This is a genomic window from Pseudonocardia petroleophila (assembly GCF_014235185.1).
GTDB classification, from domain to species: Bacteria; Actinomycetota; Actinomycetes; order Mycobacteriales; family Pseudonocardiaceae; genus Pseudonocardia; species Pseudonocardia petroleophila.
In genome coordinates, this window is sequence record NZ_CP060131.1 from 515,190 (window position 1) to 570,734 (window position 55,545).

Annotated in this window: 55 protein-coding genes and 1 pseudogene (2 of these 56 running past the window's edge); 32 read left to right on the plus strand and 24 right to left on the minus strand. The window is 73.9% G+C overall.

Features of this window, described 5'->3' with window-relative positions; all coding sequences use genetic code 11:
* Positions 1-274, minus strand: partial view of an aa3-type cytochrome oxidase subunit I gene (gene ctaD / locus H6H00_RS02515; protein ID WP_185719767.1) — the beginning only. It extends 1,481 nt beyond the left edge of the window; only the first 274 of its 1,755 coding nucleotides appear in the window; its start codon is at positions 272-274; its stop codon lies off the left edge, out of view.
* A gap of 175 nt (positions 275-449) precedes the next feature.
* On the opposite strand from ctaD, the gene H6H00_RS02520 reads away from it, so the two are divergent.
* The gene (locus H6H00_RS02520; RefSeq protein ID WP_344735049.1) at positions 450-1,304 is read left to right on the plus strand and encodes an ABC transporter permease; all 855 of its coding nucleotides are present in this window, start codon (positions 450-452) and stop codon (positions 1,302-1,304) included.
* Here H6H00_RS02520 and H6H00_RS02525 read toward each other — a convergent pair.
* Positions 1,229-2,017, minus strand: coding sequence for a PIG-L family deacetylase (locus H6H00_RS02525; RefSeq protein WP_185719768.1), 789 nt, complete (start codon positions 2,015-2,017; stop codon positions 1,229-1,231). The two genes, H6H00_RS02520 and H6H00_RS02525, sit on opposite strands and share 76 nt — an antisense overlap.
* A 50-nt stretch (positions 2,018-2,067) precedes the next feature.
* Here H6H00_RS02525 and H6H00_RS02530 point away from each other — a divergent pair.
* Positions 2,068-2,598: pseudogene (locus tag H6H00_RS02530) on the plus strand (LLM class flavin-dependent oxidoreductase); the annotation flags it as partial.
* A gap of 30 nt (positions 2,599-2,628) precedes the next feature.
* Entirely contained in the window at positions 2,629-2,793 is a 165-nt protein-coding gene (locus H6H00_RS32105; RefSeq protein ID WP_255425903.1) for a hypothetical protein, read from the plus strand.
* On the opposite strand, the gene H6H00_RS02535 is transcribed toward H6H00_RS32105, so the two are convergent.
* Entirely contained in the window at positions 2,794-4,629 is a 1,836-nt protein-coding gene (locus tag H6H00_RS02535) for an AAA family ATPase (protein ID WP_255425540.1), read from the minus strand.
* A 77-nt stretch (positions 4,630-4,706) separates the two neighbouring features.
* On the minus strand, positions 4,707-5,834 hold the full coding sequence (locus H6H00_RS02540; RefSeq protein ID WP_185719770.1) for an NDMA-dependent alcohol dehydrogenase: 1,128 nt from the start codon (positions 5,832-5,834) through the stop codon (positions 4,707-4,709).
* 159 nt (positions 5,835-5,993) lie between these two features.
* On the opposite strand from H6H00_RS02540, the gene H6H00_RS02545 reads away from it, so the two are divergent.
* The 3 genes from H6H00_RS02545 to boxB all read left to right on the plus strand — a co-directional run bounded on the left by H6H00_RS02545 (position 5,994) and on the right by boxB (position 10,770).
* Positions 5,994-7,589: a benzoate-CoA ligase family protein gene (locus H6H00_RS02545; protein ID WP_185719771.1), complete on the plus strand. Its 1,596-nt coding sequence runs from the start codon at positions 5,994-5,996 to the stop codon at positions 7,587-7,589.
* 66 nt (positions 7,590-7,655) lie between these two features.
* Complete coding sequence (gene boxC, locus H6H00_RS02550) at positions 7,656-9,353, plus strand: 2,3-epoxybenzoyl-CoA dihydrolase (RefSeq protein WP_185719772.1); 1,698 nt, start codon at positions 7,656-7,658, stop codon at positions 9,351-9,353.
* A 4-nt stretch (positions 9,354-9,357) separates the two neighbouring features.
* Positions 9,358-10,770: a benzoyl-CoA 2,3-epoxidase subunit BoxB gene (boxB, locus tag H6H00_RS02555; RefSeq protein WP_185719773.1), complete on the plus strand. Its 1,413-nt coding sequence runs from the start codon at positions 9,358-9,360 to the stop codon at positions 10,768-10,770.
* A gap of 102 nt (positions 10,771-10,872) precedes the next feature.
* On the opposite strand, the gene H6H00_RS02560 is transcribed toward boxB, so the two are convergent.
* The 3 genes from H6H00_RS02560 to H6H00_RS02570 form a co-directional block, all read right to left on the minus strand.
* Positions 10,873-11,118 (minus strand): hypothetical protein, encoded by a 246-nt coding sequence (locus tag H6H00_RS02560; protein WP_185719774.1) that lies wholly within the window; start codon positions 11,116-11,118, stop codon positions 10,873-10,875.
* Positions 11,119-11,379: 261 nt separating this feature from the next.
* Positions 11,380-12,936: an alpha/beta fold hydrolase gene (locus H6H00_RS02565; protein ID WP_255425541.1), complete on the minus strand. Its 1,557-nt coding sequence runs from the start codon at positions 12,934-12,936 to the stop codon at positions 11,380-11,382.
* Between the two features lie 72 nt (positions 12,937-13,008).
* Complete coding sequence (locus H6H00_RS02570) at positions 13,009-14,013, minus strand: LLM class flavin-dependent oxidoreductase (RefSeq protein ID WP_221775772.1); 1,005 nt, start codon at positions 14,011-14,013, stop codon at positions 13,009-13,011.
* 39 nt (positions 14,014-14,052) lie between these two features.
* On the opposite strand from H6H00_RS02570, the gene H6H00_RS02575 reads away from it, so the two are divergent.
* From H6H00_RS02575 to H6H00_RS02585, 3 genes are read left to right on the plus strand one after another with little or no spacing between them, the layout of a single operon-like run.
* A complete protein-coding gene (locus tag H6H00_RS02575; protein WP_185719775.1) occupies positions 14,053-15,090 on the plus strand; it encodes an alpha/beta fold hydrolase in 1,038 nt (345 codons plus the stop codon).
* 40 nt (positions 15,091-15,130) lie between these two features.
* Positions 15,131-15,646 carry an RNA polymerase sigma factor gene (locus H6H00_RS02580; RefSeq protein ID WP_185719776.1) on the plus strand — a complete coding sequence of 172 codons (516 nt, stop codon included), beginning with the start codon at positions 15,131-15,133 and terminating at the stop codon, positions 15,644-15,646.
* Positions 15,643-16,818, plus strand: coding sequence for a VOC family protein (locus tag H6H00_RS02585; protein ID WP_185719777.1), 1,176 nt, complete (start codon positions 15,643-15,645; stop codon positions 16,816-16,818). Before H6H00_RS02580 ends, H6H00_RS02585 begins: the two co-directional genes overlap by 4 nt.
* Positions 16,819-16,873: 55 nt before the next feature.
* On the opposite strand, the gene H6H00_RS02590 is transcribed toward H6H00_RS02585, so the two are convergent.
* On the minus strand, positions 16,874-18,043 hold the full coding sequence (locus H6H00_RS02590; protein ID WP_185719778.1) for a macrolide family glycosyltransferase: 1,170 nt from the start codon (positions 18,041-18,043) through the stop codon (positions 16,874-16,876).
* 234 nt (positions 18,044-18,277) lie between these two features.
* Between H6H00_RS02590 and H6H00_RS02595 the strand changes: the two genes are divergently transcribed.
* From H6H00_RS02595 to H6H00_RS02635, 9 genes are all read left to right on the plus strand, one after another.
* Positions 18,278-19,108, plus strand: coding sequence for a helix-turn-helix transcriptional regulator (locus H6H00_RS02595; RefSeq protein ID WP_185719779.1), 831 nt, complete (start codon positions 18,278-18,280; stop codon positions 19,106-19,108).
* 9 nt (positions 19,109-19,117) lie between these two features.
* On the plus strand, positions 19,118-19,450 hold the full coding sequence (locus H6H00_RS02600; protein ID WP_185719780.1) for an ArsR/SmtB family transcription factor: 333 nt from the start codon (positions 19,118-19,120) through the stop codon (positions 19,448-19,450).
* Positions 19,450-20,886, plus strand: coding sequence for an ABC transporter substrate-binding protein (locus H6H00_RS02605; RefSeq protein ID WP_185719781.1), 1,437 nt, complete (start codon positions 19,450-19,452; stop codon positions 20,884-20,886). Before H6H00_RS02600 ends, H6H00_RS02605 begins: the two co-directional genes overlap by 1 nt.
* 89 nt (positions 20,887-20,975) lie before the next feature.
* Positions 20,976-22,523 (plus strand): amidase, encoded by a 1,548-nt coding sequence (locus tag H6H00_RS02610; protein WP_185719782.1) that lies wholly within the window; start codon positions 20,976-20,978, stop codon positions 22,521-22,523.
* Positions 22,520-23,224 carry a nitrile hydratase subunit beta gene (gene nthB, locus H6H00_RS02615; RefSeq protein ID WP_185719783.1) on the plus strand — a complete coding sequence of 235 codons (705 nt, stop codon included), beginning with the start codon at positions 22,520-22,522 and terminating at the stop codon, positions 23,222-23,224. The genes H6H00_RS02610 and nthB overlap by 4 nt, the downstream gene beginning before the upstream one ends.
* The gene (gene nthA, locus H6H00_RS02620) at positions 23,224-23,820 is read left to right on the plus strand and encodes a nitrile hydratase subunit alpha (protein WP_185719784.1); all 597 of its coding nucleotides are present in this window, start codon (positions 23,224-23,226) and stop codon (positions 23,818-23,820) included. The genes nthB and nthA overlap by 1 nt, the downstream gene beginning before the upstream one ends.
* Positions 23,820-24,227 carry a nitrile hydratase accessory protein gene (locus tag H6H00_RS02625; RefSeq protein WP_185719785.1) on the plus strand — a complete coding sequence of 136 codons (408 nt, stop codon included), beginning with the start codon at positions 23,820-23,822 and terminating at the stop codon, positions 24,225-24,227. The genes nthA and H6H00_RS02625 overlap by 1 nt, the downstream gene beginning before the upstream one ends.
* Positions 24,228-24,307: 80 nt before the next feature.
* The gene (locus tag H6H00_RS02630; protein WP_185719786.1) at positions 24,308-25,345 is read left to right on the plus strand and encodes an alpha/beta fold hydrolase; all 1,038 of its coding nucleotides are present in this window, start codon (positions 24,308-24,310) and stop codon (positions 25,343-25,345) included.
* A 184-nt stretch (positions 25,346-25,529) separates the two neighbouring features.
* Positions 25,530-26,477, plus strand: a complete 948-nt coding sequence (locus H6H00_RS02635; protein WP_185719787.1) for a ferritin-like domain-containing protein — start codon at positions 25,530-25,532, stop codon at positions 26,475-26,477.
* Here the strand turns inward: H6H00_RS02635 and H6H00_RS02640 are convergent.
* A complete protein-coding gene (locus tag H6H00_RS02640; protein WP_185719788.1) occupies positions 26,452-27,651 on the minus strand; it encodes an FAD-dependent oxidoreductase in 1,200 nt (399 codons plus the stop codon). The genes H6H00_RS02635 and H6H00_RS02640 overlap by 26 nt on opposite strands.
* Positions 27,652-27,740: 89 nt before the next feature.
* Here H6H00_RS02640 and H6H00_RS02645 point away from each other — a divergent pair, with 89 nt between their 5' ends.
* Entirely contained in the window at positions 27,741-28,148 is a 408-nt protein-coding gene (locus H6H00_RS02645; RefSeq protein WP_255425542.1) for a MarR family winged helix-turn-helix transcriptional regulator, read from the plus strand.
* 160 nt (positions 28,149-28,308) lie between these two features.
* Positions 28,309-29,496: an HNH endonuclease gene (locus H6H00_RS02650; RefSeq protein WP_185719790.1), complete on the plus strand. Its 1,188-nt coding sequence runs from the start codon at positions 28,309-28,311 to the stop codon at positions 29,494-29,496.
* 619 nt (positions 29,497-30,115) lie between these two features.
* Here H6H00_RS02650 and H6H00_RS02655 read toward each other — a convergent pair.
* Positions 30,116-30,370 (minus strand): hypothetical protein, encoded by a 255-nt coding sequence (locus H6H00_RS02655; RefSeq protein WP_185719791.1) that lies wholly within the window; start codon positions 30,368-30,370, stop codon positions 30,116-30,118.
* Between the two features lie 123 nt (positions 30,371-30,493).
* On the opposite strand from H6H00_RS02655, the gene H6H00_RS02660 reads away from it, so the two are divergent.
* The gene (locus tag H6H00_RS02660) at positions 30,494-31,171 is read left to right on the plus strand and encodes a response regulator transcription factor (protein WP_185719792.1); all 678 of its coding nucleotides are present in this window, start codon (positions 30,494-30,496) and stop codon (positions 31,169-31,171) included.
* A gap of 4 nt (positions 31,172-31,175) precedes the next feature.
* On the opposite strand, the gene H6H00_RS02665 is transcribed toward H6H00_RS02660, so the two are convergent.
* The gene (locus tag H6H00_RS02665; protein WP_185719793.1) at positions 31,176-32,471 is read right to left on the minus strand and encodes a sensor histidine kinase; all 1,296 of its coding nucleotides are present in this window, start codon (positions 32,469-32,471) and stop codon (positions 31,176-31,178) included.
* A gap of 101 nt (positions 32,472-32,572) precedes the next feature.
* On the opposite strand from H6H00_RS02665, the gene H6H00_RS02670 reads away from it, so the two are divergent.
* Positions 32,573-33,514 carry a glycosyltransferase family A protein gene (locus H6H00_RS02670; RefSeq protein ID WP_185719794.1) on the plus strand — a complete coding sequence of 314 codons (942 nt, stop codon included), beginning with the start codon at positions 32,573-32,575 and terminating at the stop codon, positions 33,512-33,514.
* Between the two features lies 1 nt (position 33,515).
* Here the strand turns inward: H6H00_RS02670 and H6H00_RS02675 are convergent, their stop codons facing one another.
* The 5 genes from H6H00_RS02675 to rox form a co-directional block, all read right to left on the minus strand.
* The gene (locus H6H00_RS02675) at positions 33,516-33,974 is read right to left on the minus strand and encodes an ATP-binding protein (RefSeq protein ID WP_185719795.1); all 459 of its coding nucleotides are present in this window, start codon (positions 33,972-33,974) and stop codon (positions 33,516-33,518) included.
* A gap of 47 nt (positions 33,975-34,021) precedes the next feature.
* Positions 34,022-36,373 carry an ATP-binding cassette domain-containing protein gene (locus tag H6H00_RS02680; protein WP_185719796.1) on the minus strand — a complete coding sequence of 784 codons (2,352 nt, stop codon included), beginning with the start codon at positions 36,371-36,373 and terminating at the stop codon, positions 34,022-34,024.
* 4 nt (positions 36,374-36,377) lie between these two features.
* Positions 36,378-36,788: a VOC family protein gene (locus H6H00_RS02685; RefSeq protein WP_221775773.1), complete on the minus strand. Its 411-nt coding sequence runs from the start codon at positions 36,786-36,788 to the stop codon at positions 36,378-36,380.
* Between the two features lie 5 nt (positions 36,789-36,793).
* Positions 36,794-37,243 carry a helix-turn-helix transcriptional regulator gene (locus tag H6H00_RS02690; protein WP_185719798.1) on the minus strand — a complete coding sequence of 150 codons (450 nt, stop codon included), beginning with the start codon at positions 37,241-37,243 and terminating at the stop codon, positions 36,794-36,796.
* 214 nt (positions 37,244-37,457) lie between these two features.
* Positions 37,458-38,906, minus strand: a complete 1,449-nt coding sequence (rox, locus tag H6H00_RS02695) for a rifampin monooxygenase (protein WP_185719799.1) — start codon at positions 38,904-38,906, stop codon at positions 37,458-37,460.
* Positions 38,907-39,084: 178 nt separating this feature from the next.
* Here rox and H6H00_RS02700 point away from each other — a divergent pair, with 178 nt between their 5' ends.
* Positions 39,085-39,579 carry a VOC family protein gene (locus H6H00_RS02700; protein ID WP_185719800.1) on the plus strand — a complete coding sequence of 165 codons (495 nt, stop codon included), beginning with the start codon at positions 39,085-39,087 and terminating at the stop codon, positions 39,577-39,579.
* Here H6H00_RS02700 and H6H00_RS02705 read toward each other — a convergent pair.
* From H6H00_RS02705 to H6H00_RS02720, 4 genes are read right to left on the minus strand one after another with little or no spacing between them, the layout of a single operon-like run.
* Entirely contained in the window at positions 39,576-40,967 is a 1,392-nt protein-coding gene (locus H6H00_RS02705; protein WP_185719801.1) for a phenylacetate--CoA ligase family protein, read from the minus strand. The genes H6H00_RS02700 and H6H00_RS02705 overlap by 4 nt on opposite strands.
* Positions 40,968-41,002: 35 nt before the next feature.
* Positions 41,003-41,812, minus strand: coding sequence for an SDR family NAD(P)-dependent oxidoreductase (locus tag H6H00_RS02710; RefSeq protein ID WP_185719802.1), 810 nt, complete (start codon positions 41,810-41,812; stop codon positions 41,003-41,005).
* The gene (locus tag H6H00_RS02715) at positions 41,812-42,573 is read right to left on the minus strand and encodes an SDR family NAD(P)-dependent oxidoreductase (protein ID WP_185719803.1); all 762 of its coding nucleotides are present in this window, start codon (positions 42,571-42,573) and stop codon (positions 41,812-41,814) included. The genes H6H00_RS02710 and H6H00_RS02715 overlap by 1 nt, the downstream gene beginning before the upstream one ends.
* Before the next feature lie 10 nt (positions 42,574-42,583).
* On the minus strand, positions 42,584-43,693 hold the full coding sequence (locus H6H00_RS02720; RefSeq protein ID WP_185719804.1) for an LLM class flavin-dependent oxidoreductase: 1,110 nt from the start codon (positions 43,691-43,693) through the stop codon (positions 42,584-42,586).
* Positions 43,694-43,862: 169 nt separating this feature from the next.
* Between H6H00_RS02720 and H6H00_RS02725 the strand changes: the two genes are divergently transcribed.
* From H6H00_RS02725 to H6H00_RS02735, 3 genes are read left to right on the plus strand one after another with little or no spacing between them, the layout of a single operon-like run.
* Positions 43,863-44,234: a Zn-ribbon domain-containing OB-fold protein gene (locus H6H00_RS02725; protein WP_255425543.1), complete on the plus strand. Its 372-nt coding sequence runs from the start codon at positions 43,863-43,865 to the stop codon at positions 44,232-44,234.
* Positions 44,231-45,361 carry a thiolase family protein gene (locus H6H00_RS02730; RefSeq protein WP_185719806.1) on the plus strand — a complete coding sequence of 377 codons (1,131 nt, stop codon included), beginning with the start codon at positions 44,231-44,233 and terminating at the stop codon, positions 45,359-45,361. The genes H6H00_RS02725 and H6H00_RS02730 overlap by 4 nt, the downstream gene beginning before the upstream one ends.
* Positions 45,358-46,599 carry a cytochrome P450 gene (locus H6H00_RS02735; RefSeq protein ID WP_185719807.1) on the plus strand — a complete coding sequence of 414 codons (1,242 nt, stop codon included), beginning with the start codon at positions 45,358-45,360 and terminating at the stop codon, positions 46,597-46,599. Before H6H00_RS02730 ends, H6H00_RS02735 begins: the two co-directional genes overlap by 4 nt.
* A gap of 7 nt (positions 46,600-46,606) precedes the next feature.
* Here the strand turns inward: H6H00_RS02735 and H6H00_RS02740 are convergent, their stop codons facing one another.
* The 3 genes from H6H00_RS02740 to H6H00_RS02750 form a co-directional block, all read right to left on the minus strand.
* Positions 46,607-47,371, minus strand: a complete 765-nt coding sequence (locus H6H00_RS02740; protein ID WP_369408063.1) for an SDR family NAD(P)-dependent oxidoreductase — start codon at positions 47,369-47,371, stop codon at positions 46,607-46,609.
* Positions 47,372-47,379: 8 nt separating this feature from the next.
* The gene (locus H6H00_RS02745) at positions 47,380-48,018 is read right to left on the minus strand and encodes a TetR/AcrR family transcriptional regulator (protein WP_185719809.1); all 639 of its coding nucleotides are present in this window, start codon (positions 48,016-48,018) and stop codon (positions 47,380-47,382) included.
* Positions 48,019-48,152: 134 nt separating this feature from the next.
* Positions 48,153-49,595 carry an amidohydrolase family protein gene (locus H6H00_RS02750; protein WP_185719810.1) on the minus strand — a complete coding sequence of 481 codons (1,443 nt, stop codon included), beginning with the start codon at positions 49,593-49,595 and terminating at the stop codon, positions 48,153-48,155.
* A 98-nt stretch (positions 49,596-49,693) separates the two neighbouring features.
* Here H6H00_RS02750 and H6H00_RS02755 point away from each other — a divergent pair, with 98 nt between their 5' ends.
* The 4 genes from H6H00_RS02755 (at position 49,694) to H6H00_RS02770 (ending at position 53,419) form a co-directional block, all read left to right on the plus strand.
* Positions 49,694-50,581: a LysR family transcriptional regulator gene (locus tag H6H00_RS02755; protein ID WP_185719811.1), complete on the plus strand. Its 888-nt coding sequence runs from the start codon at positions 49,694-49,696 to the stop codon at positions 50,579-50,581.
* Between the two features lie 52 nt (positions 50,582-50,633).
* On the plus strand, positions 50,634-51,548 hold the full coding sequence (locus H6H00_RS02760; protein ID WP_185719812.1) for a fumarylacetoacetate hydrolase family protein: 915 nt from the start codon (positions 50,634-50,636) through the stop codon (positions 51,546-51,548).
* Complete coding sequence (locus tag H6H00_RS02765; RefSeq protein WP_185719813.1) at positions 51,545-52,489, plus strand: MBL fold metallo-hydrolase; 945 nt, start codon at positions 51,545-51,547, stop codon at positions 52,487-52,489. The genes H6H00_RS02760 and H6H00_RS02765 overlap by 4 nt, the downstream gene beginning before the upstream one ends.
* A gap of 90 nt (positions 52,490-52,579) precedes the next feature.
* A complete protein-coding gene (locus H6H00_RS02770) occupies positions 52,580-53,419 on the plus strand; it encodes a helix-turn-helix transcriptional regulator (protein ID WP_185719814.1) in 840 nt (279 codons plus the stop codon).
* Here the strand turns inward: H6H00_RS02770 and H6H00_RS02775 are convergent.
* Complete coding sequence (locus tag H6H00_RS02775) at positions 53,394-54,122, minus strand: VC0807 family protein (RefSeq protein WP_185719815.1); 729 nt, start codon at positions 54,120-54,122, stop codon at positions 53,394-53,396. The genes H6H00_RS02770 and H6H00_RS02775 overlap by 26 nt on opposite strands.
* Before the next feature lie 52 nt (positions 54,123-54,174).
* Between H6H00_RS02775 and H6H00_RS02780 the strand changes: the two genes are divergently transcribed.
* Both H6H00_RS02780 and H6H00_RS02785 read left to right on the plus strand, forming a co-directional pair.
* The gene (locus H6H00_RS02780; RefSeq protein WP_185719816.1) at positions 54,175-55,005 is read left to right on the plus strand and encodes a PaaX family transcriptional regulator C-terminal domain-containing protein; all 831 of its coding nucleotides are present in this window, start codon (positions 54,175-54,177) and stop codon (positions 55,003-55,005) included.
* A gap of 245 nt (positions 55,006-55,250) precedes the next feature.
* Positions 55,251-55,545 carry the 5' end (the start) of a DUF389 domain-containing protein gene (locus tag H6H00_RS02785; protein WP_185719817.1) on the plus strand. It continues 1,364 nt past the right edge of the window, so the window shows 295 of its 1,659 coding nt (coding positions 1-295); its start codon is at positions 55,251-55,253; its stop codon lies beyond the right edge, outside the window.

The window sequence follows — 55,545 nt, forward strand, 5'->3', positions numbered from 1 at the left end:
CGTACAGCAGCAGCATGATCGTGCCGTGCATGGTGAACAGCTGGTTGTACTGCTCGCTGGACAGGAACTGCTGCCCGGGCACGGCCAGCTCACCGCGCATCAGCAGGGCCATCGCGCCACCGGCCAGGAAGAAGCCGAACGACGTGACCATGTACAGGATCGCGATGTCCTTGGGGTCCGTCGTCCTGAGCATCTTCAGGAACGTGGAACCCTTGCCGGTACGGCGCGCCGGGTACGGGCGCGACGTGATCGGCTTGGGGGCGACGGCTGTCACGTGTTCACTCCCTGCGGTGGTCTGTTGAGCTCGGATCGGAGCTTAGCTCTACTCGCTGTCGAAGGCCCACCGGGCGTCGCACGGAACCTGTGACGACCGCCGCCGGGGGCGTCGTCCACCCGTTCGGAGGACACGCGGTGGCGCGGCCCGGCCGGGCGGCACATCATCTCGCCGCGTGAACATCGTGATCGGCCCGGCCCTCGCCGTGGCCATGGTGGTGGCCGTGCTGCTGGGTGCGGCGGTGGCCTGGGCGGCGCGACTGGGCACCTCGCGCGCCACGGTGACCGCCGCCCTGCGCGCCACGCTGCAGCTGGGCGTCGTCTCGCTGCTGATCGGCGGCATCGTCGGCTCGTTCGCGCTGAGCGCGCTGTTCGTGGCCGTGATGGTCGTGGTGGCGGCCCGCACCGCGGGACGGCGGATGACCGGCAGCGCCAGCGGCTGGTGGGCGGCGCTGCCGATCGCGGTCACCCCGCTCCCCGTGGTGGGGGCGCTCGTGCTGGCCGGGGTGGTGCCGCCGAACGGGATCTCGGTGATCCCCACGGCCGGCATCCTCATCGGCGGCACGATGACGGCCACCGCGCTGGCCGGGAAGCGCGCGCTGGACGAGCTGGAGGCCCGCCGCGGCGAGGTCGAGGCGGCGCTGTCGCTCGGGTTCGTCGCCAGGGACGCCGCGATCGAGATCGCCCGGCCGTCGGCGGCCTCGGCGCTGGTGCCGGTGACCGACCAGACCCGCACGGTGGGGCTCGTGACGCTGCCCGGCGCGTTCGTGGGCATGCTGCTCGGCGGGGCGTCCCCGGTCGAGGCGGGGGCGGTGCAGCTGCTCGTGCTGGTCCTGCTGCTCGCCGTGGAGACCGTCGCGGTGGCGCTGGCCGTGGAGCTGGTGTGCCGGGGCCGGATCCACCGCGACACCGAGCCCGCGGCGATCCGGACCGAACGGGCCCACCCCCGGGTGCTTCAGCGCAGCGGGAGGAACAGCTCCTCGAAGACCTCCGGCGCCGACGCCGGGTTGACCGGCGGGTCGACGATGTAGAACTCCGTGCCCATCCCGAGTGCGAACATCGGGTCCGGCATCGTCAGCAGGAAGTGGTCGGGCCCCATCTGGCTCGCGTGGGCCCGCATCGACGCGCGCTTCTGCTCCACGAAGTCGACGACGTCGACCCGGTGGGTGATCTCCGACTCCGACTTGCCCACGGTGTCCATGCCGGGGGGCGGGGTGAAGTCGGGGTTCTGCGCCTTCATGCCGCGCAGCATCCAGTCGCGGTTCATCGTGCCCTGGGCGACGACCGGCACCGCCGCGAGCTCCGCCGCCCGCTTCCCCACCCGGTGCACCTGGATGTGGTCGGGGTGGCCGTAGCCGCCGTTGTCGTCGTAGACGGTGAGGACGTCGGGCTCCTCCTCGTCGAGGATCACGGCGAGCAGCCGCGCCGCGTGCTCGACGTCGGCCTGCCAGAAGCAGTACGGCGCCTCGTTGCTGGGCTCGCCGATCATCCCCGAGTCGGTGTAGGGGAGGAACTCGACGCGCTTCGCGCCGATCACCGCCGCCGACGCGTAGCACTCCGCGGAGCGCCGCACCGGCAGCTGCTCCCCCGGCTCCAGCACGCCGGGGACGGGTTCGCCCAGCTCACCGCGGGTGGCGAAGACGAGCACCACCCGGTGCCCGGCCGCGGCGGCCCGGGCCAGGGTGCCGGCCGAGCCGATCGACTCGTCGTCCGGATGGGCGTGAAAGGAGACGATGGTTCCCACGCCGCCGAGCCTACGGGCCCGGCCCGACCGGAGGAGTACGACCGTCCGCCGTGCTGGTCGACCTGGCCCGCGACGCCGAGCGGCTCGGCTTCGGGACGGCGTGGCTGCCCGACCACGTCCTGCCGCCCGAGCCCTACGGCGACGTCTACGGCGGCGTGTACGAACCGCTGGTCGCGCTCTCGCACCTGGCCGCGGTGACCTCGACGATCCGGTTCGGCACCTCGGTGCTCGTGCTGCCGCTGCGCGACCCGTTCGTGCTCGCCAAGCAGGTCGCCACGCTGGACCGCTTCTCCGGCGGGCGCTTCTCCCTCGGCGTCGGCACCGGCTAGGCCGCCGCGGAGTTCGCCGCGGTCGGGTCCGACTTCGCCTCCCGCGGCACCCGCACCGACAAGGGCATCCGGCTGCTGCGCCGGCTGTTCGCCGGGGAGGTCGGCACCGGGGTCTTCGCGCCGGTCCCCGGGCCCGTCCCGATCGTCGTCGGCGGCACGTCGGACCGGGCGCTGCGGCGCGCGGCGGAGCTGGGTGACGAGTGGCAGGGCTTCGGGCTGGCGCCGGACGCGTTCGCGGAGCGCGTCGCGCGGCTGCGCGGGCTCACCGACCGCCCGGTCCGGGTGGGCACCCGGATCGAGTGGCGCGGTGGGGCCGCGGAGCTGGACCGCGCCGTGCACGACGTGGCCGCGTTCGCCGACGCCGGGGCGGACGCGGTGGCGGTCCACCTCGGCCCGCACGAGGGCACGGCCGGGCGGATGGCGGAGTTCGCCGCCCGGGTGCGGTGATCAGGCCAGGATCCGGGTCAGCGCCGGGGCGATCTCGGCCAGCCGCTTCACCACCTGTGCCCGGCCCCCGCCGCGGGTGGCCAGCGGGAACGCGGCCGCCTCCGCCTCCGGCCCGCCCAGCGGCACGAGGACGTGCAGCCGGTCGATGCCGCCCAGCGCCTCGGCCGGGTCGTCGCCCGCGGTGTGCAGGCAGTCCGACAGCAGCACGACGAACCGCTCGTCGGCCACCGCGGACGCCAGCTGCTTCGACGCCTCCCGCAGCCCGGCCGCGAGGTCGGTGGTGCCGTGGCCGCGCAGCGCGATGAGGTCCGAGAGCAGCTCCTCGGGCGGGCGCCGCACGCCCTGCGCCTGCAGCACCTTCACCCCCGCCCCGAACGCGAGCACGGACGGCTGCAGCTGCGGCGGCCCGTTCTCGTTGGCGACGACGACCCCGGCCGCGGCGACCGCGGCCAGCGCGACGGCGAGGCCCTTCATCGACCCCGAGATGTCGACGACCAGGCAGACCGCGCGCCGGTGCGCGGTCCAGGTGCGGGTGACCAGCTCCTCGGGCCGCCGTGACGCGGACGGGTCCCACGCCTCGAGCGTGCGGTCGAGGTCCAGATCGCCGTCCAGGCGGCGCGACGGGCCGAGCCGCCGCGTGCCCCGCGCCTTGGCCGGGCCGACCCGCCCGAGCCGGATGAACACCCGCCCGGCGAGCTTGCGCGCGGCCGCCCGCAGCGCCACGTCGGTGGCCACGGCCATGTCGGCGAGCAGCGCGGCCGCGCCCTCCGGGTCCTCGCCGGCGAGCCGGTCGAAGGCGTCGACGTCGAGCTCGCCCGGCTCGGGCGAGACCTCGTCGAAGGAGGGGTGGTTGGCCGCGATCTGCTGCCGCCCCTGGGTGCGTCCCGGCTGCTCCCGGCCCGGGCGCGACCGCTGCTGGAAGCCCGGGTTGTGGCCCGGGCTAGGTGCTTTTCCCTCGGCGTCCGGGGACTCCGGGGAGTCGGTCTCCGGGGCGTCGGGTTCCTCCGACGGCCAGTGCGCCTCGAGCAGCTCGTCGATCACCGACTCCGCGGTGCGGTCCACGCCGTCGACGATCCGGATGCGGCCCGACAGCGCGGCGTAGGCGGCGTCGCGCGCGGTCTCCCGCGACGGCTCCGCCTCCTTACGCAGGTCGGCCAGCCCGGTCAGGACCAGGGACAGGTCGATCGCGCCGCGCACCGAGCTGCCCATCCGGACGTCGCGGTGCTCGCGGGTGGCGCGGGTCAGGGTGACCGACAGGTCGACCCACTTCCCGCTCAGCCCGCTGACCGACGACGTGATCGCCCGCTCCCCGTCGAGGTCCTGGTAGCCCAGCACGACGCGGCACATGCGGTCGGCGATGGCCTGGCTGACCCGCGCGGTGCCGACGGCGTCGAACGGGTTCATCGCGGCGATCAGCCGGAAGTCCTTGCCCGCGTGCACGGTGCCCAGGCGCGGGACCGCGATCTCGCCCTCGGTCAGCACGGTGATGAGGACGTTGAGCGTCTCCTCGGGCACGCGGTTGAGCTCCTCCATGTAGAGGAGCCCGCCGGTGCGCATGGCCGTGATCAGCGGGCCGTCGACGAAGGAGTCGGGCTGGTAGCCGGTGGCGAGCACCTGCGACGGGTCGAACTGGCCGACCAGGCGCGCGGGCGTCAGCTCGGCGTTGCCCTCGACGAACACGACCTCCTGCCCGGTGTCGCGGGCGATCGAGCGCAGCAGCGTCGACTTGCCGGTGCCCGGCGGTCCTTCGATGACGGCGTGCCGGCCGGTGACGAGCGCGACGGTGAGCACCTCGCGCTCGCGGCGCAGGCCGACGACAGGGGTGGGCGTGGTCACGGTGGTCCTTTCGGGGGCACACGCGAACGGCACCCCCGTGGGGGTGCCGTCCACGTGTCAGGGAGAGGGCGCGTCGGTCAGCTGTAGACGATGACGCCCTTCTGGTTCGTGCCCGCGTGCATGGCCTCGTAGCCGGTGCCGATCTGGTCGAGGCTGTAGGTCGTGGTGATGACCTCGTCGAGCTTCAGCACACCGGCGCGGTAGAGCTCCACCTGGCGCAGGATGTCCCAGTTGGGGTTCGACTCGCCGAACAGCGAGCCCTGGATGCGCTTCTGGAACAGGGTGATGTCGGCCAGCGAGACCGGCAGCCCCGTGGTGTCGGCGATGTTGCCCAGCGCGGTGACGACGACGGTGCCCGCCTTGCGGATCGACGCCATGGCCTGCCCGACGTACTCCGGCTTGATGACGCCGACGGTGATGATCGCCGAGTCGGCACCCTGGCCGTTGGTGAACTGCTTGGCCAGCTCGGTGGCCTCCTCCATCGTCTCGACGCCGTGGGTGGCGCCGAGCTGGGTGGCGTTCTCGCGCTTGAGGGCGACCGGGTCGACCGCGATGATGTTGGCCGCGCCCGCGTGGGCCGCCCCCTGTACCGCGTTGATGCCGACGCCGCCGATGCCCATGACGATGACGGTGTGGCCGGGCTGGACCTGCGCGGAGTTGACCGCGGCGCCCCAGCCGGTGCCGACGTTGCAGCCGAGCAGGCAGACCTTGTCCAGCGGCAGGTCGGAGTCGACCTTGACCACGGAGTCGGCGGAGACGGTGGTGGTCTCCACGAACGTCGAGATGCCGCACATCTGGCCGACCGGGGTGTCGGTGCCGGCGAGCTTCAGGCGGAAGTCGGTCGGGTCCTCCCAGCGCGAGCCGGCGAGCAGCCCGGCGCCCAGGTCGCAGAGGTTCTGCTGGCCCGATGCGCACCAGCGGCAGTGGCCGCAGGAGGGCAGGAACGAGAAGACGACGTGGTCGCCCTCCTTGATGCCCTTGTGGTTCGGCGGGGCGGCGGTGACGATGCCGGCGCCCTCGTGGCCGCCGGCGAACGGGTAGACGCCGACCGGGATGTCGCCGGTCGCGACGTGGTCGTCGGAGTGGCACAGGCCGGAGGCCACGAGCTTGACCTGGACCTCACCGGGACGGGGGTCGTCCACCTCGAGGTCGACGACCTCGTACTTGCCGGGGGCCTGACGGACGATCGCTCCGCGGGTCTGCATGTGTTCTCCCTTGAACAGTCGGGGGTTCGGTAGCCGCAATGCGGCGCGCCACCACGGTTCATAGCAGGGTGCGCATGTCTTGGGAAGGTCTACGAAAGCGTTGACGGCCGGTCGCCCGCCAGTAGAGTCCGGTGACCTCGAACACGGAGCGCCACCACCATGACGGAATCGTTCAACGCCGCCACGTTTCTGACGGAGGACCGCGTCGCCGCGGGGGACGCCGACCGCGTCGCGATCCACCATCCGGGCGGGTCCCTCACCTACCTGCAGCTGACCGAGGAGGTCCGGCGGGTCGCCGCCGGGCTGGTCGCGATCGGGGTCCGCCCCGAGGAGCGCGTCCTGCTGGCGATGGTCGACGACGTCGAGCTCGCGACCGGCATCCTCGCCGCGATGTACGTCGGCGCGGTCGCCGTGCCGTCGTCGACGATGCTGACCGGGCCGGAGCTGGCCAAGCTCGTCGTCGACTCGCGCGCCCGCGTGCTGCTGGGCAGCGGCGAGTTCGCCGCCGCCGTCACCACTGCCGCGACCGGCGCCCCCGACCTGCACCACCTCGTGCTCACCGGCGAGTCCGCGCCGGACGTCCCCGGGGTCACCACGCTGACCTGGGACGAGCTGCGCACCGCCGAACCCCTCGACGCCGCCTACCCCACCTGGGACGAGTCGCCCGCGCTGTGGCTCTACACCTCCGGCACGACCGGCACGCCCAAGGGCGCGATGCACCGGCACGCCGACATCCGGTTCGTCTGCGACACCTACGCGCGCGAGGTGCTGCGGATCGGGCCCTCCGACGTCTGCCTGTCGGGGGCGAAGCTGTTCTTCGCCTACGGCATCGGCAACTCGCTGTTCTTCCCGCTCTCGGTCGGCGCGGCCGCCGTGCTGGAGCCGGCCCGGCCGAACCCGGTGCGCTTCGGCGAGCTCACCGAGCGGTACGGCGTCACCCTGTTCTTCGGCGGGCCCAGCTTCTGGGGACCCCTGATGGCCGCCGACCTCCCGCGGGAGCGGTTCGCGACGGTCCGCAACGGCGTCTCCGCGGGCGAGGCCCTGCCGGCGCGGATGTTCCACGGCGTCCGCGACCAGTACGGCTTCGAGATCCTCGACGGCATCGGCTCCACCGAGGCGCTGCACATCTTCATCTCCAACGTCGCGGGCGCGGTCGTGCCCGGCAGCTCCGGGTTCCCCGTGCCCGGCTACCGCGTGGAGCTGCGCCGCGACGACGGCACGGTGATCGACGGCCCCGACGAGCCGGGGATGCTCTACGTCGCGGGCGACTCGATCTGCACCGGCTACTGGTGCCGCACCGAGGTCAACCGCCGGGTGTTCCAGGGCGAGTGGATGCGCACCGGCGACCAGTACGTCCGCGGCGCCGACGGCAGCTACACCTGCCTGGGCCGCGCCGACGACGTGCTCAAGGTCGGCGGCATCTGGGTCAGCCCGGCGGAGGTGGAGACCCGGCTGCTGGAGCACCCCTCGCTGGCCGAGGCCGTCGTGGTCGGGGTGCCGGACAGCGACGGGCTCGACAAGCCGGTGGCCTACGTCGTCCCGAAGCCGGGTGCGGTCGTCGACGCCGACGAGGTGATCGCGTTCTGCCGCGCCGGGCTGGCGGCGTTCAAGCGGCCGCGGCTCGTCGTCGAGGTCGCCGAGCTGCCGCGCACCGCGACGGGCAAGATCCAGCGCTTCCGGCTGCGCGAGCTGGCCGCGGCCACCGTCGCCCCGGCCCCGCAGGCCGTCACCGACGTGGCCGAGGCGCAGGGCTGAACGTTCTACACCGATGGCGCGTAGCGGTCGAGTCTTGTAGAGTGATGCCCGACCAACGGAGGACGGATGACCACCACCGCAGATCCCGACCAGGCCGAGATCCCCACGGTCTCCTTCGACGCGGAGCCCTCGACGTACCGCCACTGGACGCTCGACGTCCAGGGTGAGGTCGCGTACCTGCGGCTCGACATCGACGAGACGGGCGGCATCGTCCCGGGCTACGAGCTGAAGATGAACAGCTACGACCTGGGCGTCGACATCGAGCTCTACGACGCCACGCAGCGCCTGCGCTTCGAGCACCCCGGCGTCAAGGCGGTGGTGCTCACCAGCGCGAAGGACCGCAACTTCTGCGCGGGCGCCAACATCCGGATGCTCGCGCAGTCGAGCCACCCGTGGAAGGTGAACTTCTGCAAGTTCACCAACGAGACCCGCAACGGCATCGAGGACGCCACCGCGAACTCGGGCCAGACCTGGATCGCGGCCGTCAACGGCACCGCGGCGGGCGGCGGCTACGAGATGGCGCTGGCGTGCGACCAGATCCTGCTCATCGACGACAACTCCTCCGCGGTGTCGCTGCCCGAGGTCCCGCTCCTCGGCGTCCTGCCCGGCACCGGCGGCCTCACCCGCGTGATCGACAAGCGGAAGGTCCGCAAGGACCGCGCCGACGTGTTCGCCACCAAGTCCGAGGGCGCCCGCGGCAAGCAGGCCGTCGAGTGGAAGCTCGTCGACGAGGTGATCCCCAAGCGCGCCTGGGACGAGACGGTCGCCGAGCGCGCCGCCACCGCCGCGGCCTCCTCGACCCGCCCGTCCGACGCCACCGGCGTCCCGCTCCCCCCGCTGCAGCGCGAGGAGGACGCCGACGGGATCCGCTACCGCCACGTCACCGCCGTCTTCGACCGCGACGCCGGCCTGGTCAACATCACCGTCCACGGGCCGGAGGGCGACGTGCCCGACACCGTCGAGCGCGTCCACGAGCTGGGGGCGGAGTTCTGGCCGCTGGCCATGACCCGCGAGCTCGACGACCTGATCCTGCGGCTGCGCGCCAACGAGCTCGAGCTGGGCACGTGGATCGTCCGCACGAAGGGCGACGTCGAGGACGCGCTGGCGTTCGAGCGCGTGATCGAGCAGTTCTCCGGCTCCGACTGGCTGGTCAACGAGATCCGGCACTACTACAAGCGGGTGCTCAAGCGCCTCGACGTGACCTCGCGGTCGCTCATCGCGCTGATCGAGCCGGGCTCCTGCTTCGCGGGCGCGCTGCTGGAGCTGGCGCTGGCCTGCGACCGCCAGTACATGCTCGACGGCTTCATGGAGGAGGCCGACGAGGAGGGCGAGCCCGCGCAGCTGGTGCTCTCGGCGTCGAACTTCGGCACGTTCCCGATGTCCAACGGCCTCTCGCGGCTGGGCAGCCGGTTCTACGGCGACGACGACACCGTCGCCAAGCTGCGCCAGGAGACCGGGCGCCGGATCGACGCCGCCGAGGCGATGGAGCTGGGGCTGGTCACCGACGCCCCCGACGACATCGACTGGGAGGACGAGGTCCGGATCATGCTGGAGGAGCGGGCGTCCCTGTCCCCCGACGCGCTCACCGGCATGGAGGCGAACCACCGGTTCGTCGGCCCGGAGACCATGGAGAGCCGCATCTTCAGCCGGCTCACCGCCTGGCAGAACTGGATCTTCGTTCGACCCAACGCGTCCGGCCCTGAGGGCGCGTTGCGCAAGTACGGCACGGGACGCAAGGCCGATTTCGACCGGAAGCGGGTCTGAGGACATGAGCATCGACTACAGCGAGAAGATCCCCAACAACGTCGACCTCGCCGGCGACCGCAAGCTGCAGCGCGCGCTGGAGTCGTGGCAGCCCAACTTCATCAACTGGTGGAAGACGATGGGCCCGGCCGTCCCCACCGAGGACGTCTACCTGCGCACCGCCGTCGACGTCGGCCGCGAGGGCTGGGCCCAGTTCGGCCACGTCGCGATGGAGGAGTACCGGTGGGGCGTGTTCCTCGCGGAGCACAACGCCGACCGCAAGATCGCCTTCGGCGAGCAGAAGGGCCAGCCGGTCTGGCAGCAGGTGCCCGGTGAGTACCGCGCCGACCTGCAGCGCCTCATCGTCATCCAGGGCGACACCGAGCCCGCCTCGGTCGAGCAGCAGCGCCGCCTCGGCGAGACCGCGCCGTCGCTCTACGACCTGCGCAACCTGTTCCAGGTCAACGTCGAGGAGGGCCGCCACCTCTGGGCGATGGTCTACCTGCTGCACGCCTACTTCGGCCGCAACGGCCGCGAGGAGGCCGAGGCGCTGCTGCAGCGCAACTCCGGCGACCTCGACTCCCCCCGGATCCTCGGCGCGTTCAACGAGGAGACCCCGGACTGGCTGTCGTTCTTCATGTTCACCTACTTCACCGACCGGGACGGCAAGTACCAGCTCGGCACGCTGAAGGAGTCGGCGTTCGACCCCCTGAGCCGGACCTGCGAGTTCATGCTCAAGGAGGAGGCCCACCACATGTTCGTGGGCACCACCGGCATCGACCGCGTCGTCACCCGCACCGCGGAGCTCATGCGCGAGCACGACACCGACGACGTGTCCCCGCACGGCGGGATCTCGCTCGACGTCATCCAGAAGTACGTCAACTTCCACTACTCGGTCAGCCTCGACCTGTTCGGGTCCGAGAAGTCGACGAACGCGGCCAACTACTTCACCGCAGGGCTCAAGGGCCGCTGGCAGGAGGAGCGCCGCAAGGACGACCACCAGCTCACCGAGGACTCGTCCCACGTCGACCTCGTGCGCGACGGCGCCGTCACCACCGAGGAGGTCTCGGCGCTCGTCGCGCTGAACCACGACCTGCGCAACGAGTACGTGCAGGACTGCGCCACCGGCATGAAGCGCTGGAACCGCGTCCTGGAGAAGGCGGGCATCGAGCGCCGCCTGTCGCTGCCGCACGTCGGGTTCAACCGGGAGGTCGGGCTGTTCGCCGGGCACCACGTCACGCCGAAGGGCGACGTCGTCGGCCCGGACGTGTGGGAGGCCAACCTGGGGAAGTGGCTGCCCACCGAGGCCGACAAGGTGCACGTCCAGTCGCTGATGCGCCCGGTCTACGAGCCCGGCAAGATCGCCGGCTGGATCGCCCCGCCGAGCAACGGCATCAACGACAAGCCGTTCGAGTACGAGTACGTGCACTTCGCCTGATCCCGCCGCACGAACCGGCCCGGTCGTCCGATCCGCACGGACGACCGGGCCGTTCCCGTCGCGAGGGGCGGTCGGTCGCAGGTCGGCGGGGCGCCCACGGCGTCACGCCGAGGCGAGGAGGGCGAGCCCGGACGGGGTCAGCCGAGCGGGTGCCGGCTGGGTGCCGGGTGCCGCGATCAGGCCGGCGCGGACCAGGCGCGACCCGAGGAACTGGTCGCAGCAGCCGATGCCGTCGACGACGAGCGTGCCGGTACCGGTGACCTCGCACCGTCCGGCGCGCACCGCGCGCAGCACGGAGCGGTCGCGACCGGTCAGCGCGGCGGCGGCGTGCGGGTGGACGGGGGTCATGGCGGTCTCCTTCCGGTGCCTGTCGTGTCCCGACGGGCACGGGCCGGGTGGTCGCCGCGCCCGTCGGGTGCGAGAACGGTAGGTCGCAGCCGGGCACCGGGGATCCGGTCACCACCCGCCCTCGTCCCGGTCGCGCCGCCGGGACGTGCGGGATGCGGGCGGGCGGGCGGGGGCCGACCCGGGGACGACCCCCTACCCGGGGACCGCCCGCCCGCCGCTCCCCCGACCTGGTCGGACGAGCGGTCCGTCCGTCGTGCGGGATCAGGAACCGGCGGGTGCCGGGGCCGGCGGTTCCGGCTGGGGCAGCGGGTCGCACTGCACGTCGGACACGTCGCTCTCCGGCCGGCGCTCGGGCAGGGCCCCGGTGGCCAGGTAGTCGGCGACGATCGTGTCGGTGCAGGCCACACCCGACAGCGAGGCCGAGTGCGTGTAGCCCCCGACGCCCTCCACCAGCACCGCGTTCGGGAACAGCTCGCGGGCGTGCAGCGCCCCGGCGAACGGCGTGGCGCCGTCGAAGGTCTCGCTGAGCAGCAGGGCGCTGTCGACGCCGCTGCCGTCGACCTCGACGGGCGTGCCCGCCGCCGCCGGCCAGAACGAGCACGGCCCGTTGAACCAGGCGTTGGCCCACGTCTCGAACGGCGCCTCGGCGTCGACGCGCTCGTTGTCGGCGCGGACCCGGTCGAAGTCCTGCGGCCACGGCAGGTCGGTGCACTGCACGGCCAGGTAGACCGCGTAGCCGTTGTCGTCGGGGGCGGCCGGGTCGAAGCCGTAGGCGTCGACGATCGCGGCCACGTCGCCGTCGGTGACGTAGGCGGAGAACGCCTGGGCGATGCCGGGGTAGGCGAGCACGTTGTAGCCCGCGCTGAGGAACAGGTCGTTCCACTCCGACGGGCCGATGCCCTCCGCGGGCGCGGCCCGGAGCTGGTCCTGCACCGCGTAGTAGAGCGCCTCGACCTCGTCGCCGGTGGTGCCCAGCCCGTAGGTCGCGTCGTTCTCGGCGATCCAGTCGAAGAACGCGCCGATGTTGCGCTCGAACGCGACGTCCTGCTCGAGGTTGGCCTCGTACCAGATCTTGCGGACGTCGACGACGCCGTCCATCACGATGCGGCGCACCCGGTCCGGGTACAGCGTGGAGTAGACCTGGCCCAGGTAGGTGCCGTAGGAGAAGCCGTAGTAGTTGATCTGCTCGGCGCCCAGCGCAGCGCGGACGAGGTCCATGTCGCGGACGGTGTCGATGCTCGTGAGGTGGTCGAGCAGCTCACCGCCGTTCGCGGCGCAGGCGTCGGCGTAGGACTTCGACAGGTCCAGCCAGGCCTGCTCGGTGCCGGCCTCGGGCTGGTAGTCGGGGCGGTTGAAGCCCGCGTAGTCGGGGATGCAGCTCAGCGCGGGGCGGCTGGACCCGACGCCGCGGGGGTCGAACCCGATCCAGTCGTAGGACGCGCCCGCGCCGTTCGGCACGGACCCGCCGAGGAGCGCGAGCGTGAGGCCCGACCCGCCCGGGCCGCCCGGGTTGACGAGCATGACGCCCTGCGACTCCGCCGTGGTGTGCACGACGCGCGAGACGGCCAGCTCGATCGTGGCGCCCGTGGGGTCGTCGTGGTCGAGCGGGACCTCGACGAACCCGCACTCGGCCCCCGCCGACACGAGCGCCGACGCCGTGCACGGACCCCACACCACCGGGGCGGGGGTGAAACCCGCCGGGGGCGTCGACGCCTGCGCCCCGGGCGCCACCGCCATCCCCGCCGCCAGCAACCCGGCCGTCAACGCCGCCGCCACACTTCTCCGCACGTTCCCCCCGATCTCGTGACCGGGGGTCACGACGCGAGTGCGCCGCCCCCCGACGGTGACGAGCGTGTCACCTGATCCGCGTCGGAGCCACCACCGACCCGGTCACGCCCCGAACGTGTCGATCGCGGCGTCGACGCGCTCCCCGATCTCCGACGCCGACAGGCCGTAGCTCGGGATGTAGCAGAGCAGCCGGTCGTAGAGGCCGTGGAAGGCCGGCATCCGGTCCCGGACCTCGTCGGGGGTGCCCGCGACGGCCATCCGGTCGAGCATCGCCGGGCTGACGGCGGCGATCATGGCGTCGTGGTCGCGGGCCTTCCACGCGTCGCGGATCGCGGCGACCTCGCCGGTGAACCCCTCCAGCTCCACGAGCGGGGCGTAGGTGCGGACGACGGTGTAGAACGCGATCTGGGCGGCGGCGTCGCGGCGGGCGCGGTCGCCGTCGTCGGCGACGCTGGTGATGACGTACCCGGCGATCGGGACGTCGTCCGTACGGCCGGTCCGCGCGGCGCCCGCGGCCAGCGCCGGGCGCACCACGTCGTCGACGTAGCGGCGGGTGAAGATCGGGTGCCCGACCAGCCCGTCCGCGACGGCGCCCGCCGCCTGCACCATCCGCGCGTTGAACCCGGCGAGGTAGACCGGGATCGGGTCGGCCGGCGTCATCTCCGCGGTGGGGTGCAGCGCCATCCGGTAGAAGCGGCCCTCGTGCCGGACCCCGGAGGCGTCCATCGCCCAGATCCGGCGCAGCAGCGGCACCAGCTCCTCGACGCGCGGCGCGGGCGAGGCCCCGTCGACGCCGTGCCAGTCGCGCTGCATGGTGCGCGTGCCCGTCCCCAGCCCGAGGACGAGCCGGCCGCCGGAGAGCCCGGCGAGGTCGCGCGCCTCGGCCGCGAGGACCAGCGGGCTGCGGCCCACGGCGTACGCGATGCCGGAGGCGACCGTGATCCTCGACGTCCGCAGCGCCATCGCCGCGAGCGACACGGTGGCGGAGCGGTCGTAGAACTCGGTGGTCCAGACGGACTCGAACCCGCGCTCCTCCGCCCGCACCGCCGCGCCCACGGCGGTCGCCAGCGTCCCGCCGTGCACCGCCACACCCATCCGCTCGCTCATCTCTGGACACTAACCTCCGGGCGGGCCAGCATCCGGGTCATGGATCTCCTGCCCGGCGTGCGGTCCGCCACCGTCGACACCGACCGCATCCGGATGCACTACCTCGAGTCCGGGTCCGGCCCGGTCGTCGTGATGGTGCACGGCAACCTGTCCACCGGCCGGTTCTACGAGCACCTCATGCCGGAGCTGCCCGGCTACCGGGTCCTCGCCCCGGACATGCGCGGGTTCGGCCGCTCCGAACCCGCCCCGATCGACGCCACCCGCGGCCTCGACGACTGGGCCGACGACCTCGACGCGTTCCTGCGGGCGCTGGGGATCAGCGCGCCGGTGCACCTCGTCGGCTGGTCGACGGCGGGGGCGGCGATCGCCCGGTTCGCGATGGCCCGCCCCGTCGCCTCGCTGACGTTCATCGACCCGGTCTCCCCGCACGGCTACGGCGGCACGCACCCCGACGGCACCCCGTGCTTCCCGGACTGCGCGGGGTCCGGCGGCGGCGGCGCGAACCCCGAGCTCGTGCAGCGCCTGCGCGACGGCGACCGCGGCACCGACAGCCCGTTCTCCATCCGGAACGTCATGCGCGGGCTGTACTGGGCGCCGGAGCACACCGAGCCGCGCGAGGACGTCCTGGTCGACGAGGTGCTGCTCACCCTCGTCGGCGACGGCGGCTACCCCGGCGACTCGACGCCGTCGGAGAACTGGCCGGGCCTCGCGCCGGGCGTCACCGGCATCCTCAACGCGCTGTCGCCGAAGTACTGCGACTGGACCGGGCTCGTCGACGTCGCGGAGAAGCCGCCGGTGCTCTGGACGCACGGCGCGCGCGACCTCGTCGTCGCCGACGGGTCGATGCTGGAGTTCGGCGCGCTCGGCGCGGCCGGGGTCGTGCCCGGCTGGCCGGGTGCCGAGGTCTACCCGCCGCAGCCGATGATCGCCCAGATCCGGGCCCTGCTGGAGCGCTACGCGGCGGCGGGCGGGTCGGTGCGGACCGAGGTCTTCGAGTCGTCCGGCCACGGCCCGCACCTCGACGCCACCGACCGCTGGCTCGCCGTCTTCCGCGAGTTCCTTGCGCCGATCGGGTGATCTGCCGACGGAGCCCGGCCTCCCCGGACGACGGAGGGACATGAGCCCCGCAGCGGTCCGGCCCGAACCGGGTCCCGCGCTGCTCGCGCTCTACGACGACGCGCTCCCGCAGGTCTACGGCTACCTGCTGGCCCGCTGCGGGCGTCGGGCCCTCGCCGAGGACCTGACGGCGGAGACGTTCCTGGCCGCCGTCACGGCGAGCAGGCGGCACCCGCCGCCCGCGATGGGCGTCGGCTGGCTCATCGGGATCGCGCGGCACAAGCTCGTCGACCACTGGCGGGCGACCGAGCGGGAGGAACGCGGCCTGCGGGCCGTCGAGGAGATCACCGAGCCGCTCGACGACCCCTGGGAGGAGCACGTGGACGCCGTCGTGGCCCGCGAGGTGCTCGACACCCAGACCGCGCTGCACCGCGCCGCGCTCACCCTGCGCTACCTCGACGGGCTGCCCGTGCCCGAGGTCGCCCGCGCGCTGGGCCGCACCGTGCACGCCACGGAGTCCCTGCTCGCCCGCGCCCGCGCCGCGTTCCGCCGCGGCTACGAGGGGGGTGCGCGATGACCGACCCGCTCGACGCCCTGCGCGTCCCCGTCACACCCGTCGATCCCGATCCCGCGTTCGCCCGCGCCCTGCGCGCCCGGCTGGAGCGCGCCCTGCTCGACCCGAGGGAGGACCCCATGACCACCACGCTCGACGCACCCCGCACCACCGCCCGCATGCACGCGCTGACCCCGTACCTCGCCGTCACCGACGCCGTCGTGGCCGTCGACTTCTACGTCGCCGCGTTCGGCGCGGTCCGCCGCGGCGAGCCGGTCCTCATGCCCGACGGCCGCACCGGGCACGCCGAGGTCGCGCTCGGCGACAGCGTCCTCATGCTGGCCGACGAGTTCCCCGAGATGGGCCTGGCCGCGCCCGCGACCCGCGGCGGGGTGAGCCAGTCGCTGCGGCTGGAGGTGGCCGACCCGGACGCCGTCGTCGCCAGGGCGCTCGCCGCGGGCGGCACGCTGGAGCGGGCCGTCACCGACTCGCCGTACGGCCGCGGCGGGGTCGTGCTCGACCCGTCGGGGCACCGCTGGATGGTCTCCCGCGACGTCCCGGCGGCGCGCCACGGCGACGTCGTCTACGCCTCGCTGTGGTCGCCCGACGCCGACCGGGCCCGCGCCTTCTACGGCGCCGTGCTCGGCGACCTCGGCCGGCTCGGGATCAGCTCGGGGTCGGCCGCCGGGCTGTTCTGCGGCTACGCCGTCGACGACGTGGACGCCGCCGTCGCCGTGGTGCGCGCCGCGGGCGGCACCGCGACCGAGCCCGTCGCCGACCACGGCGGGCGGGTCGCCGACTGCGTCGACGACCAGGGCCTCGCGTTCGCGCTGTTCGAGGGCCCCGGCGCGCCGGTGACGGTGCCCGAGTACGCCGAGCTGCGGCTGCCCGACGCCACCCGCGCCCGCGCCTTCTACGGCACGGTGCTCGGCTGGGGGTTCACCCCGGGCCACGACCGGCCGGGCTACTGGAACGGCACCGTCGACGGCGAGCGCACCCGCCCCCGCACCGGGCTCGACGGCGGCCACGAGGTGCCCGCGGTGGTGCCGACGTTCACCGTGCCGGACCTGGCGTCCGCGACCGCCGCGGTCCGGGCGGCGGGCGGCGCCGCGGATGAGCCCACCACGGCCCGGTTCGGGCTGGTCGCCGGCTGCGTCGACGACCAGGGCTCCCGGTTCCTGCTGCTGCAGCGCTGACGCGCCCGTGCGCGGAAGGGATGGCCCTGGCCACCCTTTCCGCGCACGACCCGGTTCAGCGCAGCTCGGCCTCGATCAGGTCCGCCGCCCGGGTCGTCCCGCCCGCCGCCCGCAGCTCGTCGCGGAGGGCGGCGCTGCGGGCCCGCACCGCCGGATCGTCGAGCGACAGCAGCGCCTCCCGCAGCGCCGCCGGGGTGACGTCCCCGGCGGGCAGGTGCCGGGCCACGCCCAGCTCGGCGAGCCGCGCGGCGTTGCCGAACTGGTCGACGGCCTGCGGCACGGCCACCATCGGCACGCCCTGCCACAGCCCCTCCGAGCAGCCGCCCATCCCCGCGTGCGTGACGAACGCCGACGCCCGCCCGAGCACGGCGAGCTGCGGCACCCACCGCTCGACCCGGGTGTTGGCGGGGACCGGGCCCAGTTCGTCGAGGTCGACGTGCGCCCCGACCTGCACGACGACGTCCCGGTCGAGGTCGCCGAACGCGGCGAAGCAGGCCCGGTAGAAGTCCGGCACGTCGGTGTAGGCCGACCCGAGCGAGACGAGCACCAGCGGCCGCTCGGAGGCGGGCCAGTCCCCCTGGTGCGGCCGCCGGTCCAGGCACGGCCCGACGAACGTGTAGCGCTGCTCGTCGACGAGGTCGGCGTGCGGCTGCATGGCCCGCGGCAGGAGCACGAGCGAGCGCGGCGGCCGCCCGGTGAACGCGTCGACGTCGAGCGGCACGCCCTCGGCGGCGAGCCACGCCGCGAAGTCCTCCCGGTACGCGGCCACCGCGGGGTCGTCGCGCATCCCGGCCGTCATCGTGACGATCTCGGGATCGGACTCGTAGCCCTCCCAGGCCACCCGGGCCGGGGACAGCTGCACGAGCGGCCGGTCCCACCGGTGGGCCAGCACCCGCGCGGAGTATCCGCCGATGTCGGCGAGGAATAGGTCGGGCCGGTCGCCGTCGAACGCGGCGCGCAGCAGCGGGGTCGAGGCGATCCCCTCGTCGAGGAACAGCCGCATCCCGGCCACCGGCTCGGACGGCCACTGCTCCCCCGCGGTCTCGTCGGGCATCAGCGTGGCGTGGACGACGGGGGTGGCGCCGGCGCCCGCCACGGTGTCGGCGAACGGGGCGGGCACGGCGTAGCTGACGCGGTGGCCGCGCGCCACCAGCTCGGCGACGACGGGCAGGGACGGGTTGACGTGGCCGTGCGCGGGCGGCGCGACCATGGCGATGTGACTCATGCGGGGCTCCTGGCGGATCTACCGGATCTGGGCACGTCGACGCGCCGACGGTCGGGGACCGGCGGCGCGGGAGCCGGATCAGAGGTAGAGCGGGAGCGCGATCACGACGGCGACGCTACCGGGACGATCACCGCGGGACCACCCCGTTCGCGGTCGGGAACCCCGCCCCACCGGCACGCCGACCGGGACGATCCGTACCACCCTCGGCGCCGCCGGACCGGGCATCCTGGACGGATGGACCGCACCGAGCTCGGCGCCGCGCTGCGCACCTGGCGCGAGCGGCTGCGCCCCGAGGACGTCGGGCTGCCGGCCGGGTTCCGGCGCCGCACGCCGGGCCTGCGCCGCGAGGAGGTGGCGCAGCTCGCCGGCGTCTCCACCGACTACCTGACGCGCCTGGAGCAGGCCCGCGGCCCGAACCCGTCGGAGTCGGTGGTGGCCGCGCTCGCCCGCGCCCTGCGCGTCACCGACGCCGAGCGCGAGCACCTCTACCGCCTCGCCGGGGCCAGCCCGCCCGGGCCGGGCCGCATCCGGAGCACGGTCCGCCCGAGCGTCCAGCGGCTGCTCGACCGCTTCACCGACCTGCCGGCGCTGCTGCTCGACGCCAAGACCGACGTGCTGCTGTGGAACCCGATGGCGGCCGCGCTGCTCGGCGACTTCTCGGCGCTGCCGCCCGCCGGCCGCAACATGGCGCGGGCGATGTTCACCGGCCCGTTCCGCGACGAGGGCGACCCGGACCGCGAGCGGCTCGACCGCGCGGTCGTCTCCGACCTGCGCCGCGCCGCGACCCGCTACCCGGACGACCCGGACCTGCGCCGGCTGGTCACCGACCTGCGCGCGGGCAGCCCCGTCTTCGCCCGGCTCTGGGACCTGCGCGAGCTCGACGAGCGCCACGGCCACACCAAGACGGTCCGGCACCGCGACCTCGGGCCGCTGCTGCTGGACTGCAACTCCCTGTCCGTCGACGCCGACGACCAGCGGCTGCTCGTGTACTCGGCGGCGCCGGGCACGCCGGCGGCCGACGCGCTGGACCTGTTGCGCGTCGTCGGCCTGCAGCGCGTCGGCTAGTCTCGGCACGTGGCCTCCGACCTGGCTTTCGACGCGCTCGCCGATCCGGTGCGGCGCGAGATCCTCGCCGTCCTCGCCGGGCGCGAGGAGTGCAGCGCGGGCGAGCTGTCCGCGGCGATCTCCCGAGTCGGCCGCACGGCCGTGTCGAGCCACCTGCGCGTGCTGCGCACCGCCGGCCTGATCACCGAGCGCCGCACCGGCCGCTTCCGGATGTACGCCGTCGACCCCACCGGCCCGGCGCAGGACGTCATCCGGCAGCTGCAGGACCTGTTCCAGTCCTCCCTCGACGCGGCGAAGGCCGCCGCCGAGTCCACCCCCGGTACGGACCGCCGAGCCATGTGATGGGCGGCCTCGCCCTGCACGCGCAGACGAGCATCGAGGCTCCACCGGCCGCGGTCTTCGCGCTGTTCGGCTCCGAGAGCGGGGCGGGCTGGCTGTTCGACGCGACCTGCGACCGGGTCGCGGTCGGGGCCGTCGTCACGCTCCAGGCGCCGCTGGGGGGCGAGCGGATCACGGTGCTCGGGCGGATCAGCGCGCTGCGTCCGCCCGGCGCGGCGCGGCCGGGGCGCATCGAGCTGCGGCTCGACCAGCCGTGGCGCGGCCGGCTGCGGGTGCTGTTCGAGCCCGACGGCGCCGGCACCCGGGTGCGGATCGTCGCCGATCTCGATGACAGCGGGCTGAGCTGGCTGATGCGCCGCCGCGGCCACCCGGTCCCCGAGCGCGAGCACGCAGGCGCGCACCTCCTCGGGCTGCTCACCAGCAAGTCCGGGCCGGGCAGCGTGTTCGCCGCGTCCACCGAGAACCTCGCGGCGATGGCCGTCGAGGAGGTCAACGCCGACGGCGGCATCCGGGGGCGGCCGCTGCGCCTGGTCGTCGGCGACGACGGCACCGACCCGGCGACCGGCGCGGCGGAGGCGTGGCGCCTGGTCCGGGCGGGCTGCCGCACGCTGCTCACCGCCACCACCTCGGCCACGTTCGTGCGCACGGCCGCGGAGCTGCGCCGGTCCGGGGTGCTGCTCGTGCAGACCCTGATGAACGAGGGCGGGCTGGGCGGCGAGCTCTGCATGCAGCTCGGGGAGCGGCCCGCCGACCAGCTGCGCGCCGCGGCCGGGCCGCTGATGGCGGCGGCGAGCGGGCGGCGCTGGTTCCTCGCCGGCAACGACTACGTCTGGCCGCAGGTCGTGCACGCGATCGCCCGCCCGGTGCTGGCCGAGCACCGGGCGTCGATCGTCGGCGAGGGGTTCGCCGCGCTCGGCACCCGCGACTTCGCCCCGCTGATCGAGCGGATCACGGCCTCCGGCGCCGACGTGGTGCTGTCCTCGTTCGTCGGGGCCGATCTCGTCGCGTTCGAGCGCCAGTGCCACGCGATGGGGGTGCGCGAGCGCTGCCGCACCCTCACCTTCGCCCTCGACGAGCCCACCCGCGAACGGATCGGCGACGCCGCGGCGGCCGGGATGTGGGGCGTCTCGGGCTACTTCGAGCAGCTCGACGGCCCCGCCAACGCGGGGTTCCTGCGCCGCTACCGCGACCTGTTCGGGCGGTTCGCCCCACCGGTGTCGAGCATCGCGGAGTCGGCGTACGAGGCCGTGCACCTCTACGCGGGAGCGGCCCGCCGGGCCGGGGAGGACGAGCCGCGCACGATCGCCAGGGAGCTGCGGTGCAGCCGCGGGGACTTCCCGCGCGGGCCGGTCACCGTGACGGGCCCGGAGACCGTCCGGCAGGAGCTGTTCGTCGCCGAGGCGGTGGCGGGTGGTTTCGCCGTGAGTCCGTCCCGTTAAGGATCTTGACAACGCGCCACTACCTATTGACATGTGGTGATAACCATCAATAGCGTCGCGCTCTCACCGGTTGCCGGAGGTAGAGAGCCATGCCCGTACGCCCCCCTGATCCCGATGACCTGAAAGCGGTCGCCACCCACTACGGCCTCGGTCTCGACGACGCCGATCTCGCCTCGTTCTCCCCCATGGTCCACGGCCTGCTCACGTCCTGGGACGCCGTCGAGGCGCTCTACGACGCGTCCGCCCCGCCGATGCCGGAGCGGGCCTGGACCCGCCCCGAGCCGGCCGACAACCCGTACAACGCCTGGTACGTCACGACCTCGGTCACCGGGTCCGGCGAGGGCCCGCTGGCCGGGAAGACCGTGGCCGTCAAGGACAACACCGCCGTCGCGGGCGTCCCGATGATGAACGGCTCGAAGACGATGGAGGGCTACACGCCGCTGCGCGACGCCACCATCGTCACGCGGATGCTCGCGGCGGGCGCCACCATCGCCGGCAAGTCGGTCTGCGAGGACCTCTGCTTCTCCGGCGGCTCGCACACCTCGCGCACCGGAGCGGTGCGCAACCCGTGGGACGAGACGCGCTCCACCGGCGGGTCGTCGTCGGGCACCGCGGCGCTCGTCGCGTCCGGGCTCGTCGACGTCGGCACCGGCGGCGACCAGGGCGGCTCCATCCGGATGCCGGCGTCGTGGTCCGGCATCGTCGGGCACAAGCCGACCTGGGGCCTGGTGCCCTACACCGGGGCGTTCCCGATCGAGCAGTCGATCGACCACGTCGGCCCGATGACGCGCACCGTCGCCGACGCCGCGCTGGTGCTCAACGTGATCGCCGGGCCCGACGGGTTCGACCCGCGCCAGCCCCGCGACCTCGTCCCCGACGACTACGTGGCCGCACTGGGTCGCGGCGCCGAGGGCCTGCGCGTCGGGATCCTCTCCGAGGGCTTCGGCCTGCCCAACTCCGACCCCGGCGTCGACGCCTCCGTGCGCGCGGCGGCCGAGTCGCTGCGCGACGCCGGGCTCGTCGTCGAGGACGTCTCCGTCCCGTGGCACCTGCACGGCGCCAAGATCTGGGACGTCATCTCCGTCGAGGGCGCCGCGTCGCAGATGGTCGACCTCAACGGGTACGGCCTGAACTGGAAGGGGCTCTACGACCCCGAGGTCATGGAGCACTACGGCAACCAGTGGCGCGCCGACGGCAGCCAGTTCTCCGAGACCGTCAAGCTGGTGCTGCTGGCCGGCAGGCACGCGCTCACCACCCAGCGGGGCAAGCACTACGGGATGGCGCAGAACCTGGCCGTGCAGCTGCGGGCCGCCTACGACGAGGCGCTCTCGCGCTACGACGTGCTGGTCCTGCCCACCACGCCCATCCACTCCACGGTCATCCCCGACCCGGACGCGCCGCGCGAGGAGATCATCGGCCGGGCGCTGGAGATGGTGGCCAACACCTGCGTCACCGACGTCACCGGGCACCCGGGGTGCAGCGTCCCCGCCGGCCTCGTCGACGGCCTCCCCACCGGGATGATGATCATCGGCAAGCAGTTCGACGACGCCACGGTGCTGCGCGTCGCCCACACGTACGAGCAGGCGGTCGGGGGCTTCCCGACGCCGGCAGGAGCTACCGCAGGGAGCCAGGCATGAACGGCGTGCACGACCTCGGGGGGACCGACGGTCTCGGTCCCGTCGAGATCCCGGAGAACGAGCCGGTCTACCGGGCGGAGTGGGAGAAGGCGGCGTTCGCCATGTTCTCCATGACCTTCCGCGCCGGGTTCTTCGGCATCGACTCCTTCCGGTACGGCATCGAGCAGATGCACCCGGCCACGTACCTGCTCTCGCCCTACTACGAGCACTGGGTGCACACCGTCGAGCACCACGGCTTCGCCAAGGGCCTGCTCGACGAGGCCGAGCTCGACAAGCGCACCCAGTACTACCTGGACAACCCCGACGCGCCGCTGCCGGAGGAGAAGGACGACCCCGACCTGCTGGCGTTCGTCGACGGCGTGGTCAAGGCCGGGGCCCCGGCGGGCCGCCCGTCGGACAAGGTCGCGCAGTTCTCCGTCGGCGACCGGGTCACCGTCGCCTCCGACGTCCCGTACGGCCACACCCGCAAGGCCGGCTACATCCGCGGCCGCACGGGCGTGATCGAGCTGGCGCACGGCACGTTCATCTACCCCGACAGCGCCGGCAACGGCGGCCCGGACGCCCCCGAGCACGTCTACACCGTGAAGTTCACCAACACCGAGCTCTGGGGCGCGGAGGCCGCCGAGCCCAACGGCGTCGTGCACTTCGACGTCTGGGAGCCCTACATCACCCTCGCCGCTACCACCGAGAAGGCCGCCTGATGACCGCCACCGTCCGCACCCAGGAGGAGATCGCCGCCCGCGTCAAGGCGCTGGAGGCGATCCTGATCGAGAAGGGGATCATGACGACGAAGGCGGTCGACCGCCTCGTCGAGATCTACGAGAACGAGGTCGGCCCGCAGCTCGGCGCCGCGGTCGTCGCGAAGGCCTGGACCGACCCGGAGTTCAAGGAGCGCCTGCTCGCCAACGGCACCGAGGCGTGCGCGGAGCTGGGCATCGGCGGCCTGCAGGGCGAGGACATGGTGATCGTCGAGAACACCGACACCGTGCACAACGTCATCACCTGCACGCTGTGCTCCTGCTACCCGTGGCCGGCTCTCGGGCTGCCCCCGAACTGGTACAAGGACCCGGCCTTCCGCGCCCGGATCGTGCGCGAGCCCCGCAAGGTGCTGCGCGAGGACTTCGGGTTCGACGTGCCGGAGTCCGTCGAGGTCCGCGTCTGGGACTCCTCGTCCGAGATGCGCTACTGGGTCCTGCCCCAGCGCCCGGCCGGCACCGAGGGCCTCGACGAGAAGGCGCTCGCCGCGCTCGTCAGCCGCGACTCGATGATCGGCGTCGGCCCCGCGAAGGCCGCCTGATGGCGTTCCGCCAGGACGCCACCGAGCTCGGTGACGCCCGGCGCCGCGTGGAGACGCTGGTCTGCGACCTCCCCGGTGGCGGCGACGCCGAGCGGTCGTTCGATGAGCCGTGGGAGGTGCGCGCGTTCGCCATGGCCGTGGCGGCCTACCACGCCGGCCAGTACGAGTGGTCGGAGTTCCAGCTCTCCCTGATCGACTCGATCAAGAAGTGGGAGACCGACGGCGGCGCGGAGCCCTGGTCGTACTACGAGCACTGGCTGGAGGCGCTGGAGACCGTCCTCGCGGGCAACGGCGCGCTGTCCGACGCCGTGCTCGACGACAGGACCAAGGCCGTGCTGGCCACGCCGAGGAACGCCAACCACCACGAGGCCCACCGCGAGCCGGTGGCGGTGGATCCCGCCAGGTAGGTGTAGCGCCGCGCGCTCGTGCGCGGTAACCATTGCCGTGGCAACGGTTGCCGCGCACGAGTCCGACGCAGGAGGACGCATTGTCCGGGTACTACACCGATGAGGTCCACGGGAAGCACGAGTACTTCGACCTGGGCAACTTCGCCCTCACCACCGGTTACACGATCCCGAACGCCCGGCTCGGCTACAAGACCGTCGGCACCTTGAACGCGGCCAGGGACAACGCCGTGCTGGCGCCGCACATGTTCTCCGGCACCTCGGCGTTCATGGAGACCTACGTCGGCGAGGGCCGCCCGCTCGACCCGGCGGAGCACTTCGTGATCCTGCCGGGCCAGTTCGGCGGCGGGTTCTCCTCCAGCCCGTCGAACACGCCCGCGCCGTTCGACCGCGGCCAGTTCCCCCTCGTCGCGATCGCCGACGACGTGATCGCCCAGCACCGCCTCGTCACCGAGCACTTCGGCATCTCGACGCTGCGGGCCGTCATCGGCTGGTCGATGGGCGGGCAGCAGACCTACGAGTGGGCCGTCCGGTTCCCGGAGATGGTGCCGCGGGCCGCCGCCTTCGCCGCCACCGCACGCAACCCCGTGCACAACCAAATCTTCATCGACACCTGGACGGAGCTGCTGACCTCCGACCCGGCGTTCCGCGACGGCTTCTACGACGACCCGGCGGAGGTCCGGCTCGGGCTCCAGCGGCTCGCGGTGTCGTTCTCGCTGATGGGGCTGTCGGCGGCGTTCTTCCGCGAGGAGCTGTGGCGCGGCCTGGGCTTCGTCTCCTCCGACGACTTCCGCCAGGGCTTCATCCGCGGCTACTTCGCCCCGATGGACCCCAACAACCTCCTCGCGCAGGGCCGCAAGTGGCGCGCGAGCGACATCTCCGCGCACACCGGGGGCGACCTCGCCGCCGCACTCGGCCGGATCACCGCGCAGTTCTTCGTCGTGCCCTTCTCCGAGGACCTGTTCTTCCCGCCGGAGGACTGCGAGGCCGACTGCGCGCAGATCCCGAACGGGCACTACCGCCCCATCGAGACGCCGATGGGCCACTTCGGCATGTTCGGGCTCCGTCCGGAGGACCCGGCCGCCGTCGATGCGGTGATCGCCGAGATGCTGGCCTCCTAACGGCCCAACCCGGACTTCTTTCACGGCGTTCCGGACTTCTTTCACAGTGCGTAGCGGCACGCTCGGTCTTTCGTGACCGTGCGTGCCGCTACGGTTCGCGCGTTCGGGTGAGCCGGCTCCCCTCGCTCCCCGCCCGCCCCCCCGGCGACCGCGGTCGCCGCACTGTCGTGACAAGGAGCAGTCCGTGTTCGAAGGTTTCAGCAAGGCGTTCGTCCGTGAGGCCATCACCCGCAGCTCCGAGAACGAGGTCGACCGCCGCCGCTTCCTGCGCGCCGCCGGCCTCACGACCGTCGGCGTGGCGGGCACCGGTCTCCTGACCGCCGGCACCGCGTCGGCGCACGAGGGTGACGACGACGGCGCGGTCACCGACGCCGCCGTCCTCAACTTCGCCCTCAACCTCGAGTACCTCGAGGCCGAGTTCTACCTCCGCGCGGTCTACGGCGAGGGCCTGTCCGACGACCAGATCGACGGGTCCGGCGACCTCGGCGGCGTCACCGGCGGTCGCAAGGTCGACTTCGAGACGAAGCTCGGCGCCCAGTACGCCGCGGAGATCGCCCACGACGAGCGCGACCACGTCGACTTCCTGCGCTCCGCCCTCGGCGACGCGAAGGTCGCCCGCCCGACGATCGACCTCGACGGCGCCTTCACCGCCGCCGCCCGAGCCGCCGGTCTCATTGGCCCGGACGAGGAGTTCGACGCGTTCGCCGACGAGAACAGCTTCCTGCTGGGTGCCTTCGTGTTCGAGGACGTGGGCGTCACCGCCTACAAGGGCGCCGCCGCGCTCATCTCCAACAAGACGTTCCTGGAGGCCGCCGCCGGCATCCTCGCCGTCGAGGCCTACCACGCCGGGCTCGTGCGCACCGTGCTGCTGGCCAAGGGCCTGTCCGACCCGGCAGGCAAGATCTCCGACGCCCGAGACAGCCTCGACGGGTCCGACGACCTGGACCAGGGCATCGTCGACGCCGACGGCAACAGCAACATCGTGCCGACCGACGCCAACGGCATCGCGTTCTCCCGCAACGTCGAGCAGGTGCACAACATCGTCTACCTGACCCCGGAGGCGGCCGGCTCGGGCGGCTTCTTCCCCGACGGCACCAACGGCACGTTCACCCGGAGCGGCGACCAGACCTGATCCCCGGACCCACCACCGCCGCGTCCCAGTCGATGTGGCGGTGGTGGATCCAGTTCTGCGCGCCGGGGCGCACCATGCGCAGGCCCACCGGCACGAGGGCGTCGCGCAGGATCCGTCCGACGGGTCCGGCGACCTTCTGCTTCCCGGCGCGGGCCCCGGCCCGGACGATCCGCTGCACCCGGTCGCGACGGAGCCCCTCGTAGGCGGTGAACGCCGTCGCGGGGTCGGGGGCGTCGCGCAGGCAGCGGGCCAGCTGCACGGCGTCCTCGGCCGCCATCGACGCCCCCTGCCCGGAGGCGGGCGAGGTCGCGTGGGCGGCGTCGCCGATCACCACCATCCGGCCGTCGTGCCACCGGCGCACCGACGGCAGGTCATGGGAGTCCCATCCCCGCAGCTCGCCGGGGGTGGACTCGACGATCGCCGTCGCGGGCGTCCGGTCGTCGGCGAACAGGTCCCGCAGCCACGTCCGCCACTGCGCGTCGGTCAGCGCGGCAGCGCCGGCGCGCCACGGCGGGTTGGCGAACCACCAGACCCCGCCGTCCGGGGCCACCGCCCAGCCGAAGAACGCGCGCCGGCCGAACACCATCTCGTAGACGCCGGGCTCCGCACCGGTCTCCTGCGGCGGGGCGAACCCGCCGACGTTGAGGACCGGCAGCAGCCGCGGTGGCGTCGCCGCCGGGTCGATCAGCGTGCGCACGCGGGAGTGGACGCCGTCGGCGCCGATCAGCAGGTCCGCCGTCGCGGAACCGCCGTCGGCGAAGGAGGCGCGCACGCCGTCGCCGTCGGGGACGGCGTCGACGAGGCGGTGGCCGTGCTCGACCGTGATCCCCCGCCGCTGCGCCTCCTCGCGGAGGAGCGCGTAGAGGTCGGACCGGCGCAGCGTCACGCCCACGGTGCCGTCGGCCAGGGGCTCCCCCGTGCCCACCTGGCCGAGCAGCCGGCCGGATCCGCTGCGCAGCCGGATCGCGGGCGTCGGGAAGCCGAGACCGGCGACGTCGACGCCGACGGCGCGCAGCGCGTCGATGCCGTTGATCTGCAGGGTCAGGAAGACCCCCTGCTCGTCGGCGGGGCCCGGGCGCGCTTCGAACACGGTCGCCGCGACGCCCGCCCGCTGCAGCGCCATCGCCGCCACCGGCCCCGCCACGCCGCCGCCGATCACCAGTGCTGTGCGCACGTCCGCTCCTCGATAAGCTCACTCGGATGCTCAAGTATCTCGTCCAACCAAGTCTCTTGGTAGACCGAGATACTGTCAAGGAGGAAGTCGTGGACCAGGACGTCACCGCGGGGGTGCTGCGGCTGATCGCGAGCGCGGTGCTGCACAACCAGGCCGTCGCGCAGCGGCTCGGCCTCGGCGCCAGCGACTCCCAGTTCCTGACGCTGCTCGACGTGCACGGCCCGCTGACGCCCGGCCGCCTCGCCGAGCTCACCGGACTGTCGACGGGCACCGTCACCGGCGTGATCGACCGCCTGGAGCGCGGCGGCTTCGTCGAGCGCACCCGGGACGGCGGCGACCGTCGCAGGGTCCTCGTCGCCCCCGCCCCCGGCGCCCGCGCGACCCTCGCCCCGCACTACCGCGAGCAGGGCGAGCACCTCGCGGCCGTCCTGAGCACCCGCACCCCCGACGAGCTCCGCGTGATCGCAGCGTTCCTCGACGACCTCGCCCCGCCCTGAACGGTCCTCCCGGTTCCGTTCCCCGGCGCCCGGGACGCTGCGAGCCCGGGAACGAGGAGCCTCTCCGTCTACTGACCACTCTCTCGATACTCGAGACCGGACTCTGAACAACTCGAACAGATGTTCGCCTACGCGCCCCGTTTCCTGGTAGAATTCGACCATGTCCCCGATCCGTTCCGAAGCAGCTCTCATCGAGCGGATCGCGCTGCTCGAAGAACGGAAAGCGGCCATCGCCGCCGAACAGTCCGAGGCCGTTCTCGCATTTGCGACAGCACACGCGGAATCGCAGACCGCGGCCGGTGACGTCGACCCGGAGATGCTCGAACGCAGTATCGCCGCCCAGGTCGGGTTGGCCTGTCGGGTGTCGCCGACCGAGGGCAGGCGGCGGGTCCGGATCGCCCGGGACCTGCACGCCGGGCACACCCGGGTCCGGGAACTGTTCACCGCGGGACGACTCAGCGAGTACCAGACCGCGACCATCGTCGCCGCCACCGCGCACCTGTCCGGCGCTGAGCGTTCCGAGGTCGACGAGATGCTGGCGCAGCGCCGGGTCGAGACCCTCGGCGTGCGCCGGATCCACGACCTCACCCGGTCCCTGGCCGCGCGGGTCGCTCCGGAGAAGTTCACCGCCCGCTGCCGGGCCGCCCGCACCGGCCGCCGGGTGTCGGTCCGCCCCGTCGCGGACGGGATGGCCGATCTGACCGCCCACCTGCCGGTCGAGGAGGCCGTGGCCTGCTACGCCGCCCTCGCCGCTGCGGTGAACGAGGTCGCGGTGCGGGCCGAACCGGTCACCCGTGGGCGCGGTCAGATCATGGCCGACACCCTGGTCGAACGCCTCACCGGACAGGCCACCGCCCGCGATGTGAACGTCGAGATCCAGGTGCTGGTCCCGGTCGAGGCGCTGGTCGACCCCGCCGGCCCGCTGCCCGCGCAGATCGCCGGCCACGGACCCGTCCCGGTCGAGTTCCTCACCACCGAAGAGGGCCGGAGGACGTGGCGACGGCTGATCGCCCGCGACGGGGTGGTGATCGGCGGGGACTCCCGCAGCCGCCTGTTCACCGGGCGGTTGGCCGCGCTGATCCGGGCCCGGGACGGCCACCGCTGCCGCGAACCGTACTGCGACGCCCCGATCCGCCACATCGACCACACCCACCGCTGGAAAGACGGCGGCCGCACCGAGTTCACCAATGGCCGCGGATTGTGCGCATTCCACAACCACGTCCGGGAAACAGCGGGGTGGCGAGCGGCCGTCACGAACTCTGGAATCGTCACCACCACTCCCACCGGCCGGGTATACAGATCGGACATCGATATCCGCGCCGAAAGACGGTCCGTCCTCGCCGGTTGACATCCCGCAAGGAAGCGGCGCTCTCCTGCTCGGCCCGGTTATGGTCGACCGGCCCAGGTCGGCCGAATCTACGTACCCGGGCCGGGCGGGCGTCGACCCCGGCCCGACGTGCCCGCGTGCCACATGCCGTCCCGCAGGGACGGGCGAGACGCCCGGTGGTACGGCCCCACGAGCTCAATCGCGCAACGGACCACCGCCCCCGTTCTGCGTGTGGGTGGACCGCCCGCCACGGCCCGACACCCGGCGACGCCACGGACGTCCCGACCACTCCTCGTACACCCGCCCCGCAGCACACCCGTCGGCGGCCGCGCACTCGCCGGTGGCCGCCACGATTCGCCGAACGACATCGGCGCACTGGCCGCGCGCCGGCGACCCACTCGCCGGTGGCAGCGGCACTCGCCAGGCGGCAGCGGCCAACTCGCCTGGCGTCGGCGGCGAACCCGCCGAGCGGCAGCGGCAAACTCGCCGGGCCCCGGCCCCATCCGCCGAGCGCCGGCGGCAAACCCGCCGGGCGCCAGCGGCAAACTCGCCAGGCGGCAGCGGCAACCCACCGGGCGGCAGCGGCAAACTCACCGGGCGCCGTCGGCAAACTCGCCGGGGCCCGACGGCAAACTCGCGGTCAGGGGGTGCCGGGGAACAGCTGCTGGAGCTGCCCGAGCCGCACGAACCCGTAGACCACGAGCGCGAGGAACACCAGGCTCGCCAGCGAGGTGAGGACGTAGCAGGTGGCCCGCAGCCCGCGCAGGACGCGGCCATCGGGGCGGGCGGTGTAGCTGCGGCGCGAGCGCGGGGTGGGGCCCCAGCCGGGCCGGTCGCCGACGGCGTGCATCGGGCCGGTCCGCGTCGTCGCCCCCTGGGTCGGAATCGTCTTCATGGCTCACGTCCCCCGACGTCGGCTGCGCTGTCGACCCGTTGTAGCGGAGCGCAGCCCCCGTGACACCGACGGGACGGCCGGTCCACCCGAACGTGGCGACGAACGCGCTCCTAGGCTGGAGCCATGAGTCACCTGCTGGTGATCGAGGACGACGCGGAGATCGGCGAGCTGCTCCGGTCGAGCCTCGCGCTGCACGGGCACACCGTGCACTGGGAGCGCACCGGGCGCGGCGGGCTCGACCGGGCGTCGGCCGACATCGACCTCGTCCTGCTCGACCTCGGCCTCCCCGACCTCGACGGGCTGGAGGTCTGCCGCCAGCTCCGGCTGGTGCTGCCGACCACCGTGATCGTCATGCTGACGGCGCGGGCCCGGGAGATGGACGTCGTCGTCGGGCTGGAGGTCGGCGCCGACGACTACCTGGTCAAGCCGGTGCCGCTGGCCGAGCTGGTGGCGCGGGTGCGGGCCCACCTGCGCCGCACCGAGCCCACGAAGACGCCGGCGACGCACTCCGTCGGCGACCTCACCGTCAGCGTCGAGAGCCGCCGCGCGGTCGTCGGCGGGGTCGAGCTGGCGCTGCGCCCGCGCGAGTTCGACCTGCTGGCCCGGCTGATCGTGGAGCCCGGTTCGGCGGTGAGCCGGGAGACGCTCATGTCGGAGGTCTGGGACCAGCACTGGTACGGCTCCACCAAGACCCTCGACGTCCACGTGGCCGCCCTGCGCCGCAAGCTCGCCGAGACCGGCCGCGCGGTACCGCAGATCATGACCGTGCGCGGCCACGGCTACCGCCTCGAGGCGCCCTGACGGGTCAGTGCAGCGACGCAGCCCGCAGCAGCAGCGCGAACTGCGGGGGCGCGGGCCGGGCCAGCCGCAGGTGCCCGCCCTCGGCCTCGGCGAGGCGCCGGGCCAGCGCGAGACCGAGCCCGTGACCGGTGGCCGAGGGCGAGCGCCGGGTGAACAGCTCCGAGTCGGTCAGCGTGATGCCGGGACCGCGGTCGCTGACGTCGATGCCGACGGCGTCACCGGCGTCGCGGGCGGTGACCTGCACCGGGCCCGACCCGTGCACCAGCGCGTTCTCCAGCAGCACGGCCAGCACCTGCCGGACGGCCGCGCCGGAGGCCAGTGCGGGCGGCGTCTGCGGGTCGACGACGACGATCAGCGGGCGCCCCTGCTTGTCGAACTGCGCCGCCCACTGGCCGCGCGCCTCCGCGAGCAGCGCGCCGACGTCGAGCGCGTCGACGGCCCCGTGGGTGTCGCGGGCCAGCTCGAGCAGCTCCTCGACGGTCCGCTCGATCCGCTCGGTCGAGCGCAGTCCCTGCTGCAGGGCGGGCCGCGGGTCCTCGCCGGGGCGCTCCAGCGCCGACTCCAGGCCCAGCCGCAGGCTCGTCAGCGGGGTCCGCAGCTGGTGGGAGGCCTCCGCGGAGAACGCCCGCTCACGGGCGAGCAGGTCGTCCAGGCGGGCCGCGGTGCGGTTGAGCGAGCTGCCGACGGCGTCGATCTCGGCGTAGGCGACGGGCGGCAGGCGCACCGAGAAGTCGCCGTTGCCGAGCCGCTGCGCCGCGGTGGTGAGCTGGTCGAGCGGCTGCGCCATCCGCGCCGCCTGGCGCCGGGCCAGCAGCCACACGGCCCCGATCGCCACCCCGGCCAGCGCGACCATGCCGATCCAGGCCAGCCCGACGGGCCACAGCAGCGTGCTCGACGAGCCGGAGACCCGCACGACGCCGACGACGTCGCCCTTGTCCACGACGGGGACCGCCGCGACCAGCTGGCCGTCGTCGGACCCCGCCGACACCCGCCCGCGCAGTGCCCTGAGGACGAACTCGTCGGGCTCCGTCGGGCCGCGTCCGAGCAACCACGTTCCGTCACCGTCGTACACGGACCGGAAGGTGAGCTCGGCGAAGTCGTCGAGGTCCCCCCCGTCGGGCGTCTCCCCCTCGGCGAGCGCGTTCGACACGCGCACCGCGGACCGCTCGGCCTGTCGTTCCAGGTCGAGGACCTTGTACTGCTCGGCGTACAGTGCGCCGGCCGCCGCGAGCGGCAGGCCGAACAGGACGATGGCGAGGGTGGCCGACAGGACGGCGAGCGTCACGATCCGTGTGCGCACGTCGACTCCTCAGCGTGATGTGACCGTCCCGGACGGGCGTTGGCCGTTCCTTAACCTTGCACGAACCGGACGCTTGCCGTCGCATCCCTACCGTGGATCACGTGAGTCCACGAGTGCGCATCGTCTACCGGTCGGCCGAGTCGGAGAACACCAAACCCCGACCCGCCTACTACAGCAAGACCCTGGCACTGGCGTCGGTGCTGCGCGCCGCCGAGCCGCTGGGGTCCGACGTCGAGATTGTCTTCGTCAACGACGGCGAGATCCCGGCCGACCGCCTGGCCCTCATGGAGGCGCACGGCACCGTCCGGCAGATCGCCGCCGGCAGCAACCGCGCCTCGTTCCGCTCCGTCGTGGCCCGCGAGGCCGTCCTGTCCGGCGGCCCGGACGACATCGTGTGGTTCGCCGAGGACGACTACCTCTACTCCCCCGATGCGTTCACCACGCTGGTCGCGGCCGTCGAGGAGTTCCCGGAGGCCGCGTACTTCGCCCTCTACGGCTCCGACGCCCTCGACGCCGGGGCGTCCGGCCGCCGGGCCGTCCGGCGCGAGGAGCCCGGCACCGACGGGATCGCCGACGTACCGCGCGTCGGCTCCGCGGCCTGGTACCGCTCCTTCGCCACCACCAGCACGTTCGGCGTGCGCGGCGACGCGCTGCGGGCCGACGCCGCGCTGCTGCGGCTGATGCCCTTCACCGGCGGCGCCTGGGACATCGCGACCTGCCTCGCGCTGCAGGGCTACCGCCCCTTCGGTCTCGCCGACCTGGGTCCCGACCCGGACGGCTCCGCGCTCCGCGGCCTCGTCCGGGGCCTCGTGCGCGCGGTGGTCGGCGCGCGCACGACGCGCCGCGCGTCGCGGCACCGGGTGATGCTGGGCTCCGACCCGGAGCTGGCGTGGCACATGGAGGTCCACGACGACTCGACGCGGTCGCGGCCCAGCAGCGCCACCGCGGCCGTCGACTGGCAGGCCCTCGCGGTCGACACGATGTTCTGGGCGGCCGACCGCGGCATCCCGGTCCCGACCGGCTCCGCCGTCGCCTCCCGCTAGCTCACCCGGCGCGGCGGGCCGGGCAGTCCATCCGCTGGCGCACGGTGACCGTGGTCCCGGTGCGGGCCCGGTCCACCTCGAGGACGTCGACGAACGACTCGATCATGCGCAGCCCGCGGCCGCGGTCACCCGGATCGTGCGCGGGCTCCTTCCACCGGCCGGTGTCGCCGACGGCGAGCTCGATCCGGAAGGGACCGGCGCAGCCGGCGTGCGGTGAGCGCGCCCCGCGCAACCGGGTGACGCGCCCGACGACCCGCACGGCCCCGGACCCGTCACCGGCGGGGTAGGCGTGGTCGACGCAGTTGGCGACGGCCTCGCTCACCGCGTAGACGAGGTCCTCGCCGGTGTCGCACAGCGCGGAGGAGCCGCAGAGCCCGCCGAGCCAGTCCGCCATCGCCCGGCGGACCCGCAGGGGCGCACACGCCCGCGCGGGGAGCGCCAGATCGAGGTCGTCGGCCACGACGCAGCAGTACCCGCATCCGGACGTCGCTGAACCCGCCGTTCGGCTCAGGCCCCCACATAGGCGGCGAGGTGTTCGCCGGTGAGGGTGGAGCGGTCGGCGACGAGGTCGGCCGGGGTGCCCTCGAACACGATCCGGCCGCCGTCGTGACCGGCGCCCGGACCGAGGTCGATGATCCAGTCGGCGTGCGCCATCACGGCCTGGTGGTGCTCGATGACGATCACCGACTTCCCGGCGTCGACGAGCCGGTCCAGCAGCCCGAGCAGCTGCTCGACGTCGGCGAGGTGCAGGCCGGACGTCGGCTCGTCGAGGACGAGGACGTCGCCCTTCTCCCCCATGTGCGTGGCCAGCTTGAGCCGCTGCCGCTCGCCGCCGGACAGGGTGGTGAGCGGCTGGCCGATGGTGAGGTAGCCCAGCCCGACGTCGACGAGCCGGGCCAGGATCCGGTGCGCGGCCGGCGTCCTCGCCTCGCCCGCCCCGAAGAACTCCGCGGCCTCGGCGACCGACATGGTCAGCACCTCGCTGATGTCGCGCCCGCCGAAGGTGTACTCGAGCACCGCGGCGTCGAACCGCTTGCCCTCGCACACCTCGCAGGTGGTGGCGACGCCGGCCATCATCGCGAGGTCGGTGTAGATCACGCCGGCACCGTTGCAGTTGGGGCAGGCGCCCTCGGAGTTGGCGCTGAACAGCGCGGGCTTCACGCCGTTGGCCTTCGCGAACGCCTTGCGGATCGGCTCCAGGAGCCCGGTGTAGGTGGCGGGGTTGCTGCGGCGCGACCCGCGGATCGCGCCCTGGTCGATCGCCACCACGCCGTCGCGGGGGGCCACCGAGCCGTGGATCAGCGAGCTCTTGCCCGACCCCGCCACCCCGGTGACGACGACGAGCACGCCGAGCGGCACGTCGACGTCGACGCCGGTCAGGTTGTGGGTGGCCGCCCCGCGCACCTCCAGCGCCCCCGTCGGCGTCCGCACCGACGGCTTGAGCGCGGCGCGGTCGTCGAGGTGCCGGCCGGTCAGCGTGCCGCTGGCCCGCAGCCCGTCGACGGTGCCGGTGAACACCACCTCGCCGCCGGCGGACCCGGCGCGCGGGCCGAGGTCGACGACGTGGTCGGCGATCGCGATCGCCTCCGGCTTGTGCTCGACGACGAGCACCGTGTTGCCCTTGTCGCGCAGCTGGCGCAGGAGCGTGTTCATCCGGGCGATGTCGTGCGGGTGCAGGCCGATCGTCGGCTCGTCGAAGACGTAGGTGACGTCGGTGAGCGAGGAGCCGAGGTGGCGGATCATCTTGGTGCGCTGGGCCTCGCCGCCGGACAGGGTGCCCGATGGCCGGTCCAGCGAGAGGTAGCCCAGCCCGATCCCGACGAACGAGTCGAGCGTGTGGCGCAGCGTCGTGAGCAGCGGGGCGACCGACGGCTCGTCGAGGTCGCGCGCCCAGGCGGCGAGGTCGCTGATCTGCATCGCGCAGGCGTCGGCGATGGAGATGCCCTCGATCTTCGACGAGCGGGCCAGCTCCGACAGCCGGGTGCCGTCGCACTCGGGGCACGTCGTGAACGTGGCGGCGCGCTCCACGAAGGCACGGGCGTGCGGCTGCAGCGCGTCGACGTCCTTGGACAGGTACGACTTCTGGATCTGCGGGATCAGGCCCGTGTAGGTCAGGTTGATGCCCTCGACCTTGATCTTGGTCGGCTCCTTGTGGAGCAGGTCGAACAGCTCCTCCTCCGTGAACCGCGCGATCGGCTTGTCCGGGTCGAAGAACCCGCAGCCCCGGAAGATGCGGCCGAACCAGCCCTCCATGCTGTAGCCGGGGATCGTGATCGCGCCCTCGTTGAGCGACTTGGAGTCGTCGTAGAGGGCCGTCAGGTCGATGTCGTTGACCGAGCCGCGGCCCTCGCAGCGCGGGCACATGCCGCCGGTGACGCTGAACTCGCGGCGCTCCTTGATCTTCTGCCCGGCGCGCTCCATCGTGACCGCGCCCGCCCCGCTGATCGAGGCCACGTTGAACGAGAACGCCTGGGGCGAGCCGATGTGCGGCCGCCCGAGCCGGCTGAACAGGATGCGCAGCATCGCGTTCGCGTCGGTGGCCGTGCCGACCGTGGAGCGCGGGTCGGCGCCCATCCGCTGCTGGTCGACGATGATCGCCGTCGTCAGCCCGTCCATCACGTCGACCTCGGGCCGGGCCAGCGTCGGCATGAAGCCCTGCACGAACGCGCTGTAGGTCTCGTTGATCATCCGCTGCGACTCCGCGGCGATCGTGTGGAACACCAGCGAGCTCTTGCCCGAGCCGGAGACACCGGTGAACACCGTGAGCCGCCGCTTCGGGATCTCGACGCTGACGTCCTTGAGGTTGTTGACGCGTGCACCCTGCACGCGGATCAGGTCGTGGCTGTCGGCGGCGTGCACGGGATCAGTTCACCTCGAAGATGCGGATCATGTTGCCCGCGGGGTCGCGGAGGGCGCAGTCGCGGACGCCCCACGGCTGGTCGGTCGGTTCCTGGACGATGTCGGCGTCGCCGGCCTGCAGCTTCTCGAACGTGCCGTCGAGGTCCGGGGTGGCGAGGTTGATGCTGGCGTAGGTGCCCTTGGCCATCATCTCGGAGATCACGCGGCGCTCGTCGTCGGTGACGCCGGGGTCGGCGGCGGGCGGGTGCAGCACGATCGAGGTCCCGGGCTGGCCGACGGGGCCGATCGTGAGCCAGTGCAGCCCGCCGTACTCGACGTCGTTGCGCAGCTCGAAGCCGAGCGTGTCGCGGTAGAAGGCCAGCGACGCCTCGTGGTCGTCGTGGGGGAGGAAGCAGTTGTAGATGCTGAGGTCCATGGCGGTCACGCTAGGTGCGGCTGTGCGGCCGGTGCTTCTCGATTCCTGACCGGTCGCGTCACCTGCTTCGCCACGCACGGCGGCATCCCCGCCGCCGCGTCCGCCTGCTCGCGGCGGTAGGTGCTCGGCGGGACGCCGACCAGCTCGGTGAACCGCGTGCTGAACGTGCCCAGCGACGAGCAGCCGACGGCGAAGCAGACCTCGGTGACGCTGAGGTCGCCGCGGCGCAGCAGCGCCATCGCGCGTTCGATGCGCCGGGTCATCAGGTAGCTGTAGGGCGACTCGCCGTAGGCCAGCCGGAACTGCCGGCTCAGGTGACCGGCCGACATGTGCACGCCGCGGGCCAGCGCCTCGACGTCGAGCGGGTCGGCGTACTCGCGGTCGATGCGGTCGCGCACGCGCCGCAGCCGCGCGAGGTCGCGCAGGTGCGGCGCCGCGTCGGGTCTGCCGGTCACCCGGGAGATCGTGCCACGCCGGGCAAGCGACGGGCCCGGCCGAAGGTGCCGGCCGGGCCCGTCGCGCCCGCATCCACGCGACGCTCGCCACCTCCCGGTTGGTACCGACCGGGGAGCAGCTCCGTAGGCGTAGTGCTCCGTCAACGCGCGGGCCCCTTCCGGGGATACACGGTCCGCCGCATCGACACCACATCGTGTACGCGTAGCCGGATCGTCACGCTGCGTCGATCATGGCGGGGGCACCGAACCACCGGAGCAGCCCCGCGTCCAGCCCGCGCCGGTCCTCGCCGACCCACACGACGTGACCGTCCGGGCGCAGCAGGGCCGCCGGCACGTCGAGCTCGTCGAGCTCGTCACCGCCGTCGACGACGTGGTCGACGCGGTCGGCCCAGCCGTCCACGGACAGTCCCCCGGTCCGGTCGAGCAGCAGGCCCCGGCCCGCGTGCATCAGCCCGTAGAGGTGCCCGCGCTCCAGCCCGACGTCGCGCAGCCGGCGGCCGAGCAGCTCGTGGCCCTCCCCCACGTCGTAGCGGATCCCGATGGCGAGGATCTTCTCGGTGAGCAGGCGGTTCACCTCCTCGATGGACATCAGCTCCGTCAGCAGCGCCCGCACCGCCTGCGGGCCCGGCTCGACCGACATCAGCTCCGTCTGCGCGCGGACGTTCGCCAGCACGTCGGCGGCGACCGGGTGCCGCTCGGAGTGGTAGCTGTCGAGCAGCCCCTCCGGTGCCCAGCCGTTCACCTCCGCGGCGAGCTTCCACCCCAGGTTGAACGCGTCCTGGATGCCGAGGTTGAGGCCCTGCCCGCCGACGGGCGGGTGGACGTGCGCCGCGTCGCCGGCCAGCAGCACCCGGCCGGTGCGGTAGCGCTCGGCCAGCCGGGTGGCGTCGCCGAAGCGGGACAGCCAGCGCGGCGAGTGCACGCCGAAGTCGGTGCCGGCGACGGCCCGCAGGCGCTCCCGGACCTCCTCGATCGTCGGCGGGACGGTGCGGTCCGCGGCCGGCGCCTCGGCCGGCACGACCACGCGGTACAGCCCGTCCCCGACCGGCCCGACGCCGAACCAGCGCCGCGTCCGGCGGACCTCGGTGACCACCGCGGCCACCGTCTCCGGCGCGACCCCCACCTGCACCTCCCCCAGCAGCGTCTCCGTCCGCGTGGCCTCCCCCGGGAAGCCGACGCCGAGCAGGCGGCGCACCGTGCTGCGCCCGCCGTCGCAGCCGACGAGGAAGCGCGAGCGCAGCGCGGTGCCGTCGGCCAGCTCGACGGACACCCCCTCGTCGTCCTGGGCCAGCCCGACCAGCTCGCAGCCGCGCCGGACCTCGACCCCGGCCGCCACGGCGTGCTCGGCGAGCAGGCGGTCGGTGACGGGCTGCGGGATCCCGAGGACGTAGGAGTGCGCGGTGTCCAGCCCCTGCGGCGCGGGCGCGGTGATGCCGGCGAAGAACCCGCCGACCGGGTGCCGCGTCCCGTGCGCGAGGAACCGCTCCAGCAGCCCCCGCTGGTCGAGCACCTCGATGCTGCGGGCGTGCAGGCCGAGCGAACGGACGGCCGTCATCGGCTCCGCGTCGCGCTCCAGCACGACCACCCGCACGTCGTGCAGCCGCAGTTCGGCGGCCAGCACGAGCCCCGTCGGGCCCCCGCCCGCCACGATCACGTCGATCATCGAAAAACCCCCTCGTCGCCGCATCACCGCAGGTCGCGGCGTCGACCGAGAGATCCTGCAGCACGACCGGGGCCTTGCCGCAAGACCCCCCGTGCGCTATACGTTGGAAGAGCAGGAGGGCCGGGGTGGCGGTCACGAGCGGTCAGCACCTGACCGCAGCCCCCGCGAGACTCGCCCCATGACCACCGAGACCCTGCTCCCGGCCGACGCCGTTCCCGAGGCCGGCGCCGTGCTCAACCCGTTCGTGATCGTCGACGACGCCGACGGCCTGATCACCTTCGTGTCCGAGGTGTTCGGCGTCCCCGAGACGGCCGGGGCCCGGACGCCCCTGCCGGACGGGAAGCTGATCCACGCCCAGCTCCGGCTCGGCACCGTCGACCTGATGATCGCCGACCGCCTCGACGGCTGGCCGGCGCGGCCCGGCCTGCTCCAGGTGTGGGTCCGCGACGTCGCTGCGGTGCTCGCCGACGGCACCGCGCGCGGCGCCACCACCGTCACCGAGCCGACCCCGTTCTACGGCGGGACGACCCTGGGCCGGATGCTCGACCCCTGGGGCAACATCTGGTGGCTGTGGGCGCCCGCCCCCGGCCGGCCCGACCCGACGCCCTCCTGGGAGGACGGCGGCACCGACCCGGTCTTCGCCACGCTGGACGCGGTGCTGCGGTCGGTCTAGCCGCGCGGCCGCTCGTCGACGACGCGGCGGGCCTTGAACGTCGTCTCCGGCAGCGTCCCGGGTGCGAGCAGCTCCACCGGCACCCGGATCGCGACCGCGCGCCGCAGCGCGTCCTCGGTGCGGCGGGCGAGCTCGGCGCGGCGCGCCCCGGCGTCGGCGGGGGCGAGGGCGTCGAGCTCCGCGACGGCGGCGTGCCCCAGCTCGGCCTGGACGGTCAGCTCGTCGAGGGCCCCGACCCGGGTCACCCGGATGCGGAACTCGGGCCCCAGCTCGGCGACGGTGCGCAGACCGGTCTCGATGGCGCTGGGGAACACGTTGGCCCCGCGGACGACGAGCATGTCGTCGAGCCGCCCGAGGATGCCCTCGGGCAGGCGCGGGTAGGTCCGCCCGCACGGGCACGGGTCGGTGTCGAGGTAGGTCTCGTCGCCGGGGGCGAACCGGATCATCGGCTGGGAGTCGCGCCACAGGTGCGTGTAGACGACGGCGCCGCGCCGCCCGACCGGGATCGGCGCGTTGGGGTCGGCCGCGTCGACGACCTCGGTGAACACCTCGTCGGTGTAGAGGTGCGTGCCGGTGCCCTCGGTGCAGCCGACGCTGGTCTGGAACGGGTACATCTCCGACGTCGAGCCGGCGTCGGCCGCGGTGGCGCCCCAGCCGTCCTCGATGATCTTCCGGGTGCCCGGCAGGCTCCCGCCGGGTTCCCCGCCGACGAGCAGGTGCCGCACGGTGTTGCCCCGCAGGTCGATGCCCATCTTCTCGGCCACCGACAGCAGGTGGATGCAGTAGGACGGGGTGGCGCTGAAGATCGTCGACCCCAGCCGGTCGATCAGCTCCAGGTGCCGCTCGGAGTCGGTGATGCCGAGCGGGAACAGCGTGGCGCCGATGCGCTCCGCCCCCTGCACCACGCCCCAGCCGCCGAAGAACAGGCCGAACGGGAACCCGACCTGCACGACGTCGTCGGGCCGCACGCCCGCGCACCACTGCGCCATCGCGTGGACCTCGCCCGCGCGCTCCCAGTCGGTGCGCGACACCGCGTACATCGTCGGCACGCCCGAGGTGCCCGACGACCCGTGGATGCGGGCGATCTCCCCGGGCGGCACCGGACGGCTGTAGCTGCCGAACGGCGGGTGCTCGCGCTGGTCGGCGACGAGCATCTTCTTCGTGATCACCGGGACCTTCGTGGTGAAGTCCTCGATCGTGCGCACCTGGTCGGGATGGAACCCGTGCGCGTCGTAGTGCCGGCGGTAGAACGGCAGGTCCGCGTAGACGTGGTGCAGCTGGTGCTGCATCCGCGCCAGGATCAGGCGGTCGCGCTCCGCGGGCGCGAGGGTCTCGCGCTCCTCGTCCCAGAAGCGGGGGAAGCCCCGCGGCCCTGCCGTGCTGCCCATGCCGTTCCTCGTTCCGTTCCCGGTTCCTCGTGCCGTCAGGGGCGGGCGACGAGGCCCTGCGCCTCGGCCACGTCCCAGTAGGAGTGCAGCCCCCGCACGTGCTGCCCGCCGTCGACGGGCACGAAGTGTCCCGTGATCCGCCCGGCGGCGGGCGAGAGCAGGAACAGCGCGACGTCGGCGATGTCGGAGGGCTCCTGGTGCCGCGGCGGCGCGACCAGCGTGCGGTCCAGGAACTCCTGCCCGATCCGCCCGACGGTGAAGCCGGCGCCCAGCGGGGTGTTGACGGTGCCCGGCCCGATCGAGTTGGCCCGGATGCCGTGGCGGCCCAGCTCACCCGCACAGACCTGGGTGAACTGCATGATCCCGGCCTTGGCCGCGCAGTAGTGGCCCAGGCCGTCGGTGGCCGCGACGGCGTTGAGCGAGGCGATGTTGACGATCGCGCCGCCCGACCCCGCGGCGATGGCCTGCCGCGCGAACGCCCTCGTGCACAGGAACGTGCCCTTGAGGCAGGTGTCGACGATGAGGTCCCAGTCGTCCTCGGACGTGTCGACGACCAGCGACAGCGACGCCGTGCCCGCGTTGTTGACGAGGTGGTGCACCGTGCCGAAGCGCTCGGCGGCGAGCGCGAAGGCCGCCTCCACGTCGGCGGCGACCGCGACCGACCCCTCGTGCCAGGCCAGCCGGTCACCCCCGCCGAGCTCCTCGCCCGCCGCCTCGATGTTGGCGGGCTCGATCTCCAGCGAGACGACGTTGGCGCCGCGCTCCAGCAGCGCCGCCGCGATCCCCTTGCCGATCCCGCTGCCCGCCCCGGTGACGAACGCCGTCTGCCCCGACAGGTCGTCCATCAGCCGGCACTCCCCTTGGCGTTCCAGCCGCCGTCGACCGGCATGGCCTGCCCCGTGCAGAAGCTGGCGTCGTCGGAGAACAGGAACGCGGCCGCCGCCGCGATGTCCTCCGCCCGGCCCAGGCGCGGGATCATGTGCGCCGCCACGAAGTTCTCGCGCATGCTCTCGGTGATGCCCGCGAGGATCGGGGTGTCGATGGTGCCGGGGCAGATGCAGTTCACCCGGATCCCGCGCGGGCTGTACTCCATCGCCACCTGCTGGGTGAGGCTGACGACCCCGCCCTTGGCCGCGGAGTAGGCGGCCAGGTTCTCCAGCCCCTTGAGCGCCGCCATCGAGCCGATGTTGACGATGCTGCCCCCGCCGCCGTCGAGCATCCGCGGGATCGCGGCCTGCATGCCCAGCCAGACGCCCCTGAGGTCGGTGCCGATGACGTGGTCCCAGCCCGCGTCGTCGAGGTCGACGACGTTGTCGGGGCCGAGCGTGTTGGTGACCCCGGCGATGTTGCCGAGCAGGTGCAGGCCGCCGAACCCGCCGACGGCCTCGTCGACGAGCCGCTTCCAGTCGCCGCGCTGCCGCACGTCCATCGTGATGTGGACGGCGCGGCCCCCGGCGGCGGTGATCTCCCGCGCCGTCGAGTCGTCGTCCTGCAGGTCGCCGATCACGACCGCGGCGCCCTCGGCGGCGCACCGCAGCGCGACCGCCCGACCGATGCCCTGCACGCCGCCGGTGATGACGGCGACCCTGCCGTCGAGCCTGTTCATCCCGCCGGCCTCAGGCGATCCCGAGCGCGACGTTCGCCATGTGCTGGCGCCGGGCCATGCGCTCGCGCGCGGTGAACTGCGGCGTGACGTAGCGCGCGAACAGCTCCAGCGAGCGGTTCCACTTGTCGGTGGTGACCCAGTCGCGGCAGTTGATCAGCAGCGTGCCGAAGCCGCCGGTGGCCTCCTCCAGCTCCTTGACCTGGCGGATGCAGTCGTCCGGGCTGCCGATGATCCACGGGATGTTGTCGACCATCCACTCGAAGGTGAGGTCGGGGTCCTCCATCCCCTCGCCCTTCTTCATCAGCGCACCGAGGCCGAGGCCGAACAGGTAGTCGTAGGACCGCTTGACGCCCTCGCGGATGTCGCGCATCGCCTGGTTCTTGTCGTCGGTGACGTAGACCTCGCGCACGACCCGCCAGTTCTCCCGGGTGACGGCGGGGTCGATGCCCGACGCCGCGCCGGCCTCCAGCATCGCCCGGCCCATGCCGACGAGGTCGGGGGCGAGGTCGTAGGTGCCGTTGTCGATGGGGGCGAAGTGCACGCTCAGCGGCTTCCAGCCGTTGGCGCCGCACTTGGCGTAGTTGTGCAGGCCCGTCAGGCCGGCGATCGCGAACGGCGGGACGTCCTGGTACGGCCCGACCTGGAGCTGGCGGTTCTCGTACTTCCAGTACACGCCCTCGTAGGTGACCGGGTCGTCGGACGTCAGGAGCTGCCAGATGATCTCCAGCGCCTCGTTGGTGCGCGGCGCGGCCTCGGAGGGCTCCAGGCCGAAGAGCGCCTTGTCGGTGGGCAGCCCACCGCCGCCGAACCCGTACTCCAGGCGGCCGTGGGTGAGGTGGTCGAGGAACGCGAGGCGCTCCGCCACCATGAACGGGTCCTGGTAGGGCAGGTTGACCACGCCGGTGCCCAGCCGGATCCGGCTCGTCACGGCGGAGGCCTTGGCGATCATGTACTCCGGGACGGGCACGTTCTCGTAACCGCCCGTGTGGTGCTCACCGATCCAGAACTCCGAGAACCCGAGCCGCTCGGCCTCCACGATCGCCGCGATGTCGCGATCGTAGGACAGCGTCCAGTTCTCGATCGGCGGGTGCTCCGGCATGGTGAAAAAGCCGAACTTCATCGATCGGTCCTCCTGGGTCGGGGCGGGCCGCAACACACAGTGTGCAAACCGTGGTTCGGCAACAGCGGTGCCATGAATGTGGCCTGCACCACCCGCGGCTGTCAAGAGGCGTCGTCGTACGACTACCGACGCTGTTGATAACTGTACCGACGTTTGCTTACATGGCGGCGTGACGCCACCACCCCTCGCCGACCCGCGCCCACTGGTGCAGACGGGCCCCGACGGGCGCCACCGCGTACTCGGACGGCGCTGCCCGACCTGCGGCGAGGTCGCGGCGTTCGCCTGGCCGCGGTGCCCGGCCTGCCGCGGCGAGGTGGAGCCCGCCGCGTTCGGGCCGGAGGGCACCGTGTGGAGCGCGACCGTCGTCCGGATCCCGGTGCCCGGCCGGACGCCGCCGTACGCCCTCGCCTACGTCGACCTCGACGACGGCCCCCGGGTCCTCGCCCACCTCGCGCACGACGCCGCCCCGCCGATCGGCGCCCGGGTCCGGCTCGCCGCACCGTCGGACGACGGCGACGTCCGGGTGGAGGTGCTCGCGTGAGCGCGGTGGCCGTGCACGGGGTCGGCACCTCCCACTTCGGCCGCCAGCCCGGGCGCGATCTCGTCGGCCTCGCGTTCGACGCGGTGCACGAGGCCCTCGCCGACGCCGGCGTCGACGGCGTCGACGCGGTGTGGGTCGGCACCGTCTTCGGTCCCGCCGGGGTGGCGCAGCGGGTGCTGCGGGCCATGGGCGTCACCGGCATCCCGATCGTCACGGTCGAGAACGCCTGCGCCAGCGGGACCACCGCGTTCGCCGAGGCGCACGAGGCGGTCCGCACCGGCCGGTACGGCCGCGTCCTCGCGCTGGGCCTCGAGCAGATGAGCACGGCGTTCGCCGGGGCCATCACCCCCGAGCCCACCGACCCCGAGGGCCGTTCGGGGCTCGCCCTGCCCGCCCTCTACGCCATGGCCGCGGCCCGCTACCTGCACCTCGGCGCCGTGACGCCCGAGCAGCTCGCGGCGGTGTCGGTGAAGAACCACGCGCACGCCCTGCACAACCCGCGCGCCCAGTACTCCGGCCGCCACACCGTCGAGGAGGTGCTGGCCTCGCGCATGGTCGCCGACCCGCTCACCCTCCTGCAGTGCTGCCCGACCTCCGACGGCGCCGCGGCCGCCGTGCTCGCGCCCGCCACCGGCGGCTCGCGCGAGGTGGCCGTCCGCGGGGTCGCGATGCGCAGCGGCGCGCCGTGGAACCACGCCTCGCCGCACGTGTGGGGCCACGACGTCGTCCGCGACACCGCCGCCGACGCGTTCGCCGCTGCGGGCCTGACCGGACCGTCCGACGTCGACGTCCTGGAGGTGCACGACGCCTTCACCATCGGCGAGATCGTCACGACCGAGGCGCTGGGCCTGGCGCCTCCGGGCGGCGGCGGCGAGGCCGCGGCGGCCGGCGTGACGGCGCTCGGCGGGGCGCACCCGGTGAACCCGTCCGGCGGCCTGCTCTCCCGCGGCCACCCGCTCGGGGCCACCGGCCTGGCCCAGCTCGCCGAGATCACCTGGCAGCTGCGCGGCGAGGCCGCCGGCCGCCAGGTCGACGGCGCCCGCATCGGCGTCGTCGAGACCATGGGCGGCGGCGTGTCGGTGCTCGACGGCAACGCCTGCGTCGTCGCCGTGCTGGAGGCACCGTGAGCGCGTCGATCGACCTCACCCACGCGGACCTGCTCGGCGACGACGCCGTCCGCGACCCCTACCCGCTGCTGGCCGCCCTGCGCGAGCACGACCCCGTGCACTGGAGCCCGCGGTACCGCTCCTGGTTCGTCACCCGCTTCGACGACGTGTCCGACGCGCTGCGCGACCCCCGGTTCTCCTCCGACCGCATCTCCCCCTACCGCCGGGCCAAGCTCGACGGCCCCGACGCCGACCCGGCGGTCCGCGCCGCGTTCGGCGTCCTCGAGGACTGGATGGTGTTCAAGGACCCGCCCGACCACACCCGGCTGCGCAAGCTGCTCAGCCGCGCGTTCACCCCCCGCGCGGTCGACCGGGTCCGGGCGCGGATCACCGAGGTCACCGACGAGCTGCTCGACGCGGCACTGGCCGGCGGCACCGGCCGGACCGACCTGATCGGCGACTTCGCCTACCCGCTCACCGCGGCCGTCATCGCGGAGGTGCTCGGCGTGCCGCGCCGCGACCACCCCCGGTTCAAGGACTGGTCCGACCAGATCACCGGGCTGGTGTTCGGCGGGATGGGCGACCCGAACCGGCACACGGCGGGCGCGCACGGCATGGCGGAGCTGACCGAGTACCTCACCGGCCTGGTCCGCGACCACGAGCGCGAACCGGCCGACGACCTGCTGTCCGCGCTGATCAGCGCCCGCGACGACGACGACGCCCTGAGCCAGGACGAGGTGATCTCCACCGGCGTGCTGCTGCTGTTCGCCGGCCACGAGACCACGACGAACCTGATCGGCAGCGGGCTGCTGGCCCTGCTGCGCGACCCCGGCCAGCGCGCGCTGCTCGCGGCCGACCCGGGGCTCGTCGGGGGCGCGGTCGAGGAGCTGATGCGCTTCGACGGGCCGGCCAAGACCGTCGCCCGGCTGATGGCCGACGACGTCGAGCTGCGCGGGCGCACGCTGCGCCGCGGTGAGCGGGTCTTCCTGTGCCCGTCCTCGGCCAACCGGGACCCGGCCGTCTTCGAGGACCCGGACCGCCTCGACATCACCCGGCGCCACGGCCGCCAGCTGGGCTTCGGCGTCGGGATGCACTACTGCCTCGGCGCCCCGCTGGCCCGGCTGGAGGCCTCCGTCGCCATCCCGCGGGCGCTGGACCGGCTGCCCGGGCTGCGCCCGGCCGAGGACGAGCTGCGCTGGCACCCGGTGCTGCTCTCGCGGGGGATGCTGCGCTTCCCCGTGGAGTTCGACCGGCCCTGACCGCCGGTCAGTGCATCGTCCACCCGCCGTCGACGCACAGCGTGGTCCCGGTCATGTACGACCCGGCGTCCGAGGCGAGCAGCAGCAGCGGGCCCGCCAGCTCCTCCAGCCGCCCCACCCGGCCCAGCGGCGTGCGGGCGACGACCGCGGCGAGCCCGTCCGCGCGGGTCAGCAGCGGCGCGGTGAGGTCCGAGTCGAAGAAGCCGGGCGCGAGCGCGTTGACCCGGATGCCGTGCCGGCCCGACCACTGCTGGGCGAGGTCGCGGGTGAGGCCGAGCAGGCCGGCCTTGGACGCGGAGTACGCGGCCTGGGGCACGTCGCCCGGCCCGAGTCCGAGCGCCGAGGAGATGTTGACGATCGACCCGCCCGCGCCGCGCGCGATCATCGCCCGCCCCGCGGCGGCCGCCATCCGGTAGGCGCCGAGCAGGTTCACCTCGATCAGCGCGGCGGCGCGGTCGGGGTCGTCGCGCTCGGCCCGGGCCGCGTACCCCGTGCCCGCGTTGTTGACCAGGACGTGCACCCCGCCGAGCTCCTCGGCGGCGGCGACGAGCGCCGCGCAGTCGTCCGCGTCGGTCACGTCGGCGGCGACCGCGACGCACCGGCGCCCCGCCGCGAGGACCCGCTCCCGCACCGTCGCCAGCTCCGCGCCGCGCCGGGCCCCGATGACGACGTCCGCCCCGGCGCCGGCCAGCACCGCGGCGAAGTACGCCCCGAGGCCGGCCGACGCCCCCGTCACGACGGCGACCCGGCCGTCGAGCCGCCAGGCGGGCACCGGGTCGTTCACGACGGCGCCGGGGCGGCGGGGCGGGACGCGCGGGTGATCGCGCGCATGCTGCCCCCGGCGATCAGGCCGCCGAGCGCCATCGCGAACAGCTCGTCGGCCAGCGCGAGGTCCTCCACCTCGCCGCGCGGGGTGAACCAGTGCTGCATCCAGTCGAGCATGCCGACGATCGCGCGGGCCGCCGTGCGCGGTTCCGTGGCGAGCGAGAACTCCCCGGACGCGGCCCCCTCCGCCAGCAGGCCCTCGACGGCGGCCATGTAGCGCCCGTCCATCTCGCGGAACTCGGCGAACTTGGGCGACTGCACGACGTGGCCGAGGTGGCGAAGGTAGACGAACGCGGCCGGGTACCACTCGCTGAAGATCCGCACCTGCATCCGGATCAGCCCCTGCAGCCGCACGGTCACGCTGCTGTGGGTGTCGGCGCGCAGCAGGTCGAGCTCGGCGAGCAGGGCCCGGGCCGGCTGCTCCACGACGGCGAGCAGCAGCTCCTCCTTGCTGCCGACGTAGTTGTAGATGCTGCCCTTGAGGATCCCGACCCGCGCCCCGATGCTCTCCAGCGTTGCGTTCTCGTACCCGTGCTCCCGGAACTCCTCCCCCGCGGCGAGCAGGATCTCCGGCCAACGGCTGGGACGGGGCATGGGCGCGCTCCTGGTTCGGGGAGCCGCCAGCGTACCCAAACTGCCGGTCGGGCTCCCCGCCCGAATCCTCCTCGTCCGCCCGCCGGACGCCCCGAGGGGCCCTCTTCCCCGAACGCCGGTCGACTACCGACGTCTCACCGGCCCGCCCGCACGGCCCGGACCGCCTCGTCCCGGAACCCGCGGGCGACGGGCTCCAGCGCCTCGAACGCCCCCGGCGGGGTACCCGGCAGCGCGCGGCCCGCGTCCCGGACCCGGCCGAGGATCGCCTCCGCGGCGGTGTCGGCCTCGGCGGTGAGCCGGGGCAGGTCGACGCCGGTGAGCACGCCGTCGCGCTTGACGACCCGGCCGTCGACCAGGACCGTGCGGACGTCCGCCGCCGTGGTCTGGAACAGCAGCGTGCCGTACGGGTCGATCCGCGGGTGCTGCTCGACCGACCCGCCGCCGACGAGCTGCAGGTCGGCCCGCTTGCCCGGGGTCAGCGAGCCGATCCGGTCGCCGAGCCCGAGCGCGTCGGCGGCGTTGACCGTGGTCCAGGCCAGTGCCTCCCGCGCGGTGGTGGTGACCTGCTCCGGCATGGCGCCCGCCCGGTTCGTCGCCTCCGTGGCCTCCCAGCGGGTGAGGCCCAGCCCGAACCGCATCTCGTGCCAGAGGTCGCCGGAGTTGAGCGAGATGACGTCGGCGGACAGGGTCGGGGCGAGCCCGTGCCGGCGGCAGCGCTCGAACACCGGGCGCCCCATCCCCATGTTGAGCTCGGTCTCCACCGAGATCGAGACCTTCCCGCCGCTGCGGGCGAGCGCCTCCCACTCGGCGTCGTCGAGGGCGTTGCAGTGCACGTGGACGATGTCCGGGCCCAGCAGGCCGTCCGCGTCGAGCTCCGCGATCCCGCCGGTCAGCACGCTGCCCCAGACGCACCCGGTGTGGTTGACGACCAGCGCACGGCGCTCCCGGGCCGCGGCCAGCTCGGCGACCGTCCGGTCCCACGGCAACCCGTACAGCTCGGAGAGGGAGACGCCGAGGGTGAGCAGGCCGTCGAAGGCGAAGTGGGTGTCGGCGATGCGGTGGAAGTCGGCCAGGCGCGCGGCGTGGTCGCCGAACCGGGTGGCCTCCGGGGAGCTCTCGAAGAACCCGTAGCAGAACGCGGCGCGGATCCCGGCGTCGCGCAGGCCGAGGACGGCGCCGTCGCTGTGGTCGGGGGTGTTGTTGCAGTGGGAGAAGTCGAGCAGCGTCGTCACCCCGGCGTTGAGCGCGTCGAGGGCGCCGAGGCGGTTGCCCAGCCGCACGTCGTCGGCGGTGTAGGCGGGGGAGATCGCGAGCCGGATGCCGAAGTAGTAGTCGCCCAGCGTCCAGTCCCCGCAGATGCCGCGGACCAGCGACTGCCAGGTGTGGCGGTGGGTGTCCACGAGCCCGGGCAGCACCAGGTGACCGCTCGCGTCGATCACCTCGGCGTCGGTGACCGGCAGCGACGGCGCCACGGCGGTGATCACCCCGTCCTCGACGAGGACGTCGCCGGAGGGGAGGTCGCCGAGGGCGGGGTCCATCGTCAGGACGTGCCCGCCGCGGATCAGGGTGCGTGTCATGCGCCCAGCGTGGCGACGCCGCGGCCGGGGAACATGGGCCGAAGAGGTTGCGATCGCGGGGGTCGGCCGTCGTAGCATCGCCCGCGAGGTGGTGGGACATGGACGTCCGTTCGCTCCGGTACGCGGTGACGCTCGCCGACACCCTCCACTTCGGACGGGCGGCGCAGGCGCACTGGATCGCGGCCCAGCCCTTCGGCCGCCGCATCCAGGCCCTCGAGCGCGAGCTGGGCACGCCGCTGTTCACCCGGACCAGCCGCCGGGTCGCGCTCACCCCGGAGGGCGAGCGCTTCCTGCCCCGGGCGCGCCACGTCCTGGCGCAGCTCGACGCGCTGCTCGCCCCGGCGGAGGGCCGCCGCGACGAGCCGGGCGTCCTGCGGATCGGGGTGCTCGGGTTCGGCCTGGCCGACCTGTGGCCCGACGTGCGCGAGCTCGTCGGCGCCCGGCTCCCGGACCTCACCCTGACGGCCGTCGAGCTCGCCTGGGACGACCAGTACGACGCCGTGCGCGGCGGCGAGGTCGACGTCGCGCTCGTCCACGACGTCGGCGGGGCGGACGACCTCGTCCTGGACCGGGCGCTGGAGATGGACCGCTACGCCGTCGTCCCGGTGGGGTCCGACCTCGCCGAGGCCGACCGCCTCACCGCCGCCGACGTCGACGGGCGGCGGTGGGTCTCCCCGGTCGGCGGCGTCCCCGGTCTGGCGGAGTGGGGCGACACCAGCGGCCGGCGCGGCAGCGTCGACGTCCGCTCGCCGTCCGGGATCCCGACCGCGGTGGCCACGAGCGGCTGGCTCGGCCTGCACGGGGAGCCGGCGCGCCGGTTCTTCCCCCACCCGGGGGTCCGGTACGTCCCGATGGAGGGACCGGGGGCGACGGTGTCGGTCGCCACCCGCCCCGGCGACCGGCGCGAGGCGGTGGCGGTGTTCCGGGCCGCCGCCCGGGCCGTCGCGGCGGTGGACCTCCCGGATCGCAACCGACCCGGGCCATGATCGACGGGGCCGCCCCGGGGCACACTGGACGGCCGACGACGAGGGGAGCCCGATGCGCTGGAGCAGCTACGCCGAGGCCGACGGCACCGTCCGCACTGCGGTGTGGGCGGGCGACCGCCTGCATCCCGCGCCAGCGGGCACCGCGCTGGTGGACCTGCTGGGCGACGACGGCACGCGGCTGCGCGCGGCCGCGGACGCCGCACTCACCGGCCCGGCCGTCGACCCGGCGACGGTGACGCTGCTGGCCCCGGTGCCGCGCCCGCCGTCGGTCCGCGACTTCATGGCCTTCGAGGAGCACGTGGTCACCGCGAGCGCCGCGATCGGGCTGACGGTCGACCCGCTGTGGTACCGGCAGCCCGTCTTCTACTTCACCAACCCCGCCGCCCTGCGCGGCCCGCACGAGCCGGTGGCGATCTCCCCCGGCAGCGCCGCGTTCGACTACGAGCTCGAGGTCGCGGCCGTCATCGGGCGGGAGGGCGCCGACCTGAGCCCCGAGGAGGCGGTCGGTCACATCGCCGGCTACCTGGTGTTCTGCGACTGGAGCGCCCGGGACCTGCAGGGCGAGGAGATGAAGCTCAACCTCGGCCCGGCGAAGGGCAAGGACTCGGCGTCGAGCTGCGGGCCGTGGATGCTCACCCCCGACGAGCTGCCCGCGTCCGCGGCGATGACCGCGTCGGTCAACGGGAAGCCGTACAGCGCCGGGCGGCTCGACGCCCTGCACTGGAGCTTCGGCGAGATGATCGCCTACGCCTCGCGCGGGACCCGCGTCCTGCCCGGGGACCTGATCGGCAGCGGCACCGTCGGCACCGGCTGCATCCTCGAGCTCGCCCGCGTCCACGGGGCCGACGCGTTCCCCTGGTTGCGCCCCGGCGACCGCGTCCGCCTCGAGGTCGACGGCCTCGGCGCGGTCGACGCCCCCATCACCGAGGGCGCCGCCGTGCGCCCGCTGCGGAAGGACCTCGCGTGAGCGCCCACACCCACGACATCACCGTCCCCGGCCCGCCGCGGCTGGAGGAGGTCTCGGACGGGATCTTCGCCTACGTCCAGCCGGACGGGACGTGGTGGATCAACAACACCGGCTTCGCGGTGGGCCCGCAGGGCGTGGTCGCCGTCGACTCGTGCTCCACCGAGCGCCGCACCCGCGCCTTCGTCGACACCATCGGTTCGGTGACCTCGGCGCCGGTCCGGACGCTGGTCAACACCCACCACCACGGCGACCACACCTGGGGCAACGCGCTGTTCGGCACCGCCACGATCGTCGCCCACGAGCGCGCCCGCGAGGAGATGATCGCGTTCGGGCCGCCGCGCGAGCTGCCCTTCTGGGACACCCCGCAGTGGGGCTCGCTGCCGCTCGACCCGCCGTTCCTGACCTTCGCCGACGGCGTGACGCTGCACGTCGGCGACCTGCGCGCCGAGGTCCGGCACGTCGGGACGGCCGCGCACACCACCAACGACTCGCTGGTGTGGTTCCCCGATCGGTCCACGCTGTTCTGCGGCGACCTGATCTTCCACGGCGGCACCCCGTTCCTGCTCATGGGCTCGGTCGTCGGCGCGATCGACGTCCTGGAGAACGTCGTGGCCCCGCTGGGCGCCGGCACGACGGTGCCCGGGCACGGCCCGGTCTTCCACGGCCGCGCCCCGCTCGACGCCACGCTGGACTACCTGCGCTTCGTGCTCGACCTGGCCGAGCGGGGCCGCGCCGCCGGCGTCGCCCCGCTGCAGGCCGCCCGCGACACCGACCTGGGGCGGTTCGCGGACTGGCCGGACGCCGAGCGGATCGTCGGCAACCTGCACCGCGCCTACGCCGAGCTCGACGGGGGCCCGCGCGGCACCCCCGTCGACGTCATGGCGGCACTCGGCGAGATGGTCGACTACAACGGCGGCAAGCCCCTGACCTGCCTCGCCTGACCCGCCCCGCGAAGGGGGGGACCGACGATCCGTGGCTGGGCGCGCGGCGCGACGGTAGGAACGGGGGACGGCGAGGAGAGGGCGGTAGCCATGATCGACCGGGCCGGGCTGGCGGTGTTCCTCCGGCGTCGCCGGGAGGCCCTGCAGCCGGAGGACGTCGGCCTCCCGCGCGGGCCGCGGCGCCGGACCAGCGGGCTGCGGCGGGAGGAGGTCGCCGCGCTGTGCCACATGTCGGCCGACTACTACTCCCGGCTCGAACGCGAACGCGGCCCCCAGCCGTCCACGCAGATGCTCGCCTCGATCGCCCAGGGGCTGCACCTGTCCCTGGACGAGCGCGACCACCTGTTCCGGCTCGCCGGGCACAGCCCCCCGCAGCGGGGAGCGGCCAGCGAGCACATCAGCCCCGGCCTGCTGCGCATCCTCGACCGGCTCGACGACACCCCCGCCGAGATCGTCACCGAGCTGGGCGAGACGCTGCGGCAGAGCCCGCTCGGCGTCGCGCTCACCGGGGACTCGACCCGGTACACCGGCCCGGCCCGCAGCCGCGGGTACCGGTGGTTCACCGACCCCGACACCCGCCGCCTGTACGCCCCCGAGGACCACCCGTTCCTGACCCGGATGTACGCCTCGGGCCTGCGCGGGCTCGTGACGCTGCGCGGCCCCGGCTCCCGGGCCGCCCACCTCGCGGAGCTGCTCGTCGAGCAGAGCGAGGAGTTCCGCACCGCCTGGGACGAGCACGAGATCGGCGTCCGCCCCCACGACGTGAAGCGGCTCGTGCACCCCGAGCTCGGCCTGCTGGAGCTGCACTGCCAGACGCTGCTCGACCCGGACCAGGCGCACCTGCTGTTCGTCTACACCGCGGTGCCCGGGTCGGAGAGCCACGACAAGCTGCGGCTGCTGTCCGTCATCGGGGCCCAGGCGTTCCCCTGACGCCCCGACCCGGGTCCGCCTCGGCGGGCGGCGGGGCGGTGTCGTGGCCCTGCCGGGCCGCGGCCGCCTGCGCCCGCCGCCCGATGGCGACGGTGACGGTGACCAGCCCCGCGATGACGAGGAGCGGGACGACGTTGTTGACCAGCACCATCGGCTCCGTGCCGAGGGTCAGGGTGAGCAGCGCGCGGATCGCCGCCTCGCCGAGCAGGGTCACGCCCCACATCAGCCCGATCGTCCGCTGGACCCGGCGGAACTGCGGGTGCCGCCACAACCCGTTCCACCACTGCCGCTGCACCGCCGAGCCGTCGGTGGCGAAGCGGCGGCCGAGGTAGAACGTCAGCGGCCGCCCGACCACGAGCGTCACCAGCATGACCACGCCGATCAGCCCCGTCGCGAGCGAGTCCTTGAGGAACACCGCACGGGCGTCGTCGGAGAAGAGGGCGGTGACGATCCCGATCACGATGCCGATCAGCACGAACACGCTGAACTCGTCGACGACCCGGTGCCGGGCCACCGTGTAGGCGATCTCCAGCACCGGCCACGCCCCGGAGACGAGCAGCGCGGTCACCTCGCCCGCCCCGAACACGCGGGTCAGCAGGACGTAGGTCGCGAACGGCAGCACGACGTTCACGATGATCGTCACGATCCAGTTCGCGAGGGCGGACTGGCCGCTGACGGGCTTCCCGGCATCAGGTGTGCTCATGATCGGCTCTTTCGTCGGCGGACCAGCGAGTTGTGCGTTACCGTATCCGGTCGTGAGCGGATCCGCACAACATGCGACGGCCTCCGGTCTCGTGTTCTTCGTCCTCGGCGCCGCCCGGGTCCCCCCGTCGCCGCCGCTGCCGGGGCCGGTGCTGGTCCGCATGCTGGGTGATCTCGGCGTGGCGGAGGGGGCCGCCCGCTCGACGGTCCTGCGGCTGCGCCGGGCCGGCTCGATCACCTCGGTCCGGATGGACCGGACGGTCGGCTACGCGCCCTCCGCGTCGGTGCTGTCCGGGCACCGCCGGCACGCGGCCGGGTCGGCCGCAGCCGAGTGGGACGGGGAGTTCCACACCCTGCTCGTCCAGGTGCCCGAGCGCCGCCGCGGGTTCCGCGACGCGCTGCGCCGCGCCGCCCACACCGCCGGCTACCGCGGTCTCGGCCCCGGCCTGCTCATCGCACCGACCGACCGCCGCGCCGAGCTCGCCCCCACGCTCGACCGGGCCCCGAAGGACGCCCAGGTCCTGCCCGGGCACCTGCGCCTGTCGGTCGAGGACAGCCGGACCGTGGCCGAGCGCCTGTGGGGGCTCGACCAGCTGGGCGCCCGCTACCGGGTCCTCGCCGACGCGGCGCACACCGCCGCCGCCCGCGCGCGCACCGACCCACCGACCGGCCCCGACGCCCTGCGCGCCCTCGCCGCTGCCACGCTCCCGATCTACGAGGCGATCCGCGACGATCCCGAGCTGCCGACGCAGCTCCTCGCCCCCGACTGGCCGCAGCACCGCGTGCGCGTGGCGCTCACCGAGGCCCTGCGCGCACTCGTGCCCGGCGTCGACGAGTACGTCGCGGCCCTGCGGGCCGGGACCGGGCGCACGCCCCCGCCGTGACGGCTCCGGTCGCGGCGGCCGTCGCCCCGCCGCCCGCTCCCGCGACCAGCTCGGCGTCGTCGCGCCGCACCGGGCCGGGCATGCCCGCGGTCGATCCCTCCGCGGCCCCCGGTCGTCACCTTCCGTCCGACGACCGTGCCGGCGTAGCGAAACCCGTCCCCCGGCCGACTCGACATACGGTGCCGGCCCGCAGCCCGGGCCGGCGGGACCCGGCGCAGCGCCGGGAGCGCGCCACGGGAGGAACCATGTCGGACCCGGTGACGGCGGCCGAGGGCGACCGGGGCCGGGGACCCCGGCCGGCTCGGGCCCTGCGCTTCGGCCCACCCGGTGCGGGTGAGCTCAACGGCGCGGTGGTGCGCGGCGGGGTCGGTGTCGCGGTGGGGCTCGCGGCACTGGTGCTCATCACGGTCAGCACGGCGGCGCTGCCGGTGGTGCTGGCCTGTGGTCTCGGCGCCCTCGGCGTCCACGACGTCGCCGACGTGCTGGCGCGCCGCGCAGCGACCGGGGGGCGGGGGGTCGCGCGGCTGCTGCGCGGGCTCG

Excerpts from the sequence above, each read along its gene's own strand:
- H6H00_RS02710 (WP_185719802.1), bottom strand. The coding sequence starts at position 41,812 with ATGGACGACCTGTCGGGGCAGACGGCGTTCGTCACCGGGGCGGGCAGC.
- H6H00_RS02580 (WP_185719776.1), top strand. The coding sequence starts at position 15,131 with ATGAGCCCCGCAGCGGTCCGGCCCGAACCGGGTCCCGCGCTGCTCGCG.
- H6H00_RS02745 (WP_185719809.1), bottom strand. The coding sequence starts at position 48,018 with ATGCCCCGTCCCAGCCGTTGGCCGGAGATCCTGCTCGCCGCGGGGGAG.
- H6H00_RS02685 (WP_221775773.1), bottom strand. The coding sequence starts at position 36,788 with ATGGACCTCAGCATCTACAACTGCTTCCTCCCCCACGACGACCACGAG.
- H6H00_RS02660 (WP_185719792.1), top strand. The coding sequence starts at position 30,494 with ATGAGTCACCTGCTGGTGATCGAGGACGACGCGGAGATCGGCGAGCTG.
- H6H00_RS02715 (WP_185719803.1), bottom strand. The coding sequence starts at position 42,573 with ATGAACAGGCTCGACGGCAGGGTCGCCGTCATCACCGGCGGCGTGCAG.
- H6H00_RS02775 (WP_185719815.1), bottom strand. The coding sequence starts at position 54,122 with ATGAGCACACCTGATGCCGGGAAGCCCGTCAGCGGCCAGTCCGCCCTC.
- H6H00_RS02760 (WP_185719812.1), top strand. The coding sequence starts at position 50,634 with ATGCGCTGGAGCAGCTACGCCGAGGCCGACGGCACCGTCCGCACTGCG.
- H6H00_RS02570 (WP_221775772.1), bottom strand. The coding sequence starts at position 14,013 with ATGAGCGAGCGGATGGGTGTGGCGGTGCACGGCGGGACGCTGGCGACC.
- H6H00_RS02590 (WP_185719778.1), bottom strand. The coding sequence starts at position 18,043 with ATGAGTCACATCGCCATGGTCGCGCCGCCCGCGCACGGCCACGTCAAC.
- boxB (WP_185719773.1), top strand. The coding sequence starts at position 9,358 with ATGAGCATCGACTACAGCGAGAAGATCCCCAACAACGTCGACCTCGCC.
- H6H00_RS02560 (WP_185719774.1), bottom strand. The coding sequence starts at position 11,118 with ATGACCCCCGTCCACCCGCACGCCGCCGCCGCGCTGACCGGTCGCGAC.
- H6H00_RS02750 (WP_185719810.1), bottom strand. The coding sequence starts at position 49,595 with ATGACACGCACCCTGATCCGCGGCGGGCACGTCCTGACGATGGACCCC.
- H6H00_RS02545 (WP_185719771.1), top strand. The coding sequence starts at position 5,994 with ATGACGGAATCGTTCAACGCCGCCACGTTTCTGACGGAGGACCGCGTC.
- nthB (WP_185719783.1), top strand. The coding sequence starts at position 22,520 with ATGAACGGCGTGCACGACCTCGGGGGGACCGACGGTCTCGGTCCCGTC.
- H6H00_RS02575 (WP_185719775.1), top strand. The coding sequence starts at position 14,053 with ATGGATCTCCTGCCCGGCGTGCGGTCCGCCACCGTCGACACCGACCGC.
- H6H00_RS02770 (WP_185719814.1), top strand. The coding sequence starts at position 52,580 with ATGATCGACCGGGCCGGGCTGGCGGTGTTCCTCCGGCGTCGCCGGGAG.
- H6H00_RS02625 (WP_185719785.1), top strand. The coding sequence starts at position 23,820 with ATGGCGTTCCGCCAGGACGCCACCGAGCTCGGTGACGCCCGGCGCCGC.
- rox (WP_185719799.1), bottom strand. The coding sequence starts at position 38,906 with ATGATCGACGTGATCGTGGCGGGCGGGGGCCCGACGGGGCTCGTGCTG.
- boxC (WP_185719772.1), top strand. The coding sequence starts at position 7,656 with ATGACCACCACCGCAGATCCCGACCAGGCCGAGATCCCCACGGTCTCC.
- H6H00_RS02650 (WP_185719790.1), top strand. The coding sequence starts at position 28,309 with ATGTCCCCGATCCGTTCCGAAGCAGCTCTCATCGAGCGGATCGCGCTG.
- H6H00_RS02610 (WP_185719782.1), top strand. The coding sequence starts at position 20,976 with ATGCCCGTACGCCCCCCTGATCCCGATGACCTGAAAGCGGTCGCCACC.
- H6H00_RS02585 (WP_185719777.1), top strand. The coding sequence starts at position 15,643 with ATGACCGACCCGCTCGACGCCCTGCGCGTCCCCGTCACACCCGTCGAT.
- H6H00_RS02705 (WP_185719801.1), bottom strand. The coding sequence starts at position 40,967 with ATGGGCAGCACGGCAGGGCCGCGGGGCTTCCCCCGCTTCTGGGACGAG.
- H6H00_RS02755 (WP_185719811.1), top strand. The coding sequence starts at position 49,694 with ATGGACGTCCGTTCGCTCCGGTACGCGGTGACGCTCGCCGACACCCTC.
- H6H00_RS02700 (WP_185719800.1), top strand. The coding sequence starts at position 39,085 with ATGACCACCGAGACCCTGCTCCCGGCCGACGCCGTTCCCGAGGCCGGC.
- H6H00_RS02540 (WP_185719770.1), bottom strand. The coding sequence starts at position 5,834 with ATGCAGACCCGCGGAGCGATCGTCCGTCAGGCCCCCGGCAAGTACGAG.
- H6H00_RS02605 (WP_185719781.1), top strand. The coding sequence starts at position 19,450 with ATGGGCGGCCTCGCCCTGCACGCGCAGACGAGCATCGAGGCTCCACCG.
- H6H00_RS02655 (WP_185719791.1), bottom strand. The coding sequence starts at position 30,370 with ATGAAGACGATTCCGACCCAGGGGGCGACGACGCGGACCGGCCCGATG.
- nthA (WP_185719784.1), top strand. The coding sequence starts at position 23,224 with ATGACCGCCACCGTCCGCACCCAGGAGGAGATCGCCGCCCGCGTCAAG.
- H6H00_RS02720 (WP_185719804.1), bottom strand. The coding sequence starts at position 43,693 with ATGAAGTTCGGCTTTTTCACCATGCCGGAGCACCCGCCGATCGAGAAC.
- H6H00_RS02595 (WP_185719779.1), top strand. The coding sequence starts at position 18,278 with ATGGACCGCACCGAGCTCGGCGCCGCGCTGCGCACCTGGCGCGAGCGG.